The sequence below is a fragment of the Peribacillus butanolivorans genome (assembly GCF_001273755.1).
GTDB lineage: Bacteria > Bacillota > Bacilli > Bacillales > DSM-1321 > Peribacillus > Peribacillus butanolivorans.
On record NZ_LGYA01000001.1, the window covers coordinates 3,619,840 to 3,677,510 of the forward strand.

54 protein-coding genes, 1 other RNA gene, 1 pseudogene and 3 other annotated features are annotated in these 57,671 nt (G+C 40.9%); of the genes and pseudogenes, 10 read left to right on the forward strand and 46 right to left on the reverse strand.

What is annotated here, in order from left to right; translation table 11 throughout:
• Window positions 1–407: 407 nt before the first annotated feature.
• From ssrS to AKG34_RS28350, 4 genes are all read right to left on the reverse strand, one after another.
• Window positions 408–593: non-coding RNA, 6S RNA (gene ssrS / locus AKG34_RS27135), on the reverse strand.
• An 87-nt stretch (window positions 594–680) separates the two neighbouring features.
• Entirely contained in the window at window positions 681–2,450 is a 1,770-nt protein-coding gene (gene aspS, locus AKG34_RS16695; RefSeq protein WP_053347119.1) for an aspartate--tRNA ligase, read from the reverse strand.
• 12 nt (window positions 2,451–2,462) lie between these two features.
• Complete coding sequence (gene hisS / locus AKG34_RS16700) at window positions 2,463–3,734, reverse strand: histidine--tRNA ligase (protein ID WP_053347120.1); 1,272 nt, start codon at window positions 3,732–3,734, stop codon at window positions 2,463–2,465.
• A 98-nt stretch (window positions 3,735–3,832) separates the two neighbouring features.
• Window positions 3,833–4,071: a binding site (T-box leader), on the reverse strand.
• Window positions 4,072–4,149: 78 nt separating this feature from the next.
• Window positions 4,150–4,323, reverse strand: coding sequence for a hypothetical protein (locus tag AKG34_RS28350; protein ID WP_053347121.1), 174 nt, complete (start codon window positions 4,321–4,323; stop codon window positions 4,150–4,152).
• 128 nt (window positions 4,324–4,451) lie between these two features.
• Between AKG34_RS28350 and AKG34_RS16710 the strand changes: the two genes are divergently transcribed.
• Window positions 4,452–6,218, forward strand: coding sequence for an N-acetylmuramoyl-L-alanine amidase family protein (locus AKG34_RS16710; RefSeq protein WP_053347122.1), 1,767 nt, complete (start codon window positions 4,452–4,454; stop codon window positions 6,216–6,218).
• A gap of 82 nt (window positions 6,219–6,300) precedes the next feature.
• On the opposite strand, the gene dtd is transcribed toward AKG34_RS16710, so the two are convergent.
• The 6 genes from dtd to AKG34_RS16740 form a co-directional block, all read right to left on the reverse strand.
• Complete coding sequence (dtd, locus tag AKG34_RS16715) at window positions 6,301–6,744, reverse strand: D-aminoacyl-tRNA deacylase (RefSeq protein ID WP_053347123.1); 444 nt, start codon at window positions 6,742–6,744, stop codon at window positions 6,301–6,303.
• Window positions 6,745–6,758: 14 nt separating this feature from the next.
• The gene (locus AKG34_RS16720; protein ID WP_053347124.1) at window positions 6,759–8,957 is read right to left on the reverse strand and encodes a RelA/SpoT family protein; all 2,199 of its coding nucleotides are present in this window, start codon (window positions 8,955–8,957) and stop codon (window positions 6,759–6,761) included.
• Between the two features lie 315 nt (window positions 8,958–9,272).
• Window positions 9,273–9,785: an adenine phosphoribosyltransferase gene (locus tag AKG34_RS16725; RefSeq protein ID WP_053347125.1), complete on the reverse strand. Its 513-nt coding sequence runs from the start codon at window positions 9,783–9,785 to the stop codon at window positions 9,273–9,275.
• Window positions 9,776–12,151, reverse strand: a complete 2,376-nt coding sequence (gene recJ, locus AKG34_RS16730) for a single-stranded-DNA-specific exonuclease RecJ (RefSeq protein ID WP_053347126.1) — start codon at window positions 12,149–12,151, stop codon at window positions 9,776–9,778. The genes AKG34_RS16725 and recJ overlap by 10 nt, the downstream gene beginning before the upstream one ends.
• A 144-nt stretch (window positions 12,152–12,295) precedes the next feature.
• Complete coding sequence (secDF, locus tag AKG34_RS16735) at window positions 12,296–14,557, reverse strand: protein translocase subunit SecDF (RefSeq protein WP_053347127.1); 2,262 nt, start codon at window positions 14,555–14,557, stop codon at window positions 12,296–12,298.
• Between the two features lie 199 nt (window positions 14,558–14,756).
• On the reverse strand, window positions 14,757–15,062 hold the full coding sequence (locus AKG34_RS16740; RefSeq protein ID WP_053347128.1) for a post-transcriptional regulator: 306 nt from the start codon (window positions 15,060–15,062) through the stop codon (window positions 14,757–14,759).
• Window positions 15,063–15,229: 167 nt separating this feature from the next.
• Between AKG34_RS16740 and spoVB the strand changes: the two genes are divergently transcribed.
• Window positions 15,230–16,792 (forward strand): stage V sporulation protein B, encoded by a 1,563-nt coding sequence (gene spoVB / locus AKG34_RS16745; protein WP_053347129.1) that lies wholly within the window; start codon window positions 15,230–15,232, stop codon window positions 16,790–16,792.
• Between the two features lie 28 nt (window positions 16,793–16,820).
• Here spoVB and AKG34_RS16750 read toward each other — a convergent pair whose 3' ends face one another.
• Window positions 16,821–17,504: a DUF421 domain-containing protein gene (locus AKG34_RS16750; protein ID WP_053347130.1), complete on the reverse strand. Its 684-nt coding sequence runs from the start codon at window positions 17,502–17,504 to the stop codon at window positions 16,821–16,823.
• Window positions 17,505–17,671: 167 nt separating this feature from the next.
• On the opposite strand from AKG34_RS16750, the gene AKG34_RS16755 reads away from it, so the two are divergent.
• Window positions 17,672–18,043 (forward strand): TIGR04086 family membrane protein, encoded by a 372-nt coding sequence (locus AKG34_RS16755; protein ID WP_176527604.1) that lies wholly within the window; start codon window positions 17,672–17,674, stop codon window positions 18,041–18,043.
• A gap of 48 nt (window positions 18,044–18,091) precedes the next feature.
• On the opposite strand, the gene yajC is transcribed toward AKG34_RS16755, so the two are convergent.
• From yajC to safA, 10 genes are all read right to left on the reverse strand, one after another.
• Complete coding sequence (gene yajC / locus AKG34_RS16760) at window positions 18,092–18,376, reverse strand: preprotein translocase subunit YajC (RefSeq protein ID WP_053347132.1); 285 nt, start codon at window positions 18,374–18,376, stop codon at window positions 18,092–18,094.
• Between the two features lie 39 nt (window positions 18,377–18,415).
• Window positions 18,416–19,555 (reverse strand): tRNA guanosine(34) transglycosylase Tgt, encoded by a 1,140-nt coding sequence (gene tgt, locus AKG34_RS16765; RefSeq protein ID WP_053347133.1) that lies wholly within the window; start codon window positions 19,553–19,555, stop codon window positions 18,416–18,418.
• A gap of 36 nt (window positions 19,556–19,591) precedes the next feature.
• On the reverse strand, window positions 19,592–20,620 hold the full coding sequence (gene queA, locus AKG34_RS16770) for a tRNA preQ1(34) S-adenosylmethionine ribosyltransferase-isomerase QueA (protein ID WP_053347134.1): 1,029 nt from the start codon (window positions 20,618–20,620) through the stop codon (window positions 19,592–19,594).
• A gap of 40 nt (window positions 20,621–20,660) precedes the next feature.
• On the reverse strand, window positions 20,661–20,867 hold the full coding sequence (locus AKG34_RS16775) for a DUF2905 domain-containing protein (RefSeq protein WP_053347135.1): 207 nt from the start codon (window positions 20,865–20,867) through the stop codon (window positions 20,661–20,663).
• The gene (gene ruvB, locus AKG34_RS16780) at window positions 20,864–21,862 is read right to left on the reverse strand and encodes a Holliday junction branch migration DNA helicase RuvB (RefSeq protein ID WP_053347136.1); all 999 of its coding nucleotides are present in this window, start codon (window positions 21,860–21,862) and stop codon (window positions 20,864–20,866) included. The genes AKG34_RS16775 and ruvB overlap by 4 nt, the downstream gene beginning before the upstream one ends.
• 11 nt (window positions 21,863–21,873) lie before the next feature.
• A complete protein-coding gene (ruvA, locus tag AKG34_RS16785; RefSeq protein ID WP_053347137.1) occupies window positions 21,874–22,488 on the reverse strand; it encodes a Holliday junction branch migration protein RuvA in 615 nt (204 codons plus the stop codon).
• A 248-nt stretch (window positions 22,489–22,736) separates the two neighbouring features.
• On the reverse strand, window positions 22,737–23,237 hold the full coding sequence (locus AKG34_RS16790; RefSeq protein ID WP_053347138.1) for an intercompartmental signaling factor BofC: 501 nt from the start codon (window positions 23,235–23,237) through the stop codon (window positions 22,737–22,739).
• Between the two features lie 131 nt (window positions 23,238–23,368).
• Entirely contained in the window at window positions 23,369–23,974 is a 606-nt protein-coding gene (locus AKG34_RS16795) for a YhcN/YlaJ family sporulation lipoprotein (protein ID WP_053347139.1), read from the reverse strand.
• A gap of 100 nt (window positions 23,975–24,074) precedes the next feature.
• Window positions 24,075–25,022, reverse strand: a complete 948-nt coding sequence (locus AKG34_RS16800; RefSeq protein WP_053347140.1) for a phosphotransferase — start codon at window positions 25,020–25,022, stop codon at window positions 24,075–24,077.
• Window positions 25,012–26,448, reverse strand: a complete 1,437-nt coding sequence (safA, locus tag AKG34_RS29830) for a SafA/ExsA family spore coat assembly protein (RefSeq protein WP_053347141.1) — start codon at window positions 26,446–26,448, stop codon at window positions 25,012–25,014. Before safA ends, AKG34_RS16800 begins: the two co-directional genes overlap by 11 nt.
• Before the next feature lie 536 nt (window positions 26,449–26,984).
• Between safA and AKG34_RS16810 the strand changes: the two are divergent.
• Window positions 26,985–27,253, forward strand: a pseudogene (locus AKG34_RS16810) (neutral zinc metallopeptidase); the annotation flags it as partial.
• A 158-nt stretch (window positions 27,254–27,411) separates the two neighbouring features.
• Here the strand turns inward: AKG34_RS16810 and nadA are convergent.
• The 3 genes from nadA to nadB are packed head-to-tail and all read right to left on the reverse strand — an operon-like array spanning window position 27,412 to window position 30,930.
• Window positions 27,412–28,518: a quinolinate synthase NadA gene (gene nadA, locus AKG34_RS16815; protein WP_053347143.1), complete on the reverse strand. Its 1,107-nt coding sequence runs from the start codon at window positions 28,516–28,518 to the stop codon at window positions 27,412–27,414.
• Window positions 28,515–29,366, reverse strand: coding sequence for a carboxylating nicotinate-nucleotide diphosphorylase (nadC, locus tag AKG34_RS16820; RefSeq protein ID WP_053347144.1), 852 nt, complete (start codon window positions 29,364–29,366; stop codon window positions 28,515–28,517). The genes nadA and nadC overlap by 4 nt, the downstream gene beginning before the upstream one ends.
• Complete coding sequence (gene nadB / locus AKG34_RS16825) at window positions 29,347–30,930, reverse strand: L-aspartate oxidase (RefSeq protein WP_053347145.1); 1,584 nt, start codon at window positions 30,928–30,930, stop codon at window positions 29,347–29,349. Before nadB ends, nadC begins: the two co-directional genes overlap by 20 nt.
• Before the next feature lie 105 nt (window positions 30,931–31,035).
• On the opposite strand from nadB, the gene AKG34_RS16830 reads away from it, so the two are divergent.
• Both AKG34_RS16830 and AKG34_RS16835 read left to right on the forward strand, forming a co-directional pair.
• Complete coding sequence (locus AKG34_RS16830) at window positions 31,036–32,163, forward strand: IscS subfamily cysteine desulfurase (RefSeq protein WP_053347146.1); 1,128 nt, start codon at window positions 31,036–31,038, stop codon at window positions 32,161–32,163.
• A 46-nt stretch (window positions 32,164–32,209) separates the two neighbouring features.
• On the forward strand, window positions 32,210–32,743 hold the full coding sequence (locus AKG34_RS16835) for a transcription repressor NadR (protein ID WP_053347147.1): 534 nt from the start codon (window positions 32,210–32,212) through the stop codon (window positions 32,741–32,743).
• Window positions 32,744–33,121: 378 nt separating this feature from the next.
• On the opposite strand, the gene AKG34_RS16840 is transcribed toward AKG34_RS16835, so the two are convergent.
• The 11 genes from AKG34_RS16840 to AKG34_RS16890 form a co-directional block, all read right to left on the reverse strand.
• On the reverse strand, window positions 33,122–33,376 hold the full coding sequence (locus AKG34_RS16840) for a hypothetical protein (protein WP_053347148.1): 255 nt from the start codon (window positions 33,374–33,376) through the stop codon (window positions 33,122–33,124).
• 313 nt (window positions 33,377–33,689) lie between these two features.
• On the reverse strand, window positions 33,690–34,565 hold the full coding sequence (gene pheA, locus AKG34_RS16845; protein WP_053347149.1) for a prephenate dehydratase: 876 nt from the start codon (window positions 34,563–34,565) through the stop codon (window positions 33,690–33,692).
• 131 nt (window positions 34,566–34,696) lie between these two features.
• A complete protein-coding gene (locus AKG34_RS16850; RefSeq protein ID WP_053347150.1) occupies window positions 34,697–35,146 on the reverse strand; it encodes a transcriptional regulator ThrR in 450 nt (149 codons plus the stop codon).
• Between the two features lie 40 nt (window positions 35,147–35,186).
• Window positions 35,187–36,476, reverse strand: a complete 1,290-nt coding sequence (gene obgE, locus AKG34_RS16855) for a GTPase ObgE (RefSeq protein ID WP_053347151.1) — start codon at window positions 36,474–36,476, stop codon at window positions 35,187–35,189.
• Between the two features lie 48 nt (window positions 36,477–36,524).
• On the reverse strand, window positions 36,525–37,064 hold the full coding sequence (locus tag AKG34_RS16860; RefSeq protein WP_053347152.1) for a Spo0B C-terminal domain-containing protein: 540 nt from the start codon (window positions 37,062–37,064) through the stop codon (window positions 36,525–36,527).
• Window positions 37,065–37,607: 543 nt separating this feature from the next.
• Window positions 37,608–37,898 carry a 50S ribosomal protein L27 gene (rpmA, locus tag AKG34_RS16865; RefSeq protein WP_034308845.1) on the reverse strand — a complete coding sequence of 97 codons (291 nt, stop codon included), beginning with the start codon at window positions 37,896–37,898 and terminating at the stop codon, window positions 37,608–37,610.
• 12 nt (window positions 37,899–37,910) lie between these two features.
• Window positions 37,911–38,243, reverse strand: coding sequence for a ribosomal-processing cysteine protease Prp (locus AKG34_RS16870; protein WP_053347153.1), 333 nt, complete (start codon window positions 38,241–38,243; stop codon window positions 37,911–37,913).
• A 13-nt stretch (window positions 38,244–38,256) separates the two neighbouring features.
• Complete coding sequence (rplU, locus tag AKG34_RS16875) at window positions 38,257–38,565, reverse strand: 50S ribosomal protein L21 (protein ID WP_034308849.1); 309 nt, start codon at window positions 38,563–38,565, stop codon at window positions 38,257–38,259.
• Window positions 38,566–38,578: 13 nt separating this feature from the next.
• Window positions 38,579–38,662: a sequence feature (ribosomal protein L21 leader region), on the reverse strand.
• 75 nt (window positions 38,663–38,737) lie between these two features.
• Window positions 38,738–40,207: an Rne/Rng family ribonuclease gene (locus AKG34_RS16880; RefSeq protein WP_053347154.1), complete on the reverse strand. Its 1,470-nt coding sequence runs from the start codon at window positions 40,205–40,207 to the stop codon at window positions 38,738–38,740.
• A 42-nt stretch (window positions 40,208–40,249) separates the two neighbouring features.
• Window positions 40,250–41,116 (reverse strand): M50 family metallopeptidase, encoded by an 867-nt coding sequence (locus tag AKG34_RS16885; RefSeq protein WP_053347155.1) that lies wholly within the window; start codon window positions 41,114–41,116, stop codon window positions 40,250–40,252.
• Window positions 41,109–41,858: a M23 family metallopeptidase gene (locus tag AKG34_RS16890; protein WP_053347156.1), complete on the reverse strand. Its 750-nt coding sequence runs from the start codon at window positions 41,856–41,858 to the stop codon at window positions 41,109–41,111. The genes AKG34_RS16885 and AKG34_RS16890 overlap by 8 nt, the downstream gene beginning before the upstream one ends.
• Window positions 41,859–42,139: 281 nt before the next feature.
• Between AKG34_RS16890 and AKG34_RS16895 the strand changes: the two genes are divergently transcribed.
• Complete coding sequence (locus AKG34_RS16895) at window positions 42,140–42,583, forward strand: S1 domain-containing RNA-binding protein (protein WP_053347157.1); 444 nt, start codon at window positions 42,140–42,142, stop codon at window positions 42,581–42,583.
• 164 nt (window positions 42,584–42,747) lie between these two features.
• Here the strand turns inward: AKG34_RS16895 and minD are convergent, their stop codons facing one another.
• The 10 genes from minD to AKG34_RS16945 form a co-directional block, all read right to left on the reverse strand.
• Window positions 42,748–43,551, reverse strand: coding sequence for a septum site-determining protein MinD (gene minD, locus AKG34_RS16900; RefSeq protein WP_053347158.1), 804 nt, complete (start codon window positions 43,549–43,551; stop codon window positions 42,748–42,750).
• 2 nt (window positions 43,552–43,553) lie between these two features.
• Window positions 43,554–44,237: a septum site-determining protein MinC gene (gene minC / locus AKG34_RS16905; RefSeq protein ID WP_053347159.1), complete on the reverse strand. Its 684-nt coding sequence runs from the start codon at window positions 44,235–44,237 to the stop codon at window positions 43,554–43,556.
• A 115-nt stretch (window positions 44,238–44,352) separates the two neighbouring features.
• On the reverse strand, window positions 44,353–44,871 hold the full coding sequence (mreD, locus tag AKG34_RS16910) for a rod shape-determining protein MreD (RefSeq protein ID WP_053347160.1): 519 nt from the start codon (window positions 44,869–44,871) through the stop codon (window positions 44,353–44,355).
• Complete coding sequence (gene mreC / locus AKG34_RS16915; RefSeq protein ID WP_053347161.1) at window positions 44,868–45,740, reverse strand: rod shape-determining protein MreC; 873 nt, start codon at window positions 45,738–45,740, stop codon at window positions 44,868–44,870. The genes mreD and mreC overlap by 4 nt, the downstream gene beginning before the upstream one ends.
• Window positions 45,741–45,904: 164 nt before the next feature.
• Window positions 45,905–46,924 (reverse strand): rod shape-determining protein, encoded by a 1,020-nt coding sequence (locus AKG34_RS16920; RefSeq protein ID WP_053347162.1) that lies wholly within the window; start codon window positions 46,922–46,924, stop codon window positions 45,905–45,907.
• 147 nt (window positions 46,925–47,071) lie between these two features.
• Window positions 47,072–47,746: a RadC family protein gene (gene radC, locus AKG34_RS16925; protein WP_053348145.1), complete on the reverse strand. Its 675-nt coding sequence runs from the start codon at window positions 47,744–47,746 to the stop codon at window positions 47,072–47,074.
• A 60-nt stretch (window positions 47,747–47,806) separates the two neighbouring features.
• Window positions 47,807–48,376 carry a Maf family protein gene (locus AKG34_RS16930; RefSeq protein WP_053347163.1) on the reverse strand — a complete coding sequence of 190 codons (570 nt, stop codon included), beginning with the start codon at window positions 48,374–48,376 and terminating at the stop codon, window positions 47,807–47,809.
• Between the two features lie 182 nt (window positions 48,377–48,558).
• Complete coding sequence (locus tag AKG34_RS16935; protein WP_053347164.1) at window positions 48,559–49,533, reverse strand: hypothetical protein; 975 nt, start codon at window positions 49,531–49,533, stop codon at window positions 48,559–48,561.
• Window positions 49,534–49,871: 338 nt separating this feature from the next.
• Window positions 49,872–50,621, reverse strand: coding sequence for a prepilin peptidase (locus tag AKG34_RS16940; RefSeq protein ID WP_053347165.1), 750 nt, complete (start codon window positions 50,619–50,621; stop codon window positions 49,872–49,874).
• A 455-nt stretch (window positions 50,622–51,076) separates the two neighbouring features.
• On the reverse strand, window positions 51,077–52,360 hold the full coding sequence (locus AKG34_RS16945) for a bifunctional folylpolyglutamate synthase/dihydrofolate synthase (protein ID WP_053347166.1): 1,284 nt from the start codon (window positions 52,358–52,360) through the stop codon (window positions 51,077–51,079).
• A 99-nt stretch (window positions 52,361–52,459) separates the two neighbouring features.
• Between AKG34_RS16945 and AKG34_RS16950 the strand changes: the two genes are divergently transcribed.
• Together AKG34_RS16950 and AKG34_RS16955 are read left to right on the forward strand one after the other, a co-directional pair.
• Window positions 52,460–53,401 (forward strand): ATP-grasp domain-containing protein, encoded by a 942-nt coding sequence (locus tag AKG34_RS16950; protein ID WP_083450825.1) that lies wholly within the window; start codon window positions 52,460–52,462, stop codon window positions 53,399–53,401.
• Window positions 53,370–54,224, forward strand: a complete 855-nt coding sequence (locus AKG34_RS16955) for an ATP-grasp domain-containing protein (RefSeq protein WP_053347167.1) — start codon at window positions 53,370–53,372, stop codon at window positions 54,222–54,224. Before AKG34_RS16950 ends, AKG34_RS16955 begins: the two co-directional genes overlap by 32 nt.
• A gap of 81 nt (window positions 54,225–54,305) precedes the next feature.
• Here AKG34_RS16955 and AKG34_RS16960 read toward each other — a convergent pair whose 3' ends face one another.
• A complete protein-coding gene (locus tag AKG34_RS16960; RefSeq protein WP_053347168.1) occupies window positions 54,306–56,957 on the reverse strand; it encodes a valine--tRNA ligase in 2,652 nt (883 codons plus the stop codon).
• Between the two features lie 45 nt (window positions 56,958–57,002).
• Window positions 57,003–57,232 (reverse strand) — a binding site (T-box leader).
• Window positions 57,233–57,468: 236 nt separating this feature from the next.
• On the opposite strand from AKG34_RS16960, the gene AKG34_RS16965 reads away from it, so the two are divergent.
• Complete coding sequence (locus AKG34_RS16965) at window positions 57,469–57,660, forward strand: YszA family small membrane protein (protein ID WP_053347169.1); 192 nt, start codon at window positions 57,469–57,471, stop codon at window positions 57,658–57,660.
• Window positions 57,661–57,671: the final 11 nt, after the last annotated feature.

The following is a 57,671-nucleotide window of genomic DNA, read 5'->3' on the forward strand; positions in this document are numbered from 1 at the left end:
GGGCAGGGCATTTTACTCGTGACTTTCTGCCTTTTACTCGTGACTTTCTGCTTTTTACTCGTGAGTTTCAACCTTTTACTAGTGAGTTTCTGCTTTTACTCGTGAGTTTCACCCCTTGTGAGTTTCTGCTTTTACTCGTGAGTTTCACCCCTTTACTCGTGAGTTTCAGCCTTTTACTCGTGAGTTTCTGCTTTTTACTCGTGAGTTTCACCCCTTTACTCGTGAGTTTCTGCTTTTACTCGTGACTTTCTGCTTTTTACTCGTAAGTTTCACCCTTTTACTCGTGCACCCTTTTACTCGTGAGTTTCACCCTTTTACTCGTGAGTTTCACCATTTTACTCGTGAATACAGATTTTTCAGCACAAAAAAACCCATGTTTACTCAACATGAGTTGCTTTGTAAGTTATAAGAGTCCCAATTGTGCCGTTTACGCCTTTGTTTTGAACCCGCTCTCCGCAGGTGGGTGCTCGGTTCCTCGCGTTTGTAAGTCCTCTACGAGGGAGGCATGTACGCGGCCAGGAAACTAGTGCTCCCGGTAACTATAAGTGTTCGGTCAAAACTTATAGGTTAAAGAACGAACACATCAGGACTCTTACTTATTGAAAATATCATATCATAATGCTTTACTCCGTTTCAAGAGAAAGCATCTAGGTAAATTTTCACATTTTTTCCCAATAAAATTATTTCTTTAATGCAGCAAGTCTTAAGCTAAGTTCTGCTAATTGCTTATCACTTACAGTACTTGGAGCGTCAACTAGCAAGTCGCTTGCGCTTGCTGTTTTCGGGAACGCGATGGTGTCGCGAAGGTTTGTACGACCCGCAAGCAACATTACCATACGGTCCAATCCAAGTGCGATTCCGCCGTGTGGAGGTGTTCCATATTCGAAAGCATCCATTAAGAAGCCGAATTGTGCGTTTGCTTCTTCTTCTGTGAATCCAAGCACTTTGAACATTTTTTCTTGAACATCGCGTTCGAAAATACGCAGTGATCCACCGCCAAGTTCGTAGCCGTTCAAGACTAGGTCATACGCTTGAGCACGGACACTGGCTGGGTCTGATTCCAGTTTTTCCAGGTCTTCACGGAATGGCATTGTGAATGGATGGTGAGCTGCATAATAGCGTCCTTCTTCTTCATCGTATTCAAGTAATGGCCAGTCCGTTACCCATAGGAAGTTGAATTTGCTTTGGTCGATCAAGCCTCTTTCTTTACCTAGCTTGATACGAAGCGCGCCAAGTGCATCCGCAACAATGCTTTTCTTATCTGCAACGAATAAGATCAGGTCGCCTACTTCAGCTTCCAATACTGCAACTAATTGCTGTTGGTCTTCAGCGAAGAATTTAGCAATTGGTCCTTTTACGCCATCTTCTTCTACTTTTAACCAAGCAAGGCCTTTTGCACCGTAAATAGCTGCAAATTCAGCCAATGCATCAATGTCTTTACGGGAATAATCTGCATTTCCGCCTTTAACTACGATCGCTTTAACTTGTCCACCATTTGCAACAGCACCTGTGAACACTTTAAAATCACTGTCTTTCACGATTTCTGAAACATCTTTAAGTTCCATTTCGAAACGTGTATCAGGTTTGTCGGAACCATAACGGCTCATCGCTTCGTTATATGTCATTCTTGGAAATGGCAGTGTTACGTCCAGCCCTTTTACATCTTTCATAACTTTAGCCATCATGTTTTCAGCCGTTTTAATGATATCTTCCTGGCCCATGAAGCTAGTTTCAATATCGATTTGTGTGAATTCAGGCTGTCTGTCAGCACGTAAATCTTCATCACGGAAACAGCGGGCAATTTGATAATAACGTTCGAAACCAGCTACCATTAATAGTTGCTTAAAGATTTGCGGTGACTGTGGCAGTGCATAAAACTCACCTTCGTGTACACGGCTAGGTACTAAATAATCACGTGCGCCTTCTGGTGTACTTTTCGTTAAAATAGGTGTTTCGATATCAAGGAAGCCTTCGCCGTCCAAGTAATCACGAATCGCCTTAGTTGTTTGGTTACGCATTTTCAACGTTTCAAACATTGCCGGACGACGTAAGTCCAAATAGCGGTATTTTAAGCGAATATCTTCAGAAACATCCGTTCTCTCATCAATGATGAAAGGAGGTGTTTTTGCTTCATTTAAAATTGTTACGCTTTCTGCTTGAACTTCAATTGTACCTGTTGATACATTCGGGTTGAAGTTAGCTTCATCACGTTTGATGACTGTACCTTGGATATCAAGAACGTATTCATTACGAATTTTTTCAGCTGTAGCCAATGCTTCTGCCGAGATGTCCGGATTGAAAACAACTTGTACAACTCCGCTTCTGTCACGAAGGTCGATAAAGATTACTCCGCCCAAATCACGACGTTTTTGTACCCATCCTTTTAATGTAACTTTTTCACCAATAGCTGCTTCTGTAACTTCTCCATTGAAGTATGTTCTGCCAAACATGGTATTTCCCCCTTAAGCCTGTAGCTTTTTAAATTGTTCAACGAATGTAGCAAGATCCATATGGACTTGTTCACCGGTTGCCATGAACTTTAGATTAATTGTATTATTTTTCAATTCATCATCTCCGAGTGTCGCCACGTATCTTGCTTCGAGACGATCGGCTGATTTAAATTGGGCTTTTACTTTACGGTCTTGGTAGTCTTTTTCGACTGTAAAACCGGCATTACGCAATTGGTAGGCAAGTTTGACATTATAATCCTTAGCGGACTCACCTAGTGAAACAAGGTAGCAGTCAATACCCTTTTTGATCGGAAGTTCGATGTTTTCTGCTTGAAGTGCTGCAATCAGACGTTCAATGCTGAGCGCAAAGCCAATCCCAGGTGTTTCCGGTCCACCAAGTTCTTCAGCAAGCCCGTTATAACGGCCGCCTCCACAAAGTGTCGTAATCGCACCAAAACCTTCCGCATCACTCATGATTTCAAAGGCCGTATGATTATAGTAATCCAGGCCGCGTACAAGCGTCGGATCTTCAACGAATTCAATTTCCAAATCCGTTAAGTGTTGTTTCACTTTTTCGAAATAGGTACGCGATTCATCATTTAAATATTCAATGATGGAAGGTGCCGTTTTCATCAATTCGTGATCGTGATCTTTTTTACAATCCAGAATACGCAATGGATTTTTTTCAAGACGGTTTTGACAATCGCTACAAAACTCGCCGATACGGGGTTCGAAATGCTTGATTAACGCATTGCGATGCGCTGTCCGGCTTTCATTATCACCAAGGCTATTTATTACGAGCTTCAGTTTTGTCAACCCAAGCTCTTTATAAAGATTCATTGCCAGCGATAGAACCTCTGCATCAATTCCTGGATCTTTACTTCCTAATGCCTCGATGCCAAATTGAACGAATTGACGGAAGCGACCTGCTTGCGGACGTTCGTAACGGAACATCGGCCCGATATAATAAAGTTTGACCGGTTGATTTGCCCAACCAAACATTTTGTTCTCAATGTATGATCTAACAACAGAAGCAGTGCCTTCAGGACGAAGGGTCAAATTCCGTTCACCACGGTCCTGAAATGAGTACATCTCTTTTTGCACGATATCGGTTGTGTCTCCCACACCACGTAAGAACAGCTCTGTGTGCTCAAAAATCGGTGTACGGATTTCTTTATATTGATAACGGTGACAAATCTCACGCGCTGTCTTTTCGATATACTGCCAAATTTCCGTTTGACCAGGCAATAAATCCTGCGTACCTCTAGGAATCTGAATAGACATATTTGTTTCCTCCTTTAAAGCAATGCGTCATTTCTTATACGACGCTGTACTGAATTTTTTCCAAACAAAAAACTCCCGCCCCTTGTAACATAGTCGTTACAAGGGACGAGAGTTGGATATCCCGTGGTGCCACCCTAGTTGAAGCACAATTAAATAAGTGCCTCCGCTCAAAAACAGTTAACGCCTGCTTTACGTCCATCTCCTACTAAAAAAATTCGTTCAGAGTGAAGCCTACGGAGGGTTCTTTCATTAAGTCATCATGTGGAATGCTTTCAGCCTCGGCATTTCCTCTCTTTTCATGTGTTTCTTAATTACTCTTCTCCATCATTGGTTATTGCAGTAATAGGTCTGATACTTTATAATCATACGGACGTTAACATCAAATGTCAAGATAGGCTAAGAATTTTGTCGTATTTTATTGGTTCAAATGTTTTTTCATATTCTTGATTGTTCGGACATTGACTCCGAATTCGGATGCTAATTCAATTAGATTTGCGCTTTGTTCCTTTTGAATAAAATCGTGAAAATCGACTCCTAGTACTTGATTGCCCCCACTTAAACTCGTTTGGTCTTTTTCGCTGAATTTCATATGGCTTCCCTCCATTAGTTAATAAGACTTATTCTTTCCTAAAAAAAATGTTTTTTGCACAATGAAGGAGGGAAATTTTTTATTGAACGAGAATACATACAAATAGATATAAAAGGGAGAGACAACTTATGAAGAAGAAATCAGGATTATTTGGCCTGATCCTATTGCTGATAATAGCAGTGATTTTCCCCGTCAATGCAGCATTTGGAGAAAACGAAGGGGAAATTGTCGTGACGACCAAGGTGGTCAATGTCCGTGAAGGCGCAGGCCTCAGTTTTCCTATTGTGAAAAAACTTACAAAAGGGGAAACATATCCGATTGTGAATGAAGATGGCGATTGGATTGAAATTCGGATTGGCGCCGGTAAAACAGGATGGGTTGCCAATTGGCTTGTAGGAAAAAAATCAGATTCAAATCAGGTTAAGCAGGAATCAGGTCAGGGAATAATTACCGGTAGCTCTGTCCGCGTCCGTACAGGCCCCGGTACTACATTTCAAACAGTTGGTTCGATAACGAAAGGAACGGCTGTTGACATTATTGAAAAAAATGAAAATTGGATTCAAATCAAACATGCAGAAATCGAAGGTTGGGTCTCTTCTGACTATCTCAAGCTCACTAAGGCTTCCGAGAATGCAGTAGGGAGAGATACGAAGCAGAAGAAAGAAGAATCGGAACAATCCGTGCAATCGGGAGTCACTTTGGTCGACCGTCTCAATGTTCGTTCTGAGCCTTCGAAAAGCAGTGCCTCGCTCGGTAAGCTGAATAAAAATACGATGGTTACGGTTTATCGAATTGAAAACGAATGGGTTGAAATTGATTTTCAAGGAAGCCATGGCTGGGTCGCCGAATCTTACATAGAATTGGGCAAGAATAAGAGTGAGACGAAAATCAATAAGGCAGGTGCCACTGCAAGAGTAACTGTTTCTGGTTTAAATGTGCGGAAAAATGCCTCTCCTAACAGCAAAATCATTGGTTCGGTGAGCAAAGATGAAACCTACCAAGTTTTGCAAACAACAGGCCAAATGACACAGCTTCAGCTTTCTGATTCAAAAAAAGGCTGGGTGGTGAACTGGTATTTAGAAATAGAGAATGCCGAACAAACAACAAAGACAAAGAAGATTGACGTAAAAGGCAGTAAGATTACCACCATTCATGATGGGACAATCCTTAGAAGTAAGCCAGATGGTAACTCGCAGATTGTAGCGCAGGTGAAAGAAGGAGAAACATTCTCCGTTCTCGGTATGGAGGGCGATTGGTACTCCATTAAACTCAAGAATGGCCAAACCGCTTATGTTGCTGGTTGGATTGTGACGATTGAAGGTAATGCTGAGCAGATCCAGCGTCCAGGCGTTGAGAAATATTTAGCGGATAAAGTCATCGTAATCGATCCCGGCCATGGCGGCAGGGACAGCGGTACAGTTGGAGTCGGTGGTACTCTTGAGAAAAACTTAACAATCCGTACCGCTGAGTTGCTGCGGGACAAGCTTCATGCGGCAGGTGCAAAAGTGATTCTGACAAGAAGCAGTAATACATATGTTCCACTGCCTTCAAGGGTTAGCACTTCACATATCAATAACGCGGATGCATTCATCAGCCTCCATTATGATAGCACCAAAGATCAGATTGCGAGTGGAATAACTACATTCTACTATCATGACTATCAACAGAATTTTGCCTCAACACTTGCCAATTCACTAGGATCCACGATGCAGGTGCCTAACCGAGGTTCCCGATACGGAGATTACCATGTTATCCGTGAAAACAATCGTGTAGCTACACTTATTGAACTAGGCTATTTAAGTAATCCTGTTGAAGAATTGAGGATTACAACGAATGAATATCAAGAAACCATTACAACCGCTATCTTTAATGGATTGGCGCGGTATTTCAAATAATGACAAGCCAGCTTCCCATGGAAGCTGGCTTTCAATTTGTTTACAATCACTTTTTCTCAACAAAAAAACCTGCCGCAGCAGGTTACTTTTTACTTTCCAATATTAATGTTACTGGTCCGTCATTAGTAAGCTGAACGTCCATCATTGCGCCAAATTGACCGGTTTCAGTATGGACGCCTTTTTTGCGTAGTTCTTCATTGAATGATTCATAAATTTTGTTCGCCTCTTCAGGACGGGCGGCGTCCATGAAGTTCGGACGACGGCCTTTACGGCAGTCGCCATATAGCGTAAATTGTGAAACTGATAGAATCGAACCACCAACGTCTAGTAGTGAATGGTTCATCTTTTCATTTTCATCTTCAAAAATTCTAAGATTAACAATCTTATCGGCCAAATAGACGGCGTCATCAATTGTATCGCCATGAGTGACACCAACTAGCAGGACTAGTCCGCTGTCAATTTGCCCGATTGTTTGGCCTGCCACAACAACTTTGGCAGCTTTGGAACGTTGTAAAACAACACGCATAGTAATAAAACTCCTTAGTTCATAATCCTTCTAACGGAATAGACATCTGAAATTTGTTTTATACGGTCGACGACCTTTTGTAGATGTGCAATGTTATGGATATAAATCGACATGTGAATGGTCGCCACTTTATTCCGGTCCGATTTACCTGATACTGCTGAAATATTTGTCTTTGTTTCGTTGACAGCTTGCAACACTTCGTTTAATAAGCCGCGGCGATCATATCCGCTGATCTCAATTTCAACGATATATTCCTTACGTTCGTTAATCCTGCTTTCCCATTCAACAGGCACAAGACGATGATCGGAATCACCGCTTTCTAGGTTCGGACAGTCTTGTCTATGGACAGAGACTCCACGGCCTTTTGTAATATAACCAACGATTTCATCCCCAGGAACCGGATTACAACAGCGTGATAAACGGATAAGGAGGTTCTCAATTCCCGGTACACGTACACCTGAGTCACGTTTTTTGGAGGAATTAGGGAAAGTTTTCAGATCAGCAACTGCTTCCGAAATATCTGCTTCTTGCTCGACCATCTTCTGCTTACGCCATTTTTCAGTAAGGCGGTTCGCTACCTGAAGGGCTGTTATTCCGTTATAACCAACCGCTGCATACATATCTTCTTCATTCAGGAAATTGAATTTATCCGAAACGCGCTTAATGTTTTCAGTTGTCAGGATTTCCTTCAGATCAAACTCCATGATCTTGATTTCTTTTTCAACAAGTTCTTTGCCTTTTTCGATATTTTCTTCTCGGCGCTGCTTTTTGAAAAATTGACGGATTTTATTTTTCGCCTGAGATGTTTGTGTGAGTTTAAGCCAATCTTGACTTGGACCATATGAATGCTTGGATGTTAAAATTTCAATAATATCGCCTGTTTTTAGTTTATAATCCAGCGGTACCATTTTCCCGTTCACTTTGGCCCCTATCGTTTTGTTACCGATTTCCGAGTGAATCCGGTAAGCAAAGTCAATCGGATTGGATCCTGATGGAAGTTCAATAACATCGCCTTTTGGCGTAAAAATGAACACCATATCAGAAAAAAGATCGATTTTAAGGGATTCCATAAATTCCTCGGCGTTTGTTGCGTCATCCTGGAATTCAAGAATTTCCCTGAACCAAGTCAATTTTTCCTCTAATGAAGGCTGTTCACCAACATCTTTTCCTTCTTTATAAGCCCAGTGTGCGGCAACCCCGAACTCGGCAATGCGATGCATATCAGAGGTACGGATTTGCACTTCAAGCGGATCGCCTTTTGGCCCGATTACCGTCGTATGTAAGGATTGATACATATTCGGCTTCGGCATCGCGATATAGTCTTTAAATCGGCCAGGCATCGGCTTCCAGCATGTATGAATGATCCCTAAAACGGCATAACAGTCTTTTATGCTATTGACGACAATCCGAACCGCGAGCAGGTCATAAATTTCACTGAACTGCTTATTCTGCAACGCCATTTTGCGATAAATACTGTATATATGTTTCGGTCTGCCAGAGAGGTCTGCTTTAATATTGACTTCTTGCACGTTTTTACGCACTTCATCAATGACTTCTTCTAAATACTGTTCACGTTCTGCACGCTTTTTCTTCATAAGGTTGACGATTCGGTAATACTGCTGCGGGTTCAAATACCTTAGTGCCGTATCTTCTAGTTCCCATTTAATCGTACTAATCCCAAGACGATGAGCAAGCGGCGCAAAGATTTCTAATGTTTCGTTCGAAATTCTTCTCTGCTTTTCCTGCGGCAGATGCTTCAATGTCCGCATATTGTGCAGTCTGTCAGCAAGCTTAATCAATATGACCCGAATATCCTGGGCCATTGCAACGAACATTTTCCTATGGTTTTCCGCCTGTTGTTCTTGCTGTGATTTATACTTAATTTTCCCTAATTTGGTCACACCATCAACGAGCATGGCGACTTCAGGACTGAAATTCTCTTCAATATCCTTCAGAGTGACCTCCGTGTCTTCAACAACATCATGTAAAAAGCCTGCCGCAATAGTTGCAGGATCCATTTCAAGATCAGCCAGAATACCCGCCACTTGAATCGGATGAATAATATATGGTTCTCCCGATTTACGAAATTGTTCTCGGTGAGCATACTCTGCATACTTAAACGCTCTATGAATAAATTCAGCTTCTTCCGGCTGAAGATATAAGCTGGCCATTTCTACAACCTGCTCGGCAGTCAATATTTGATCGTTAGCCATTTAATCACCTTAACCCCACTTTAACTGCCACCGGATATTAACCGGATTGAGTATGATTGGTAGCACTTCCCTTTGTTCAGCAAAACGTGACAATTTTTGCGAAAAAAATAAATCCGCCGAAACGGATACAAGTGCAAATAAACTTAATAGCAGAAAAACTCTTTATTATTACTATTATCGAAAAAAATGGCATGGATGTAAAGGGCTAAACATGTATTTTATAAAGAATAGTTCTTTTTTTCACTGGAAATTCGACAAAATCTATGAAAAACGGATAAAACAGAAAGAGCACCCTTGTCAGAGTGCTCTTCTTTATTAAAAGTTCATTAGTGTTAAAACATCATAGCCTTCTAATTTATCTTTACCATCTAGGTCTGTTAATTCAATAAGGAATGCAATCCCGGCTACAATTCCGCCAAGCTCTTCCACTAATTTGATCGTTGCTTCGATTGTACCGCCAGTAGCAAGTAAATCATCCGTAATAAGGATACGTTGTCCTGGTTTAATGGCATCTTTATGGATAGTCAATACATCCTTACCATATTCTAAGCCATATTCGACTTTTATCGTTTCACGTGGAAGCTTTCCTTCTTTTCTCACTGGCGCAAAGCCCACTTCCAATGAGTATGCGACTGGACATCCGATAATGAATCCGCGTGCTTCCGGTCCGACCACTAAATCGATATTTTTATCGCGAGCGTACTCGACGATTTGGTCTGTTGCGTATTTATAAGCTGCGCCGTTATCCATTAATGTTGTAATATCTTTGAAGACAATACCCGGTTTTGGCCAGTCTTGCACAATTGTTACATATTGCTTTAAATCCATTGCTTTGTTTCCTCCTCAAGGTCTGTTGCCTCATGAACTAAAAAATGATTGAACCAATCGAATAATTGCTGATAGGAAGAATAGACAAGCTCTTGTTCAAGCTCAAATTGCTCTTTCTTTCTTATAAACGATTCAGACTCACTGAGATCGCGTTTTTTCGCATTGGCTGTGAGCATAATTAACCCATTCTCTATTGTAACAAAATCAAGCTCAAAAAACACCTTTGAAATAAAATCCACTGTATCTCTTGACCAGCCTCGGTATTTGGCAAGATCATCACCATACCTTTTCACATCAAGCGGACCCTTTTTAGCAAGAAAGGCATAGAACCATTTAAAATCGTCCCGTGTTGGCACCGTACTTAAAAAATGATCCTGTTCATGAGAAAAATGTGCGTATATCCGCGACGGCTTCTTATTTTCAATCATCCGTTTTAACAACTCTCTTAACGGGGGCATGTCCATAAGAACCACATGTCCTTGCATGCAGTCGAGCTGATCTGCTTCCTGTTCATTCTTGATTAAAACAAGATCGGGATGGTTTTGTAAAAAGGGATATCTTCTATAAATATCTTCCGAGAAAATAACAATTTTCCGATTATGAACCGGTATCTCAGCCAGCCACTTCTCTGCCTGTCCCTTGCCGCGATAATCGAAAAGCTGCCAATGATTGACCGAGACATCCTGAACAAAGATTTGCGGCTTTTTGATATTATTCCACTCATTAATGGAAAGCTCGCCGATCACGGAGACTTCTGCATGCGGAGCTATTTCATCCACATAATGACCTAGACCAAACCCAACGCCGTCGAGTTTATGATTCTCACTATCTTCAAGCTGCACCTTCAAGTGATTTTGATTGGCGCCAATTTTACGGACACTTGAAAGCTGGACTGAATCTATCAAGATTTTCGGCTTTGGATTGGTTACTCCAAATGGCGCTAGTAGGCTCATTTCCTGAATCGTTTGAATGGAAACTTCCGCTAATGTTGTGGCTCCATCCAAGTTAGTAATAGGTGTGAAATCTTCTTCGCTGAGCTTTTCTTTCGCAATCATGTTCATGCGATCTCTAAGCTCCTGTACGTCTTCTATTTTCAGGGTCATTCCCGCAGCCATCGGATGCCCACCAAAATGAGGCAGCAATTCGCGACAGGTAGAGAGACTCTCAAAAAGGTCGAATCCAGCAATACTCCGGGCTGAACCTTTCGCGTGCCCCTTTTCTCGGTCATAGCTCAACACAATGGTCGGACGGTAAAAGCGTTCAACCAGTTTGGAGGCTACAATACCCACTACCCCTGCGTTCCAGCCTTCTCTCCCGATAATAAGCACACCATTTGACTCCGGTGGGAAGTTTTCCTCAACCTCTTGAATCGCTTCTTCCACCATTGCAGCAACCATCGCCTGACGCTCTTTATTAATATCATCGATTTCATTAGCCAGTTCCGTCGCTTCAGCCAAGTTTTCAGACATCAATAAATCAACAGCCGGGTCAGCATCACCAAGGCGGCCAACTGCATTGATTCGTGGTGCCATTGCAAAGCCGATTGATTCCTCATTCAATGCTTCCTGCTGAATATTCGCCACTTTCATTAGGGCAACAAGCCCCGGACGTCTAGTTAAGCGTAACTGCTCAATCCCTTTCGCTGCAATGAGGCGGTTTTCTCCTTTTAAAGGTACCAAATCCGCAATGGTACCGATTGCCGCAATCTCCAGCAAATCCTCTGGCAGTTCGCCAAGCAAGGCATGTGCCAGTTTAAAAGCAACCCCTACGCCAGCAAGATCTTCAAATGGATATGAACTGTCCTCAAGTTTTGGATGAATAATCGCTAGTGCTTCGGGAAGTTCTGGCCCCGGTTCATGGTGATCCGTCAAAATATAATCCATGCCAAGCTCGCTAGCAAGTTTCGCTTCATCAACTGCGGAAATTCCCGTATCCACGGTTATTAATACCTTTACACCTTGCTCAGCTGCCAAGCGGAATGCCATTGGATTCGGCCCGTAGCCTTCTGTAAACCGATTAGGAATATAAAAGTCCACATCGGCGCCTAGTCTAGTTAGCGTCGTCATCATCACCGTAGTCGATGTCACGCCGTCCGCATCATAATCACCAAAAATCCTGATTTTCTCTCCGTTTTGAATGGCTTCTTTTATTCTATATACTGCTTTATCCATATCTTTCAGTAAAAATGGATCATGAAAAGTTTGATTTTTTACAAATAAAAATGATCGGGCACTTTCAATTGTATCCAGGCCACGATTCACAAGTAAGGCCGCAACTAAGGGTGTGATATGAAGCTCTTCCGCTAGTTCAGCAACTTTGTTTTCAACGGCAGTTCGCAAGTTCCACCGTGTTTTTGGCTTTAACATAAATTCACCCCTCAACTTACTTATTATACAAAACGACAATAACGGTTTCAATTTATTTTAAACTCAAAAATGGCTGTATTTCCCTATTCAAAAAGCTAGTCTCACAAAAAGGAGGCTGGCATCATGCCAGCCCCCTCTCACATATTAAACTTGTCCTTCAAGACTTTGTTTCTTTTCTTTTGCGGTGTTCAGTGGTCCTTTTTTCTTCAATTCTTTGATTTTCAAATCAAGCCAGAATTGAGATGCGATTAATAATGACGAATACACGCCACATATTAAACCAATAAACAGGGCAATTGAGAAGTTTCGGATAGCTTCACTACCGAAGATCATCAACGCGATAACCGTAATGAGAACAGTTAGTACGGTGTTAATGGATCTCGTCAATGTTTGCCTGATACTGATATTTACAATATTCTCAAGCTCTTCAACGGTTTTGACTTTACGACTGAAGCGTAAGTTTTCACGAATACGGTCAAAGGTTACGATCGTATCATTGATGGAATAACCGACAATCGTCAGAACCGCAGCAATGAAGGTGATATCCACTTCAAGTCGAAGTACACTAAAGATCGTAATAATAAAGAACGCGTCATGTATAAGCGCTACGACAGCAGGTACAGCCATCCGCCATTCAAATCGTATGGATACATACAAGATAATTCCGAGTGATGCAATCGCTAACGCAATCATGGCATTTTTCGCAAGTTCTTTTCCGACTGTCGGCGAAACGGTGCTGACATTCGGTTCTACTCCATAATCTTTCTTAAAGTGGTCCTTCAAGACAGCGATTTCCTGTTTATTAAGCACACCGACTGTACGAACGACAGCATTTTTATTTTCTTGTCCAGCGAGCCTAACATCCTTGATATCATCCGCAGCAATACCGACCTTTTTCATTTCGGTTCTGACTTGCTGAGTAGTTAAAACATCTTTGGACGCAATCTCAATTCGGGTACCACTAGTAAAATCAATACCAAGATTTAATCTGAAGACGAACAAGAAAATAATCCCGATAAGGGTAACACCGATTGAAATACTATAAAAGACTTTCCGATGTTTGACGAAATCGATTTTATCAAAGCGAGTTGGCAATGACATTAAATTAATTTTCTCAGATAAATTGTGAATGTATTTCTTCTTCACACCAAACCATGATGTACGTTTGTCCAAGAACCCACTATTCACCCACAGGCTCATGAAAAGACGTGTACCATAGACGGCTGTAATGAAACTCATTAAAATCGAAATGATCAAAGTAGTCGCAAACCCTTTAACTGAGCTTGTTCCATAATAAAACAGAACGGCCGCAGCCAACAAGGTCGTTAAGTTGGCATCCATGATCGTACTAAGTGAATTTTTCGTACCTTCTTTATAGGCTGCTTTAACAGATCTACCGAGTTTCAATTCATCCCTAATTCGCTCGTAGGTTATGATATTGGCGTCGACAGCCATACCAACTCCGAGTACTAATGCCGCAATACCAGGCAGTGTAAGGACCGCGTTCATCCAATCAAACACTAATAGCGTCAAGAAAATGTAGATGCTTAAAGTGACGACTGCAATGAATCCTGGGAAGCGGTAATACACAAGCATAAAGATAAAAACAAGTGCAATTCCGATGATTCCTGCAAAAATAGTATCATTTAGTGCACCTGCACCAAATTGGGCACCTACAGAAGTGGAGTACTTTTCTTTTAAATCTACAGGCAGGGCACCTGCATCCAGAAGGTCTGCAAGCTCTTTCGCTTCTTCCACCGTAAATTGACCGGTAATATACACCTTCTTCGTATTAAAAACTTCACTGACAGCTGGAGCTGAAATCATATTGTCTTGTGAAGCTGTATCTTTAATGGAATCTTTTCCTTCCTCGAAATCCAACCAGATTGCAAGTACATTCGTCGGGCTTTCCATTGAGGAAATTTTTTGAGTGATTTCTTTAAACTTATTCACGTCTTTCAGCGTGACTTCAACAACCGGTTTATTATCTTGGAACGTTTGTTTCGCGCCGCCTTCTTTCAGGTCTGCACCGGTCATCATTTCCTTATCGTTGTAATCACGGAACGATAATTTCGCTTGAGTCGAAAGGATTTCCCGAGCGTTGTTTTGGTCTTTAACACCGGCTAATTGAACGCGGATCCGGTCTTTACCTTCGATTTGAATATTAGGTTCACTTACACCTAATACATTGACACGCCGCTCAAGTGAGCTTACTGTAGCCCTCAAAACTTCCGGAGTGATCTTTTCCCCAGATAGCGGTTTTACTTCATATAACACTTCAAAACCGCCTTGAAGATCAAGACCCAGCTTGATATCCTTTAGGATTCCTTTTGAAGTCGTTCCCATCGCTGCGAAAATCAAAAGTACGATTAGAAAAAACGCAACGATTCTGCTTCTTTTTACCATTATGTAGTAGGCCCCTTTCTATAATACGCCTGTTCATGGAGTTTCAAAAACTGTCATTTTTTTCGTTTTATAAGGTTGCATTCTCTTCAAATCGTTAGAAAAAAGACACCGCTCTCCATACTCTTTTTCCAAAAAAAAGCATAACCATATCTATTATGATTCATTTACAAACGGCTGTCAATTTAAGTATTTCGCAGTTTTATTCTTTCAAAAGTTCTTTAAGCTCCTCTTCAGAAAGCGGTTCAAAAAGATTGGGTGATTTATAAGCTTCGACCATTTGAAAGGTCATGAACTGGTTGCTCGAAAATGTCACAATGTCGGCTACGAGTTCGTGAAGGTGAATGTTTTCCTGAGGCCGCTTCCATTTGTTCTTGGTTAAGGTTGCCCATATATCTTCCTCTGTAACAGCATTCAATCCAACCATTTGGAATTCCTCACGCTTGCTCTTCAAGAATGGACGTACCTTTACATAATAACGTTGATATGGGTGATTCTTTTTCGTCATCACTTTGCCTCCAGTAAAAATGATTCTCAATTGAATGCGCATTTTCTAAGAAGGAAATTCGATCATTTGTAAGAACGCAAACACTTTTGTCATGCTTTGTCCAAGTACAAGCATATAGATAATTGTATAGCATAACCGCTTTTTTGAGAAGGCAGGGAGGGAGTACAATGTCTAAGTTTTTAAAAGGGACGCTGATTTTATTAATCGCAAGCCTGATAACAAGGGTTCTTGGGTTCATTAACCGCATTGTCATCGCCCGTTTTATCGGCGAAGAAGGCGTTGGTTTATATATGATGGCTTTACCGACCCTATTTCTTGTCGTCAACATTACCCAATTAGGCCTGCCAATTGCCATATCCAAATATGTGGCTGAGGCCAATGCCCGAGGTGATGAAAGGAAAATCAAGAAAATCCTTGTCGTCTCTTTGGCCTGTACATTTACTTTATCAATGATCTTTACTCCTGCGATGCTATTTTTTGCGCCTGTTCTATCCGAATATTTATTCACAGATGAAAGAACGGTATGGCCGCTTATGGCGATTGCCCCTATTGTTCCAATTATCGCTATTTCATCTGTCTTGCGCGGATATTTCCAAGGCAAGCAAAATATGAAGCCCTTCGCTTTCTCACAAGTTATTGAACAGGTAGCCCGTATCACTTTCATTGCCGTCCTGACAAAGGCCTTTTTGCCATACGGAATCGAATATGCCGCAGCTGGCGCAATGTTTGCCTCAATAATTGGTGAGCTTGTATCACTTGTCTATCTATTGACAGACTTTAAATTAAAGAAACATTTTAAATTCCGGAAAGGCTTCTTCAAAAATGTCAAATCCGGGAAAGGAACATTTACTGAATTGATGGGGATTGCCCTGCCTTCAACTGGAAGCAGGATGATTGGATCAATTTCTTGGTTTTTTGAACCAATTGTGGTCGCTCAGAGTTTGCAACTTGCCGGTGTGACCGCGGCCGCAGCTACCAGTCAATACGGAGAGTTAACAGGATACGCACTGCCTTTGCTCATGCTCCCTTCTTTTGTTACGGCTTCATTAGCTACAGCCCTTGTTCCTGCAGTTAGTGAAGCAAGGACAACAGGAAACTTTTCACTCGTTGAACACAGGCTTCAGCAGGCCCTGAAAATCACCTTTATTACAGGTTGTTTAGCTGTCGTCACTCTGTTCATCTTTGCTGAACCGATTTTACAAGTCATGTATGGCTCTTCCCACGCTGCTGTTTTCATTAAATTTCTTTCACCTTTTTTCATACTCTATTATTTTCAATATCCGTTGCAGTCGATGCTTCAGGCACTGGACCTTGCAAAAGCCGCAATGTTTAACAGCCTTGCAGGAAACATTCTTAAAATTGGTGTAATCTGGCTGCTGGCATCCAAGGAAAGTTTCGGTATTATGGGGGCCGCAATCGGAATAGCGGTCGGTTCGATGCTCGTTACCTTTCTGCATTTTTCAACTGTGTTAAAAGTTGTTCCTTTTACCCTTCATTTTCGAAGTTATATGTTGGCTTTAGTTATTGCATTAATTTCCGGTTGGGGTGGTTATTATATTTATCAAGATCCACTCTCCTCTCAGTCTCTAGGAACCCGGCTGTTGCTTTCAGTTACCATTGTGTTCCTGTTGTTCACATTTTTCATGCTCTTGACTGGCTTCATAAAAAAAGCGGACTTAATTCGAATCCCTGTAATCGGCGTGTTTTTATCAAGGTTTGCATGGAAATAGAAATAACCGAAGTATTCAGCAGCTTCGGTTATTTCTTCGTTTCATTTGTATCAATGTAAAATTTGCCATCTATGTATCCGCAAATCGATATCTCTTTAACCTTTGTATCCCCGTGTTCTTTTAACTGATGCAGAAGCCAAAAATGATTTTTTCCAATTTTATTAAGATTTTCTTCCTGTACCTCTCCGTCGACTATTAGCGGATAGGGTATTGATTCACTTTCAGACCTTTCTTCTTCGCTTTTTTTAATCACCGAGAGCTTTCCTGTAGTTTCAAGGATGGCAAATTGAACTTCGTTTATATCAATAATTCCTTGTTCACGAAGCTGAGTCAATAAGTCATCAAAATTATAACGTTGTCTGCGCATCGCTTTTTCATCTATTTTTCCCTGATTGATGATGATCAGCGGCTGACCGTCCATGAAATAGCGAAATCTGACACTTTTCAATGAGGCAAATGCCAATGTAATTTGGAGGATCGCAAGGACAAACATTGGGATAGTCTGTCGGATAAACGGTTTTTCCAAATCTTCAAAGGATAGCACAGCAATGTCCCCTATCATGATAGATACCACTAAATCAAGAACGCTCAGTTCCCCTACTTCCCGCTTACCCATCATTCGAAAAAGGAACCAGATGACTAAATAGATTACCGTCGTTCGAAAAATAATGCCTAGATAGATATCCACTTCAATACCACTTCCTTCATCCATAGCATGGCTTTGAAATGAAAAATTACTCTATATTCTTTATCAAATTTTATAGAACTTCTTAAACCAGGTCTAAAGGTTCCAATAGAAGAATATGCTTGTACAAACACATCAACAGGCTAAATGTATCAGCCTTTTAAAAAGGAGGAATAACCATCGAAACTAAAAAAATGAGTGTCGCCGTAATCTATGGCGTCGGCTCCATCTTTGTCATAGCGATGATCGCAAGCTTACTCTTTTCTATCCTTCTTCGTTTTACTTCACTGACGGAATCATCCCTGACATACGTGATCATGATTGTGTCCTTTTTATCGCTGTTCATTGGTGGATTTATTTCAGGAGGTAAAGGGAAAAAGCAAGGACTTTTCTTAGGTGGAAGTACTGGTTTGCTTTACCTTTTAGTTGTGTTTCTTTTTCAATATTTAGGTAATGATGCACTTTTCACCATCAAACAATGGATTTATTACGGTTGTTTTGTGATCACAGCCATGATGGGTGGCGTGCTTGGAGTAAATATGAGTTCAGAATCGCGAACCAATTAAAAAACCACAGCAAAAAACCGGGCACAATAGGCCCGGTTTTAGTTTGTCTTATACAGTTACTTCTTTATTTGGTGCGCTTTCCGTAATTTCACGGATGGCAGCACGGTCAAATGTAAGCTTTGAACCGTCTGGTGATTTAATGACAATTTGCAATTCATCGATTGCATCGATTGTTCCGTGCATGCCGCCGATAGTTGCAACTTTATCACCTTTTTTCAAACTGCTTTGCATGTTTCGCGTAGCCTTCTGGCGTTTTTGTTGCGGACGGATTAATAAGAAATAGAACAATACGAACATTAAAATTAACGGAAGTATTTGTGTTAAACTACCCATTTTTCTTCACTCCTTTCATTCTTTAAAATATTTATGGAATTAGAAGTTTTTTGCATTTGGCTTATTGAAACCATATTGTTCAAAAAACTCTTCCCTAAAGTCTCCAAGGCGATCTTCTCGAATAGCTTGTCTGACCTGTTCCATCAAGTTTAACAGAAAATGAAGATTATGATAAGTCGTAAGACGAATACCAAAGGTTTCTTCACATTTAATCAAATGGCGGATATAAGCCCGGCTATAATTTTTACAAACATGACAATCGCAATTTTCATCTATTGGACCAAAATCACGAGCATACTTCGCATTTTTCACAACCAGTCGGCCATTGCTTGTCATCAACGTACCATTACGTGCAATACGTGTAGGGAGTACGCAATCAAACATATCGACGCCGCGGAGCGCACCATCAATCAATGAGTCCGGTGAACCGACTCCCATTAGGTAACGCGGTTTGTTAGTTGGCAGTAATGGACTTGTAAATTCAAGGACACGGTTCATGATATCCTTCGGTTCCCCAACAGATAATCCTCCAATAGCATAACCCGGGAAATCAAGAGAGACAAGGTCTTTCGCACTTTGTTTACGAAGATTTTCAAACTCTCCACCCTGAACGATACCGAACAACCCTTGATCTTTTGGACGCTCATGCGCATTCAAGCAGCGTTCTGCCCAGCGTGATGTCCGTTCAACTGATTTCTTCATATACTCTTCGGTTGCCGGGAATGGCGGACATTCATCGAATGCCATCATAATATCAGAGCCAAGTGCATTTTGTATTTCCATCGCTTTTTCCGGAGATAAGAATAATTTATCACCATTGATATGGTTTCTGAAATGTACGCCCTCTTCTTCAATTTTACGGAATTCACTCAAACTGAACACTTGAAAACCGCCAGAGTCGGTTAATATCGCCCTGTCCCAGTTCATGAATTTGTGCAATCCGCCAGCTTCCTTGATAATTTCATGTCCTGGACGCAGCCATAAGTGATACGTATTGCTTAGGATGATGCCTGCCCCCATTTGTTTCAAATCTTCTGGTGACATCGTTTTGACAGTAGCCATTGTTCCAACCGGCATAAATGCTGGTGTATCAAAAGAACCATGCGGCGTATGAACTCGACCTAGCCGTGCCCCTGTCTGTTTACATGTTTTGATTAACTCATATCGTATTGCAGTCAACGCAATAACTCCCTTCAAGAGCATCTCACTCTTATATTACTTAATTAACATTGCATCTCCAAAACTAAAGAACCTGTATTTTTCTTCCACAGCCGTTTCATAGGCATGAAGAACATGCTCCCTACCTGCGAGGGCGGAGATAAGCATGATTAAAGTTGATTTTGGTAAATGGAAATTCGTAATCATCGCATTAATCCCTTTGAATTCATAACCAGGATAAATGAAAATGCTCGTCCAGCCACTCTCTTCCTTAAAAACTCCATCATTACGGGACGCAATCGTTTCCAGCGTTCTCGTTGACGTAGTACCGACCGTGATGATTTTCCCACCGTCTTCTTTAACTTTATTCAGTAATCGGGCTGTTCCTTCGGTCATTTGGTAGAACTCAGAATGCATTTCGTGACTGTCAATATCGTCCACGCTGACTGGGCGGAACGTACCAAGTCCAACATGAAGCGTGATAAAAGCGATATGAACGCCCATGCCTTTAAGTTTCTCAAGCAAATGCTCCGTAAAGTGCAGCCCTGCCGTTGGGGCTGCAGCCGACCCGCGTTCACGCGCATATACCGTTTGATAACGGTCTTGGTCGTCGAGCTGTTCCTTGATATATGGAGGCAGCGGCATTTCGCCAAGTTCCTCTAATATCTCATAAAAGATACCTTCATATTGAAACTTTAGGATTCGACCGCCATGTTCAAGTACACCTGTGCAGACGGCACTCAGCTTACCATCGCCAAAGATGATTGTCGTGCCTTCTTTAATTCGTTTCGCTGGTTTTACAAGTGTCTCCCATACATCATCATGTTCTTGTTTCAACAGCAAGACTTCTACTTTTCCACCTGTTTCTTCTTTACTGCCGTATAGCCGTGCCGGCAGTACTTTTGTATCATTTAACACAAGACAGTCACCAGGTTTAATATACTCCGTGATATGACTGAATACATCATGCTTTAGCTCACCAGTTACTTTGTCTAGCACCATCAATCTACTTGCTTCCCTATCTTCCAAAGGAACTTGGGCAATTAGTTCCTCTGGTAAATGAAAATCAAACATATCCAATTTCATCTGTTCCACTTCCTAACCTGTCTATCAAAGCAGTAATTTGTTATTTAAAACGGCTGATTAGATAAAAAATAGCTGACAACACAACACTGACAATGATTGATGTTACGATTGGAAAGTAAAAAGTTGTGTTCCCCTTTTTGAATAAAATATCTCCCGGCAGCCTACCAAGATGTATATATTTCATCGCAAAACCAATCACAAATATAATCACGCCAAGTATCATAACCATTTTTGGTACATTCATCATTCAGGCATCTCCATTTCGAAATGCTCATAAACAAGCGGCGTTGCCATTCGTCCTCTTGGGGTCCGTTGTAGAAAACCGACCTGTAACAGATATGGCTCATACACATCTTCAATCGTATGTGCTTCCTCACCAATTGTTGCTGCAATCGTCTCCAACCCAACGGGACCACCACGAAATTTCTCAATAATCCCTTTAAGTAATTTATGGTCAATATGATCGAGTCCTAAACGGTCGACCTGCATTAATTCAAGTGCATAATCGGCGAGTTCCGCCGTTATCGTCCCATCTCCACGGACCTGGGCGAAATCCCTGACCCGACGCAAAAGACGGTTTGCAATTCTTGGGGTTCCCCGTGATCTTCTAGCAAGCTCGCCTGCGGCCTGATCATCCATTTCCGTGTCCATGATTCTTGCCGTACGGATGATGATATCAGTCAAGTGATTTTCCGTGTAATATTCAAGACGGCTCAAAACGCCAAAACGGTCCCTGAGCGGTGCCGACAGCGAACCTGCCCTTGTCGTGGCCCCAACGAGGGTAAACGGAGGCAGGTCAATCCTGATCGAACGTGCCTCTGGTCCCTTGCCGACTACGATATCAAGACAGAAATCCTCCATTGCGGGATATAGAACTTCTTCGACAACACGAGGCAAACGGTGAATTTCATCAATGAATAACACATCACCGGGTTCGAGCGCACTCAAAATTGCCGCCAGATCTCCCGGCCGCTCAATGGCTGGCCCGGAAGTCGTGCGGATATTGACACCCATTTCGTTGGCGATGATGACAGCTAGTGTCGTCTTCCCAAGACCTGGGGGCCCATATAAAAGAACATGATCTAGCGTTTCTTCACGCATCCTTGCCGCTTCGATATACACGCTCAAATTCGCCTTCACTTTATCCTGTCCAATATATTGCTTTAAGTTTTGCGGTCGCAGGCTTTGTTCAAAGGATCGTTCGTTCAAATCGGCTTCCTGATTGAATACTCTCTCCTCCATTGCGCCACTCCTTATCTTAACATCATTTGCAATGCTTTCTTAATATATTGCTCGGTCGTCATTTCTTCCGTTTGTAATTTCTTTGCGACCTTTTGAATTTCTTTTTCAGAATAACCAAGAGCCTTTAAGGCGAGAATTGCTTCATCCAGCTCCTCGGTATAACCGTTTTGGCTGATTGCCGCTGTAATGCCTTCGTTAAACAAGTTTGGAAACGCATCCGGAATTATGTTCTCGAGTTTTCCTTTTAAATCAAGAATCATTTGGCGTGCCGTCTTCTTTCCGACTCCTGGGAATTTAACAAGAAACGTTTCATCCTCATTTTCAATCGCCTGTACCACTTGATCGACCTTGCCTGACGCTAATATGGCGAGCGCCCCCTTAGGCCCAATTCCAGTAACATTCAACAACTTGGTGAACAGTGCCTTTTCTTGACGAGTCTGAAATCCGTAAAATGCGGCCATATCCTCACGCACATAATGATACAGAAAAACTTGAATCTCTTTTTGATATTGAGCGGAAAAAATAAAAGGATTCGGCGTCATCACTTGATATCCGATCCCCCCATTTTCCACAACTATGTATTCAGGTCCGATATAATCGACCTTGCCTTTTATATAATCATACAAATTATTTCTCTCCCTGATTTTGCTGTACCTCTCATTTTATCATAAAAAAGGATGGAAGTTTATTAAAAGTTATTTAGCAATTGGTCAGGGCTTTTTCCCTAGACCTTGCTTCCTTTTAACACCTTGTTTATTTTATTGGAGTTTTATGTTTCTGCTGAAAAACGGTGATATAATTTTTCCACTTGAATGAAATTCACTTTTTTAAAAAAACCTGTTCCCATACAAAAAGGACGGGTTCTATTCCCATCCTAATTTACCGAATATGGCTCATATTCTTTAATGAGCTGCTTATATTGGTCTTTATTCACGATTGGTATGCCTTTTTGCAATTCTTCTTGCTTGTATACTTCGAGTTTACCAACGTCTATTTGGTAGAAAGTATGAATGATTTTAGCGTGCTCCGGTCGACCAATAAAAATGGATAACGTACCATCTTTTTTCATGCCTAGATATCCATTTGCCTTTAAAAGCGGAGATATATCATTTTCTATTTTCTTAAGTACAATCTGGTCTTCATTCTGATCGACTACTTTCCAACCTTGATATTTTAACCAAAAGTCTTCCATCGTCCAAATTGTTTCTGTCAATTTTTCCTCACTTAACTCACCATCAAGATACATACGCTGAAGAATTACCTTTCTTTCAATTGGATTATTTTCCTGTTGCACTAACTCTTCTGCAAAAACGGTATAGCAAAATGGCAGTATAAAAAGTGTCAAGAAAAACTGAATTCTAAGTTGATTAGTCAATATTCTCACCTCTTAAGGGAGTTTACTTTTTAAGTAGTTTGACCCGAAATAAAGATTATTAACCAGAAAAAATCCGGCCGGGTCGATAAAACAAAAAAAGCTGACTCCAAAAATTAGTCAGCTTCACATAATCATTTTAAATGATTTTCATGAATGTTTAGGTTATCGAACATGTCATTGGCATCCAGAATGATTGAGTCTCTCGTATCGCCATCACGAAGGTTGTTATCGAGTGTCATTGTCCGGAAATACACGCCTTTATCAGTCGTTACGTTAAGCGTCCGGCCTTCAGTGAGTGGTTCGACTTTTTTCATTACTGATTCTTTAACAGCTTTTGCCTGGTTGTAGTCATCGAGCAACAAGGCTACAAGCATTTCATCTTCCATAATAATGGCCCGGGAGTCAATAACTGCATCCTCTGAATTGGCCACCCCATTAACTTTGTCGGCTAATTCACCTTCATACGCATTATAATATGATGATCGAGCCCGAAGTGGTTTACTTTCATGACCATGGTAATTACGATCCCGCTTACTATACTCATCATCCTTGTTGTAAAGGCCTTGAACCACATTCTGATAATTAATGTTGCGAACTAACGCATCTTTTTCAGTGGAATGATATCCTGTCTCATTCGTAATATTCTCGTTTTCCGCTGCATTATTATTAGCGCACCCAACCAAGCTTGTGGCAGCTAATACCGTGCAAAGCGGCAATGCCCATTTTATTTTCCGCACCAACAACCCTCCCCATTACAATAGAGCCTATATTTCGCTCATAATTATCATGGTTGTCTAAAGGGGATTTTACTCTGTTAGTTACGGCCAAAAGCACGTTTTATTTCCTATTTAGGGAGGAAATCTTTTCTTTCAGTTTTTCATTCATCTCCATCCGCTCTGAAAAATCTTCCACCGTCATTTTCCAAACAGAATGAAGCTGAGAAGAACTTTTATTTTGGCGGTTCCATTCACGGAAAATATCCGTTGGATAAGTTAAAGCATATAAAAAGGCTGGGTCTGATTGATATTTTTTCAGTTGAGGTATTTGCCATAACATCGTAGCAGCGTCTTCTAAATGATTGGATATTCGATTTGCATACTGTAAATAATCAATGCACCTTGGAGCGCTGGCCATTAAGTCAAAATCGATTAAGGTTAAGGTGCCATCTGCTTTCCGCAAAAAATTATGATGAGCACAATCACCGTGAATGATTACTTTTTTTTCCTTATTCCACAAAGACTGATTTTTTTCAAAACCATCAAGGGCCCACTCACCCCAGCCAATCCATTCCTTAATAATCTCTCCGGAAACATATTGGCGAATATAAGAAAAGTTCTTTTTAAATAGCGATAACCGTTCTTTCCATTTTTTTGATTGATCAAAAACTGGCGCTTTAATATACAGATGTTCCGAAACATCATGGAAGCTTTCAAGTAACTGAATTCCTTCAAGGCGATCCTTTTGATTGGAATATCGGAATTTTTTCTTACTAGGTGGCAAATAGTCTATACTGCCATACCATTTCCCTTCAAATTGGAAAGGCATTAAATTCTGATGAATATAATACGTTTGAGTGAATCCCTTTTGTTTTAACAAAGAAGTCAATTCTCTTTGTCGATCCCACTTTTCAAAACTGTCAAATCCTTTAAGAATTAGCGGAGGATCCTTTTCAAAGGTAATTAAATAGACACTACTTTGAAGATGGTGGATATTCTTTGGCCTACGATTTAAATAAGAGAGGAGACGAGTGTAAAATACACTGCCTTGCTGATAATTAGTAGTCATCGCTTTCATCTACATAAGTTGGCATTCCAAACGTTTCAGGCGCACGAACGCCCCCGAATTGACCTGGTTGCCCCCCCATTTGTCCAGGTAACATTGCTTCCGGCTGACCACCAAATTGACCTGGCATCATTCCTGGTTGACCTCTATACTGGCCTCCCATCATCCCCGGCTGTCCTCCTTGTTGGCCTCCCATCATTCCCGGTTGACCTCCTTGCTGGCCTCCCATCATTCCTGGTTGACCTCCTTGCTGGCCTCCCATTCCCATAAAACCGGATTCTGATGACTCTTCCTCATAATGATGTTGCATCTGTTGTGGTTGAGCTGCTTGATATTGATGATAATCAGGATGGTGATGTGCATAAGGATTTCCCGCCTGATTGGCCTGGTACTGACCCTTCACTTCCGGTCCGTATGATCCAAGTATTCCTTTATTACAGCCGCAATCTTCCTCTTTTTTACCCGCATGCTGTGTAAAATGTTGCTGAGGGAAATTTTGATAATCGTGGAAAGATGGCGATTCAGCAGATGACTCATAAGCTTCTTGCATATGAGAACCTGCTACTGGAAACTGTTGCGCCATTCCTCCATAAAAATGGTGTGGAACCGGTGCTGATGCTTGGTATGGATAATTTTGCTGGGCTCCTTGGACATATCCTTGACCCATTGTATGCATGTCAGGAGATTCTCCCCATACGTCTGAACTTTCTTCCATCATTTGATAGCCATGCATAGCTGGAGCAGGCTGAAACCCAGGAACACCTTGATAAGGGACTCCTTGCATAGGCATACACGCCCAAGGGGGCGGCTGAATACAAAAACCACTTCCAGGCATGATTGGTGTTACGGGAATACAATCATCGACAGGCTCACAAATTTCCTGAACAACTGGCTGCTCTTCGTAAACCTCCTGAACTGCTGGCTTTTTCTTTTTTGGTGCCACTGCCTTTTCTTTTTTCTTTGGTAAAGGAGGTGGCGCTGGGGGCTTTTGCACACTCATATTAGTCATATTGACCATATAATAATTATTAATATCGATTTCCGGGACTACCGGAATGGGTACCGGTACTTCTTTCGGAACAACTATTTGTTTTTCTTTAATAATAGGCTTTGGCTGAACAATTTGCTGTTCTTTTTTAGGAATGATCTGCTGTTCTTTCATAGGCGGTTTCGGCATAATTTGCTGTTCTTTTTTATGTGTAGGCTGAATTTGAGTTTCTTTCATTCCTGATGGAATGTTTGTGCTGGGTATAATGGTTTCTTTTTTTACAGCTCCAGATGTTCCAGGTATTTTAATTTTCATTCCCGGCATCATCATATCCGGGTTGCTTAATTGCGCGTTTACTTTTTTCAGTTCTTCAAAACTGACGCCGTATTTTTTGGCGAGCTTCCAAAGCGTATCGCCTTTTTGGACTATATGAATTTTCACGCTGTTAACCCCTCCTGTGCATATGTCCATATATACTATGATGTAGTGGGTAAATTGCTATTATTTTTATCATGAAAACTTATGCATGAAAATTGACTTTTATGATTGGATCACTAAATAAGGAACAAGGATGGAACTTTTAAGAGAAGAAAAAGTTACGGTTCACATACTGAAAAAAGAAATATCATTCACTTTGGAGTCATCCTTTTTCAGGAAACATTATCTTTGATTGATGTAGAAAAAATATAACTAGAAGGGAAACCACTGCATGAATTCCTAGAAAAGGGATCGCAGTGGTCTTTTATCATGGGATCCTTCATGAATTGAAATTCTTCCTGCAAAGGCTTCCCTCTGTCTAAACAGAAGGAAATTCGGGTATAAGGAAGTAAATAACCTAAGGCTGTATTTCAGGTACATAAATTGCATTCTAGAAGGAAAAAAATAATGAAATGGAAGGGAAGACAGGGTAGCTCAAACGTTGAGGACAGAAGAGGAATGAGCGGCAAAGGTGTAGCTGGAATTGGAGGCGGAGTTGGATTAGTCTTGAATTACAGGCCGACTATTTGGCCGGAGTTTGGGCCCATCATTTCCAGGGAGAGAATTTACTTGAGGAAGGTGATCTCGAGGAAGCATTGAATGCAGCCAGCGGAGTTGGTGATGACCGGATTCAAAAAAAAGCACAAGGCTATGTTGTTCCGGATAGCTTCACGCACGGTACCTCCGAACAGAGAAAGCGTGGTTTAATAAAGGAATAAAATCCGGAAACATGAATGAAGGCGGTACCTTTAAAGCAAGTAATCTCTAGCTTCTTTTAAAGATTCTCATTTTTTCTATTACTGTCGATACTAATAAATAGGGGGTCTTTTATGACCCCCCTATTTATTATTTAACCAAATGGCATAAGATGCTGATCATAGTGATCAGTAGATGTTTTTAAGACTCCGAAAAAAACAAACTATCTATTCAAACACGTTCAAGCATTCGGTTCAAAGCAAGAATGGCGTTATCCGCAATCTTCTTTTCTACTTTTATCGGATTAATTACTGTACCTTCCGCAATTGATTCTAGAGCCCAAAGCAGATGCGGCAGATCAATTCGGTTCATCGTGAGACATGGACACATATTCGGGTTCAAAGAGATGATATTTTTGTCAGGATTATTTGCGATAAGCCGCTTGACAAGGTTCATTTCCGTGCCAATTGCCCAGGAACTTCCTGATTTTGCTTTTTCAATCATGTTAATGATATAGGATGTCGAGCCATTATAGTCTGATAAGGCGACTACTTCACGGCGGCATTCTGGATGAACAATTATATTCATTTCCGGTTGCTCAGCCCTAAGCGTTTCAATATTCCCTGTTGTAAAGTTTTCATGAACAGAGCAATGCCCTTTCCAAAGAAGCACCTTCAAGTCTTCTAGCTCCCCTTCATAGATTAATTCATCATTATGAGGGTCCCAAACAGCCATCTGCTTCAACGGGATTCCAAGGTCATAGGCTGTATTCCTCCCAAGATGCTGATCCGGAAGGAAGAGAATTCGTTCTTTTTGCGAGAGGGCCCAAGAGACCATTCCCTGTGCATTTGAAGAAGTTACAGTCGCTCCGCCGTTTTTTCCAACGAAAGCCTTGATTGCCGCTGTTGAATTGACATATGTTAGCGGAAGAATCGTATCACCAAACATGGACTGCAGCTTTGTCCAAGCACGTTCTGTTTGGTCAATATCCGCCATATCTGCCATCGAACAGCCCGCTCGCATGTCCGGCAGGATAACCGTCTGTCCTTCTGTTGTCAAAATATCGGCTGTTTCAGCCATAAAATGCACGCCACAAAACACGATGTACTCCGCTTCACGATTTTGCGCAGAAAGTTGAGCTAGCTGAAGTGAATCACCAGTTACATCCGAAAATTGAATGACTTCCTCACGTTGATAATGATGACCTGGAATATACAATCGGCTCCCAAGTTGCTGTTTAATCTTACGGACCCGCCTCTCCATTTCCTCCTTTGTCATCGATTTATATGTTTCAGGTAATACATTCCCTGCTGTTTTGGCCATCTCCAGTATGTTCATTTAATTACCCCCTCACGTTCTGCAACCTTTGCACTAATATCAAGTGCCCTAACACTGTGCGTTAAACTGCCCAATGATATATAATCAACCCCTGTTTCCCGATATAAGGCTAAATTAGTCAAGTTAATCCCACCTGAAGCTTCAGTGATAATATGTTCAGGCACCAAGTTGATCAGTTGTTTAATTTCTTCAGGACTCCGGTTATCGAACATGATAATATCGGCACCTGCTTCAACTGCTTCTTGCACTTGATCTGCTGATTCCGTTTCCACTTCGACTTTCGTGGTATGTCCCAGCTTAGCTTTGACTGTTTGTAATGCCTTCGTGATAGAACCGGCAAAAGAAATATGGTTGTCCTTAATCATGACGGCATCATACAATCCATATCGGTGATTGAAGGCCCCACCAGATCGGACCGCATATTTTTCAAGCATCCTCAGACCTGGTGTAGTTTTCCTAGTATCACAAGCCCTTGTTTTTGTACCAGCTAAAATCATGGTTGCTTTATGCGCCTGTGTTGCAATAGCGGACATGCGTTGCACTAAATTCAAAACTACTCTTTCCCCTTTTAGAAGCGAAGCCATATTGCCGGTTATTCTTGCAAGCTGTTGGCCTGTTTCAAACACTTCTCCATCTTGAACAAACAGTTCAACCAGTATTTGGTGATCCAGCAGCGCAAATCCCGTGTTGATGACAGCACTCCCACTAAAGACACCATCTTCTTTTGCGATGAACGTCAAAGTACCCTGTTCATCTTGATTAAAAATCGTATCACTCGTTACATCGCATTCACCTATATCTTCTATCAAAAATTGTTGCAGCATCTGCTTAAGCTTCAATGTGTTCATATAGTCTTCTCCCTTTCACTCGGTTTTTCACATCCGTGCAGGCAAGGATAACAGAGTTTTTCAGCCATAAGGAGTCATCTTCCCTTGGATAGTCACTGCGAAAATGACCGCCCCTGCTTTCCGTTCTAGTCAAAGCGGATTCAGCAATCAGCCACGCTACGAGTATGGCGTTGATTTTTGTTATTTCGTTTATTGATAATGCAGTAACTTCCATATGCAGCAATTTTTCTATATCAAAAGATTCAAGATAGTCCTTTAAACGAGTTAAACCCGCTTCATCTCGAACAATTCCTGCTTCGCTCATTAACATTTCCTGCAATGTAGCCAAATCAGGTATTGCGGATAAAAGGGTGTAACATTTGGAATGCTCTTTTTCTAACGGTATGGTTCTTGAGGGCATATGAGCAAGGAAATGACCAAGCGTATTTCCAAAAACAAGCCCTTCTAGAAGTGAATTGCTTGCCAAACGATTTGCTCCATGAACGCCAGTACAAGCTACTTCACCAACTGCATATAAGGAGGCGACAGAAGTTTGTCCCCATTGATCCACTTCAACTCCACCCATCAAAAAATGGTTTCCAGGTGCAACCGGGATTTTTCCGAATTTAAGGTCGATACCGCTTTTTTCACATAATGAAGTCACAGTTGGAAAACGTTTTTTAAAATCCTTAATCATCGAAATATCCAAAAATACCTTTTCACCGCGCTGCAAATAAGAAAAAATCGTCTGTGCCACAATATGTCTTGGTGCAAGGTCTTTCATTCTGTGGACACCTTCCATGATGGGCTTGCCCATTTCATTCACTAATTGTGCACCATCACCGCGGACTGCCTCTGAAACGAGCCCCTCTGCTTTACCATTAATAAAAAGAAGAGTCGGATGAAACTGGATAAATTCCATATCACGCACTCGTGCCCCAGCTTTGAAAGCAAGTGCGATTCCATCCCCTGAAACAGTCTGTGAATTCGAAGTAATTCTGTATAGAGAACCGCAGCCACCTGTTGCCAATACAGTTTGTTCTGCATAGTAAGATACAAATCCGCCTTCCTTTTGCAGCGTTTTGACACCAATACAAGATCCATCTTTTCCTATAATCAATTCTACCGCTGCAGTATCCTCGAGCACCTGTATCGTTGATTTTTTCAAGCCATCTATTAGATGCTCCATAATGTACTTACCTGTAGCATCTCCATGACTATGAAGGATTCTTCTTTGGCTGTGCGCACCCTCCATGCCAAGCATAAGTCCGCCATCTTGATCGCGGTCGAATTGCATACCGGATTGGATGAGTTCAGATATCACCAAGGGAGCCTCTTCTACTAATTTTACGACAGCATGTACCTCGTTATATTTCTGACCGGCTGCCAACGTATCTTTTTTATGATAAGATACTTCGTCCTGTTCAGATATTGCTGCAGCAATGCCGCCTTGCGCTAAATAGGAATTACTGTGACGAATCTTTGATTTTGTGATGAGTATCACATGCTTATGTTTGCTTACTTCTAATGCAGTTTTCAATGCAGCAATGCCGCTTCCTATCACTACGACTTCCGTTCTTTCCATTATTTCATTCCTCCTGTTTATGACAGGTGTCTTGACAACTATATTTACATATTATTAAACTATTATCAAGAGTTTTTTAAGTTTAGAGGATGGAAGTGATATTTCTTGATTTATTTAGATTATGCGGCTTCGACACCGATGGATAATGAAGCACTAGATGTCTTTGTTGAAGCATCTCGGAAGTTTTTCGGCAATGCGAGCAGTTTGCATGATATCGGATCAGATGCAGCACGTTTATTGGATATGTCACGGCAGCAATTAGCGGAAATGCTAGACATAAAAAAGGAAGGGATCGTCTTTACGAGCGGCGGTTCAGAAAGCAATATGATCGCAATAGATACATTCATCGCCTCAAAGCCTGCCTGGCAGAATCACTTAATTGTAAGCCAAACTGAACATGCATCCATAGCCAATTATGTCAGCAAACTTGCAAACAATGGCTTCGATGTTACGTATTTACGTCATTTGAAAGACGGCCGTGTTGACATCGAACATCTAGAAGATTGTATTTCGGGGCGGACTTGCTTAGTCATTGTCCAACATGTAAATTCAGAAATCGGAGTCATTCAACCTATCGAACAAATAAGCAAAATCGTTCGCGAACATGATGCCTTTTTGCATGTAGATTGTGTTCAATCATTTGCTAAATTACCGCTTGAGGAGATATCTGCCGTATGTGATGGTCTTGCTATTTCGAGCCATAAAGTATATGGCCCAAAAGGCATTGGGGCCGTCATTTTCCCGGGCATCCATCATCTAAAGTCTTCAATACCCAATATCACTCATGAACATGGTTTTCGTGCAGGGACTGTCAATGTTCCCGGTATAGCTTCCTTCGTTACGGCTGCAAAAAAATTAGCGAAAACCATGGAAGATGAACGAAACCGGATTTTTCGGATTCGGCAGCAATTGATTCGGCTACTCGAGGGAAAAAAGGTTGATTTTCAAGTTATCGAAGCGTCAAACCAGCAATTGCCTCACATTCTGGCGGTGACATTTTCCGGATTACAAGGACAATACATCATGCTAGAATTAAATCAGCAGGGCTTTGCGGTATCCACGGGTAGCGCTTGCCAAATTGGCAAACAAAATCCGTCAAAAACAATGATAGCTATTGGAAAAAGCGAAGAAGAAGCCCATCAATTTGTCCGGCTTTCTTTTGGAAGAAACACGACAGTGGACGATATTCGTATCTTAGCAGACTGTCTTGCAGGAATAGCTGTGATTCGATAAGATTCTCTATTCTGTGGTAAACTGTTTGTAATTAACGAGGTGAATTATTATGGAAAAAAAGAAATTACTTGGTGAAGAAAGACGGACGAAACTCTTACATATATTGCAAACAAGCGAGCAACCAGTAACCGGTAGCGAGCTTTCACAAATAACGAATGTAAGCCGGCAGGTTATCGTCGGTGACATCACACTCTTGAAAGCACGAAATGAACCTATCATCGCTACTAGCCAAGGCTATATGTATTTACAAACAGGGAACACTCAAAAGCCGGAGCGGACCATTGCCTGCCAGCACGATCCATCTCGTGCCCAAGAAGAGTTATTTTTACTCGTCGATATCGGCATTACGGTGAAAGATGTCAAAATCGAGCACCCCGTTTACGGTGACCTAACTGCCTCCATTATGGTCAGCAGTCGTAAAGAAGTTCAGCAATTCCTCACTAAAGTAACTGCAACAAATGCTTCTTTTTTATCAGAACTAACAAGCGGCATTCATCTCCATACACTTAGCGCGTCTTCTGAAGAACTACTTGACGAAGCCGAGAACGCCTTGAAAAATGCCGGCATTTTAGTTGATTGAATAAACGAAAACATCCTCAAAAGTTATACCTTTTGAGGATGTTTTTTTAGAAAAGAAATGGTCTTATTGATATCCACAACGGACTAATTTCCTTCACATATAAATACGTTTTTTCACATGCAAAACACCTCCGATTATTCGTCCGTGACCAGGAATAATTCGACCTTTAGAGAGATTATTCGTCCATCGCCAGGAATAATTCGACCTTCAGAGAGATTATTCGTCCGTCGCCAGGAATAATTCAACCTTCAGAGAGATTATTTGTCCGTCGTTACAAATAAATCGACCTTCCATCATTTCATAAATTAGAAAAAACAGTATGCGTTCCATAACATGAGTTTTTTTTATCGCTTTTCGGAACAGCCATTTGACGATTTATTAAGGACTATGCCTATCATCATTGGTTCTGCTTACACTAGAGCTATCTCCATCGCCTTTATCTTCATTATTACTTCTCAATTGGCCTATAAGACTAATAATAGAACCCACCGCTTGTATCCAGCCTCCCATTACCTGTATTAATTCCCCTTCTGACTGTTCCTCCTCTATATTCCGATATTGATATTTTTGTTTTTCCTGTTCTTTATCCTTATCTCTTTCCGCTATAAAAATAGCCGTTTCAGTTACCTTCAAAATCCTTCAATGGACATTCATTTCTTTTTGCCTATTTTCTTTATATTTTTAAATGTAAGTATCGTTTTAGGAACTCGTACACGAGAGAAATACGATTTCTATTGAACACTTCAACAAAAAAATGCCCCAGAAAATACTCCTGGGACACTCTTCTTATTCAATATTTTCTCTCATCATTGTATAAAACACATCCGAGGTTGTACCATTTACCACTCTGTGAATACAGGTTGCAACCTTGTGAGCCTAAACGGTTCAATTCCGCATCTGGGTCAAACTTTGAGGAAAGGAACCTTTACTCTCAACCTTAAAGAAATCAACTTTGCGGTACACCATTTTGGACTTTAAAGCATGGATAGCTGCCCATGATTGAAACGGTACATCCAAGAGCCTCAAGCTCAGAAATCGCACCTGGGATGAGAACATCGTCAAGAGCCATTCCGACGTCGATAATGAAAAAGTAATTGCCTAATCCTGTTTTCATTGGTCGTGATTCAATCTTAGAAAGGTTAAGTTTCCTCCAAGAGAAAGCGGAAAGGACTTGGTGCAGCTGCCCTGAATGATCGGCAGGAAGCTGAACCATAAGCGTCGTTTTCTTGTCGCCCTCAGTAGTCAAATGCCCTTCAAAATCTACTTCGCTATTAGATACGACGATAAATTTTGTATGATTATGTTCATAATCATGAATATTTTGTTTTACAATCGTCAAACCATACTCCGCCGCAGCCATGTCATTTGCAATCGCAGCTATATTGATATCGGAATTCTCCATCACCATTTTCGCAGCTGCCGCAGTGGACGTGACATATTCATACGGTATGCCCCTTAGTTCTTTATGTAGAAATTTGCGGCATTGTGCGATAGCATGTGAGTGGGAATAAACCATATCCGGTTTAAAACCAGGATATGCATGATCCGGATGCACCATATAATGTTGTTGGATTGGAATCGTTACTTCCCCTTTAATCGGTAATGTCACTTCATGGACTAAGTAATCCATTGTAATATTTACCGAACCCTCCAAAGCATTCTCGATTGGGACGAGTGCGTGATTTACTTCCCCGTCACGAACAGCATCAAGGCAGTCTGGAATCGTGTTCATTGGTATTTTTATATCATTAGGAAATAGTCGCGATACAGCTAAATCCGTGAACGTTGCTTTCGGTCCAAGAAATGCTATTTTTGATGTCATATTATAATCCCCTTTTCACGGAAAATCTACTATTTATGTTATGTCATTTTCTGATTTTTTACAATAGTTAATCGATAAATCGTCCCCTGATAAAAAAACAGCCTGTACATGTGAAATGTACAGGCTGTTTTTTATGCGCCGTTCCCAATAATTTCGACTTTTTCGACGAACTCCATTTTACGCAGTTTAGTAAGCAGATCATTAATATCCATCGTCATCCCACCCGTGTTTAGAGATAGGGTAACATTGGCTCGTCCCTGCAAGGGAATCGTTTGGTGAATGGTCATGATGTTGCAACCTGATGAGGCGACGAGCCGTAAGAGCTCCGATAGAGTACCAGAACGATCTTCGAGATAGAAGAACAGGGTAATCAGCTTTTCTTTAACAACTGTATGAAATGGAAAAACCGTGTCACGGTATTTGTAAAAGGCACTTCTACTTAAGTCCACTCGCTGTACTGCTTCCCAAACTGATTCTGCTTTTCCTCGTTCAATCATTTCTTTTGCATCCAGCGTTTTTTTCATCGCTTCGGGAAGGACGTCCTCTCGAACGAGGAAAAATTTCTGATCGGCCTTATTCAAACTCAGCACGCCTCCTTTTGCCTGCCATCATGGTATCTAATCAATCAACGAATTCAAATTCATATTCAAGGATACGGACGATATCACCATTTGTCGCACCTTTTTGGCGAAGGCCTTCGTCGACTCCGAATGAACGAAGTTGTCTAGCGAAACGACGGATGGACTCTTCACGAGTGAAGTCAGTCATTTTGAATAGACGCTCGATCTTGAATCCAGAGACGGCAAAACTTCCATCCGATTCGCGTACAATGTCAAATTCATCTGACTGTGATGTATGTTTATAAAGAACACGGTGAATTCCAGTATTCTCTTCTTCATGATCAAGAGGGAACTCAGGTGTTTCTTCGATTTTATCAGCAATCGCATAAAGTAGCTCACGGATTCCTTCACGTGTTACAGCAGAAACCGGGAAGACCGGGAAGTCTTCTTCAAGCTTTTCTTTGAATGCGGCTAAATTCTCTGCAGAATCCGGCATATCCATTTTACTTGCTACAATGATTTGCGGACGTTCAGTCAAGCGCAGGTTATACTCTTCAAGCTCTTTGTTGATTGTCAGGTAGTCTTCATAAGGATCTCTACCTTCAAGGCCTGACATATCAATTACATGAACAATTACCCTTGTTCTTTCAATATGGCGTAAGAATTGATGTCCAAGACCTACTCCTTCAGAAGCACCTTCAATCAGGCCAGGCAAATCGGCCATTACAAAGCTACGGTGATCTTCCGTTTCTACCATTCCAAGGTTTGGTACAATCGTTGTAAAATGGTATTCGGCAATTTTAGGTCTTGCTGCAGATACGACAGAAAGTAAAGTGGATTTTCCGACACTAGGAAAACCAACCAAACCTACATCAGCCAATAATTTCAATTCCATAATTATATCGCGCTCTTGGCCAGGTTCACCGTTTTCCGCAATTTCTGGAGCAGGATTAGCTGGAGTCGCAAAACGAGAGTTTCCACGACCGCCGCGTCCACCCTTAGCGATAACGGCGCGTTGTCCGTGTTCTACTAAATCAGCAATAACTTCCTTGGTTTTTTCATCAATTACAACTGTACCTGGTGGAACTTTAATAATCATATCTTTAGCAGCAGCACCATGCATGTTTTTGGACATGCCATGTTCTCCGCGCGGTGCCTTAAAGTGGCGCTGATAACGGAAATCCATTAACGTACGCAGGCCTTCTTCTACTTCAAAAACGACGTTCGCTCCATTACCACCGTCTCCGCCGGCAGGTCCGCCTTTTGGTATGAATTTTTCACGACGATAAGCAACTATCCCGTTACCACCGTCTCCGCCTTTTATATAGACTTTCGTTTGATCGACAAACATGCTATCACTTCCTTGTTTTCTGCAAGTCATTTCTTGCTGTATACTTCTCTAAAACTTAATATCCATCTTAAAAAATAATTCATCTTCATTACATTCGAGAATATCAATTGATTGCTCCGCGGTTAACGACTTTTCTAAAAATCCCATCACAGCGGCTTGGTCGATAAATCTGCCTTGCATATGAAATGAAATACGCATATCGCTTATCTCTTTCTTACACATAGAAACAGCTAGAATATTTTCAAAAAATGGGTCTAGATTCTTTTCCAAAACTTTAAAGTAATCATTCGTCCAACGATACATCAGCTCGTCCAGCTCAGTAGAGCCTTCAAAAACATCAATAATTTCATATTCGCAATAAAATGATCCGTTATTCCAATTCGACGTCAACAACATCTCGCTGAACTTTGGCAAATTCAAATTGGTAAGGCGTGCTTCATTCTGGGTTTCAATAATGATTTCATCAATAATGCCTTTGACACGATCAATTTTGTTTAACTCCAGATTCCCTTTTATTATTTGAATTCTATTCAGCCAATCATGCCTGGTTTGACGAAGAGTTTCAATAGTCGTCCAATTTTTATCCATTATTAACACCTTCAATTATGATAAAGAAACTTTTTTCAGCTCTATCATGTTGAATACTTCCATTTGTACAGTATATCAAAAAAACAACAAACAGGAAATGAAGCTCGATTCACATGCCTTCACATGAAAGCCCCCGTCCAAAAAATACAGCCACACACCCTGAGTTCTTTGGACGATGGTAGAGCCATTTGAACTTATAAAGAGAATGGGCCTTATTTATGCACCAATTGGAGATATTATAGTTGAATTGGACTGTCTATTTGGCCTAACCAAATGTGATGGATAAAGTAATCTTAGATTTTCCCCTAAAAGGTAAGAAAGCCCGCCTATTGGCGAGCCTTTTGTAAGTCAGAGGTTGTTTTTCTTATACTAATGACTAAAGTCTCCTGCAAAACGCTGGTTATTTATCGTTCCTATAGTATAAATAAAGGGCCGGACCCCTTCTTCACTATATAGCATACCATTATTAAAAATGACGCGATATATAGTGTCTTGTAGAAGGAATCAGACCCTTTTGAGTCAGCCTCTGTTCAAAGATGCCAATTATGCTTCTTGTGCAACTGGATATACGCTTACTTTTTTACGGTCACGTCCGAAACGTTCGAATTTAACAACACCGTCTACTTTAGCGTATAGAGTATCGTCTCCACCACGGCCTACGTTCTCACCTGGATAGATTTTTGTTCCGCGTTGACGGTAAAGGATAGAACCACCAGAAACGAATTGACCATCTGCACGTTTAGCGCCAAGACGCTTAGATTGAGAGTCACGTCCGTTCTTTGTAGAACCTACTCCTTTTTTCGAAGCGAAGAACTGAAGATTTAATCTTAACATTTGTTCCACCTCCTATTGGTTGAGGATAATTTTCATGTATTTACCATAATCACGTTCGATAGTTTGCAGTGATATGAGCATACTGTTCAAGAGCAGCTGCACCTTTTCTTCGGATTCCGGTGAAAGATTCCCCGGAATAACGCAGCGAAGATAGCCGCCCTCTCTCCCTTGCTCAATCTCAGGCTCTACATCCGTTAAGGACATAATCGCATTGACTGACCCGAAGGAAACAGCCGATACACCTGCACAAACGATATCAGAACCTTTTTTAGCAAAATTAGCATGTCCGCTTAAGGTGAACGAAGTAATCCGTTCCTGCGGAGCATCAAAGACAACTTTAATCATCTAGAATCAGCCCTTACGCGTTGATTGCTTCGATAACAACTTTTGTGTATGGTTGACGATGACCTTGTTTTTTACGATTGTTTTTCTTCGCTTTGTATTTGAAAACAGTGATTTTCTTTTGCTTACCTTGTTTCTCGACAGTACCTGTTACAGTAGCGCCTTCCACTAGTGGAGCACCGACTTTCACGTCTTCGCCACCTACGAATAAAACTTTGTCAAATGTAACAGTTTCGCCTGCTTCTGCGTTTAATTTTTCAATGTAAACCGCTTCGCCAGCTGCTACTTTAATTTGTTTACCGCCAGTTTCGATAATTGCGTACATACTTGCACCTCCTTAAATGTCTCAGACTCGCCAATCACAGGCGTCTTGTCAAAAAGACAAAAGCTTAAGACCTGTTGTTGAGCGGTTGTAGCACGGGTGCTACAAACATAACATTAAAATCCTATCATGAAACCGGAAGAGCTGTCAATATATTTGTAAGAATTCTCGTCCATCACTTGAAAGCTCGCTCGATTTCCTGAATGCTCCCGAAGCGCTTAATAGAATACGTATTAATAGAACCGGAGACAAATGAAAGAAATAACTTTTTAGAAATCAATTCTTCCAATGTCGGCCTATATGATTCATTTTCACCTAGCAACACGTCTGCCACCGCTTTGCTTACTTCCACCCAGACCGCTTCATCATCCGCTTTGCGATGTTCCAGCAATTCACGCTCCAACCGGAAGGCCACTGTTTCAGCACTCTCAACTTTCCCGCTTCCGCTGCATACAGGACAAGGTATCGTCAATATTTCGCTAAGTGACGGTGAGGTTCTCTTTCTCGTCACCTGTAAGATGCCTAGTTCTGTAAAGCCAATAACCTGGACGCGCATCTCATCCCTCGCTACTTCCTTTTTGACAATGTCGATAATTTCAAGCTTATGCTGTGGCTTCTCCATATTGATGAAATCTATTAGGATAATCCCGCTAATATTTCTCAATCTCAGTTGACGGGCAACTTCTTTCGCTGCCGCCTGATTCACTGCAAACAGCGTTGCTTCCTTTTCCACTTTACCAGTGAACTTACCCGAATTGACGTCAATTACAGTGAACGCTTCCGTTTCTTCAAAAATTAAATAGCCTCCGTTATCGAGCCAGACTATTTTCTTCATCACTTTCTCAACTTGCCCATCCACATTCCGTTCAGAAAAAATGTTTTTCGGACCCGTTTCATAGGATAATATCCATTCCTTATCATTTTCCTGTATCCATTTTTTCAACTCTTGATATGCCTCGAAATCATCGATAGAAAGTTCCCCTGAACCCGTTCTCGACATTTCAGAGATAATCATCTCTAAGAAATTATCTCTCTCATAGAGGAGAGCTGGAGCCTTTAGAGAGGCTGCCTTCAGTTCAAGATTTTTATAGAGCTGACGCAATGAAGATAACCTGTTCAAAAAAACAGTTTCGCTTTCATTCTCCATCGATGTGCGGACAATCAACCCCTCATTAGGCTGTTTAAACTGTACAGCCGTTTCCCGCCACTGTTTTTGCATGTGCTCGTTTTTGAATTTCTTAGAAACGCCAACATAATCTATTCCATGTATGTAAACGAGGGAATCTGTTGAAAACTCGATCAACCCTGTCAATTTTGCTCCTTTTTTACCGGTTTCATCCCTAGTCACCTGAACTAGCAGCTTTTCTCCTTGGCGGACGTATTGACCAATTGCCGCTTTTCCGTCTCGTTTTGTCAGTTGGAAAGACGGAATTTCGTCACGATGCAAAAAGCCATTCTTGTCTACTCCATAATCAATAAAGACTGCATCCATACCCGGCAATACCTTTGTTACTTTCCCAAGATAAATATTACCGACCGTACTGCATTGGTGAGGCGGCATGATTTCAATTTTACGTAGCACATCATTCTCCAGCACAGCCACTCTTTTTTCGCGCGAAGATAGGTTAGCGATCATCTTTTTCATTAAAAAAAATCCTCTCCTCAATTTGAAGAAAGGATATCATATTTAATAAGAATATAATAGGTCACCTATTTTCCCATTTGTCATTTTCTCTGAAAAATAGGCATGGAGGATTTCCGTTTCATCCAACGAACCACTCTCTTTGCCGTTTTTCATAATGATAACGGGGTGCTTACAGCCGCGTTGAAACATTTCCAGCACCTTATAAATCGGTTCTTGGGAATCCACCATAATCGGCTTTAGTTTCGCCAAATCGTTTGTATGACCATAATGACGCTGTAAAAGAAAGCGGATAAAAGCGTAATACCGCTGCCGCCATTCCATGACAAGTGACAGACTAATAAACAAGATGATCAGCCAGATATTCAAGTTAAGTGGTTCAAGAATGAGCCAAGTTAAAAAAGCCAGAAGTGCGAATGCAGCAGAAAAATAGAGCGTATATTTCTGTGCTTCAAGAAAGGTGCAGTAAAGAGATACACCAATGAATAAAAGCCTCCCTCCGTCCAAAGGCCAAATTGGCAACAAATTAAAAACCAACAACATAAGATTCATATATAAGAAAGGCTGATACAGCTCATAGGAAATAAAGGAAAGGGAATAGAGCAAAAAAGCCGCTCCGATGAGCCAAACATGTTGAAGCGGACCGGCAAGCACGACGGCCAAATCCTCCTTCAAACTTTTATTTCCATACTCCTCAGTCTCGACCGCCCCTCCAAAAGGAAGCAGATGGATTGACTTAATTCGCCATTTAAAGTGCTGAGCACAGGTTGCATGCCCCATCTCATGAATAAAAACGATGAGTAACAACATCATCATTTCAACGAAATGGGCCGTAAGGATGGCGATTCCAATGACGAACCACAGTGTCGGATGTACTCTGATTTTAAATAGTAATTTTCCATACTCACTCAAAGGATATCACCTTTTTAGGATCGATGAAGGCGTCATTTTCTTTTATTGCTAAATAAAACCTGCCCTTGGAACCGTCTTCACTTACTGTAACCTGTCCGACTTCGTTCCCTTTCTTAACAAACTCATAAAGTTTCACATCAATCTTTTCTAGTTGCCCATACCAGGATTCACTTTTGTTAGCATGCTGAATAACAACCGTCTTTCCAATCCCCTCCTTTTCACCGGCAAAAATGACCACCCCTTCATTGATCGATTCAACCTTAGACCCTTTGCTTGTTTCCAAAATGATTCCCTCGCCGTTTGTCTCAAAGGTTTGGGTAATCTTCGCAGAGGCAGGCATCGCATAGCCTTCACCCGAATCGACTGTTTCTTTCCCAGATTCAGTCGGTAAAAAAGCGATAGGTTTACCAAACGCACTTTCATACCAATTGGAAATCGAAGCAAACTGAAATTCCTGCTTCATGTTTTCCGTGACAAAACTCCTTGCAGAATCCAGCCGCGTTGAAGGATGCTTAAACATCACCGCAATAATAAGAAATAGACATACACTGGCCAAGATTTTAAAAAAGAAATATTCTTTCTTAAAGAGCGGATGATCTTTCTCGGAATACCCATTAAATGAATCAAAACCATACGGTTCCTCATTATTGATCTCCGTCCAACTACCATTTCCTGCTGGTTTATCATTAAACTTCCGTCTCTTGGCGATACGATTGCGGATATCTTTCCTGCGATCATCCATTCTAAATCCACCCCCTGCTCATGTCAAAGCGCTATATTACAACGTATGAGCAACTTGTCCAGACTATGACGGAGAAAAGATTTTCTTTCTAAACACCTCTGGATTTTTCATTCTAAAATAAATTTTGGAACAACAATTTAATTGAAAACCATGAGTTTTGATGTATTTTATGCTTTGATTTAGAAAATGAAATCATTGAGAAAAAAAATCCAATTGATATTGTTCTTCTTAATTTGTTATAATGAAGTTGTTTTAACATTATTGAGGGGGAACATTTTTTTATGTCAATCGAAATAGGCAGCAAAGTACAAGGTAAAGTAACAGGTATCACTAATTTTGGAGCATTCGTAGAATTACCAGGAGGCTCAACAGGTCTTGTGCATATCAGTGAGGTAGCGGATAGCTATGTAAAAGACGTTAATGACCATCTTAAAGTAGGCGACCAAATTGAAGTAAAAGTGATTAGTGAGAAAGACGGAAAAACTGCCTTGTCCATCAAAAAGGCTATAGATAAACCCGAAGGGCAAACCTCTTCTTATACTAAACGCCCACCACGCCAAGGGGATAGCCGTTCAAAAGACTTTCGTTCAAAAGGTAATTTCCAACCAAAGGAAAATTTCGAAGATAAAATGGTTCGCTTTTTAAAGACTAGTGAAGAAAATTTATCTACTCTTAAACGTAGCACCGAATCAAAACGTGGCGGTAGAGGCGGAAGACGCGGATAACCTGTCACATTTATTAATACTTAATCAACACATAAAAAAGGCAAGCCAAGATAGATGGCTTGCCTTTTTTATATAATTCTAACTCTCCATCCTTATAGCTGCGATAGGATAAAAAAAAAAGCGAGGGCATTGAATGCACTCACTTCATAATTTATGATTCAAATTTACCGCACGCTAAAGAATTTTTTCAATTTTGACATAAAACCTTTTGGTTCGACGCCAATCGGAGTCAAGGGCACAGATTCACCAAGAATCCTTCGGGCAATGTTCCTATAGGCAAGCGAGACTCTATTGTCCGGATTATAGGCAATGGGTTCCTTTTTATTAGCTGCTACAATGACCTGGTCATCATCAGGAATGACGCCGATCAAATCAATTTTAAGAAAATCGGTTACTCCATCGATATCCATTTCCTCATCTTCATGAAGTAAATGGCCGCGTATCCGGTTGATAATCAATTGAGGCGGTTCAATCTGCTCTTCTTTTTCGAGCAGACCAATAATACGGTCCGCATCCCTGACAGCCGGTCTTTCGGCAGTCGTCACGATAATTGCTTTGTCAGCACCAGCTATGGCATTCCTAAAGCCCTGCTCAATACCTGCAGGACAGTCAATGAGGATATAATCATAGTCGGGTTTCATATCACTAATGAGTTTCCTCATCTGCTCTTCGTTTACCGCTGATTTATCACTATTTTGTGGAGCCGGAAGCAAATAAAGCAGATCCTCGAAATGCTTATCTTTAATAAGCGCTTGATGTATTTTGCAGCGCCCTTCGACCACATCGACCAAATCGTAGATGATTCGATTTTCCAAACCCATAATCACATCTAAGTTCCGAAGACCAATATCCGTATCAATCAAACAAACCTTTTTACCTAGAAGAGCTAACGATGTTCCTAAGTTGGCGGAGGTGGTTGTTTTTCCGACACCACCTTTACCAGATGTAATAACTATTGCCTCTCCCACGATTAGAGACCCCCTTCTAATCTATTTAAATTAGGTCTATATTTCTTTAAAACTTGCAGCTTTTCTATTATTATATTTTCTTCTTCGTCCATGAAGGCACATTCCAAGTCATGCCCCCATTTCGTATATTGGTCAGGAGATAAATTCACTTGTCCAGCAATACGCAACTGAGCGGGTTTCATAACAGAGGCTGCAATAATAGCCTCATTATTCCCCTTATATCCGGCATGGGCTATCCCTTTTAACTGTCCCATAATATATATGTTACCACCCGCACGTACCGTTCCGTCCGGATTAACATCTCCAATTAGCAGTAGATCGCCGGGAACTTCAAACACCTGTCCCGATCTTATCACCTTGGTAACAGTTGTCACTTGGTTTTCATCTTTCCAGCGTTTCGCTTCATCCTTTGTCAGGACATTCGAAAGCATCTCGTCAACGAAAAGTTTCTTCTTTTTATGGATAACCTCTTTAATCTTTTCCACTTGTTCATCATCTAGATAGCGGTTCCCTGTATGTACTTTTACGGAAATAGACGGGTCATTTTCTTGAAACTGATAGTTTGCCGAAAGCTTCGCTTCTAACTCTTTCAATAATTCGGAAAATGAGCAAGAATCATCGAGATGAAGCATAAACCCGTCTTTTGTTCCCTTAATCATAACATTTTGCTGAATTCTTTTATTCATGACGTTTGTTTCACCTCAATGAAATATAATTCGACATAGGAAAACAAATTTCCTTTTTCTACTTACATGGAAAAGTGAAAATACATTTTTAACCTACTATTAGAACACAGAAACGTTATTCTAATTCTCCTTGCAAATCAAGCATTTCGATAATTCTCTTTAATGGATAGCAACTAATAATAATAAATACGAGGTTCAATAATAATGTCGGGACGAATCTCCGGTCCATATATTCCGCAAATCCCATATCTGCAAAAGATAGGATGATATTCATTTGAAAAATAACGACCTCTAAAACTGCCGTAAACAAGAGAGCCACAAGGCAGGAAATAAGTATATTATTTTGCAAGATTTTCATGCATTTTGAAATCAAATACGCAAGAAAAGGGATAAGTAACATGTAAACCCCTAAAATTTCTGTATATACGGCATCATATGTTAACCCAAGAATTGCTCCATAAAGCATCCCTATTTTTCTAGATCCGAACATAGTCAGAAAAAAAACAAAAATCATAATAAACCGAGGAACTAGGATTTTATCAGCGCCAAATACATCACTTGCAAATAACTGGGCAAAGATGCTTTCAAAAACAAAAAAAAGCAAGGCTATAAAAGAAAGGATGAAATGTTTCACTTAACTTCATCCTCCCCATCCATCTCATCTTCTACGCCGCCAACTTCACGTTTGACGACCATTACATTATTAATATCATAAAAATCCGTCGATGGTTCAATATAAGCGGTTTGGTTCAATCCATATTGATCCACTTTAACATCGACCACTTTTCCGATTGGCAGACCTTTCGGGAAGATCCCTCCATAACCAGAAGTAATGACCAATGAATTTTTCTTGATTTTTTTATCATAAGGAATCCGTTTCATTAATAAAAGATTCTTTTCATCATCGAACCCTTCAATCAAACCAAATGCTTTATCTTTGCCTTGAATGATTGCAGAGACGCGGTTAGCTTTGTCGATTGAGCTTAAAAGTTGAACAGAAGCAGTGAAATCAGTGGCTACTTTTACCTTACCAACTAAACCAGTGGATGTAATGACAGCCATATTTTTTTCTACTCCATTACGCTTTCCTTTATTAATCGTAAGCATTTCATGCCAGCGTTCAGGATTACGCCCTATAACCGTCGCCTGAATTGGCGAATACTTCCGCAGATCGTCTTCCTTACCGAGGTTATCACGAAGTTCTTCATTTTCCTCTTTTAAATCTTGCACCTGGGTTTTCAATAAAACATATTCATCCAAACGGGCTTTCAACTTTTTGTTTTCATCGTATGTATGTTGAAGTTCTTTTAAGTCCCCTACAAACCCCGTTATACCCGATACAGGCTTATTAAACACATTTCCGACCCAGCCTGTTGTATCCTTTAAGAATTTCTCGGGCCAAGTTAACTCTTCTCTCTCTCTTAATGAAAAACCGATCAATGCCACGAGAACGATAATGCTAACGAGCAAGAGAAGGAGTTTTTTATTAAAAAACTGTGGCATGATGATTGCACCTCTATTTTTAATTTACTCAATTGTAATGATTAACACATTAATAACAGCTAGCCATCAAATGTTTATAGACAGCTTAAAGAAAAAGCAAAGCCGGCTCAAAATTGCAACCTTTTGTTGAGCCGGCCCTATTTGAGAAGTAATGCTTGTAATGCTTATCTTGAATCTCTTGATTTAGTCTTGAACAAATGAATGTGGTCCAATGCTTTACCAGTTCCGATTGCAACACAATCAAGCGGATTTTCAGCAATGATTACTGGCATTTGCGTTTCTTCACTGATGACTTTATCCAAATTGCGCAGCAAAGCACCGCCGCCTGTTAGTACAATACCTCTGTCCATAATGTCAGCTGCAAGTTCAGGTGGTGTTTTTTCTAAAGTGTTTTTCACTGAATCTACAATCGCAGAAACTGTATCACTTAATGCTTTAGAGATTTCCTCAGCTGTAATTTCGATCGTTTTTGGTAATCCAGTCAAAAGGTCACGGCCGCGAATTTCCATATTTTCAATACCTTCCGTGTCACCTGCAGAACCAATTTCCATCTTAATCGCTTCAGAAGTACGTTCACCGATCATTAGATTGTAGTTCTTACGAATGTAAACGATAATGGCATCATCCATCTCGTCACCAGCAATGCGAATTGATTGGCTTGTTACAATTCCACCAAGGGAAATAATCGCTACTTCCGTTGTTCCCCCGCCAATATCAACGACCATGCTGCCTGTAGGTTCCCAAACAGGAAGATCAGCTCCGATAGCTGCTGCAAACGGTTCTTCAATTGGATAGGCATCACGAGCTCCAGCTTGTCTAGCTGCATCGATAACTGCACGCTGTTCAACTGCTGTAATTCCAGAAGGCACACAAATCATGACATACGGTTTGTTACCGAATACGCCCTTTTTTTGAGCTTCTTTCATATAATACTTCATCATTGTAGCCGTTGTTTCATAATCGGCAATAACTCCGTCCTTCATCGGGCGAAGGGCAACCACGTTTCCAGGTGTACGACCGATCATGTTTTTCGCATCATTTCCGACTGCGACAATCTGTTTTGTATCTGTTTGCACAGCAACAACAGATGGTTCACGTACGGCAATTCCTTTTCCTTTTACATAAACAAGCGTATTAGCTGTTCCTAAATCAATTCCTATATCTCTAGCGCCAATTCCAAACATTATGGTATCTCCCTTTCGTAAACAAAAATCCTTTTTATAAGTTCAAATAATAATTTGTCGTTTTTTGACAATAAGAGTTTTGAAAAAGTTTCCTCTTTTAAAAATCATAAACAATATTATATCGTATCATCAAAAATTTTGATAGTGTCATAAATAACCTTTTTCCTTCAAACTAACATATTTGTGCTCCCCAATAATGATATGATCCAATACTTCAATCCCAATTATTTTACCACATTCGACTAATCTTTTCGTTACTTCAATATCTTCTCTGCTGGGAGACGGGTCTCCGGAGGGGTGGTTATGAAGACAGATGATAGAGGCAGCAGACCTTCTGAAAGCTTCTTTGAAGACCTCACGCGGATGCACAATCGAAGCATTGAGACTGCCGATGAAGACTGTCGTTTTATGAAGCACTTGATTTTTCGTATTTAAATAGAGACAGACGAAATGTTCTTGTGTCAAAAAACGCATTTCTTCCATGCAATAATTGGCACCATCTTCAGGAGAGCGGATCACATAGCGGTCTGGATCATTTAATTTTTGAATTCTCCTGCCAAGTTCGACCGAGGCTAAAATTTGAATCGCTTTCGCTTCACCAATCCCTTTAATCCCGGTCATTTCTTCGACAGAGGCTTCTTTTAACAGACGCAGACCCTCGAAAGATTTGATGAGACGACTAGAAAGCTGAAGGACAGATTCTTCCTTTGTTCCAGTCCTCAACAGCAGAGCAAGCAATTCTTGATTGGAGAGGCTTTGCGGCCCGTCTTGCAGGAATCTTTCGCGAGGCATCTCTTCTTTCGGGTAATCCCGCATTTGCATTTTTTCACTCAAAGCATCCACCCTTCCTTATAAAAGGGAGAGGGCCAGAGGAGAAATCTATTACGTCAAGTCTGATTGCATCACCTTAAGTTCGCGAGCTAGTCTTGAAACCGGAAGTCCGACAACAGTGAAATAGTCCCCATTAATTTGTTTGACAAGAAGTGAACCGTATCCTTGAATACCATAGCCGCCTGCCTTGTCAAAAGGTTCGCCGCTGTCCAGATAACGTTCGATTTCAGCTTCTGACAGCTCCCAAAAAGTCACTTCCGTTTTTTCTGCAAATACTTTGCTGTGCTTACCGAATAAAATAGCGACACCTGTGTACACTTCATGTGTTCTTCCTGATAACATCTCGAGCATTCTTTTTCCATCGGCACGGTTGATTGGCTTGCCCAATATCTCACCATCAAGGACAACAACTGTATCTGAGCCAATTACCCAGCTTTCCTGATGATCAGCCGCAATGGCTGCCGCTTTTCTAGAAGCTAATTCTTTTACCGCCTCTTCCGCACGCATGTTTTCATCAATACTTTCATCGACATTGGAATTCATACTTTCGAAGGGTATTTGAAGGAATTGTAGAAGTTCTTTACGACGCGGTGATGATGAAGCTAAAATCAATGGTTGCATAATAAAAAGTCACCTTTCTCTACATAGGGAGATACATTTCTATCCTATCAAATTATGGTGAAATCCACAATTATTGTTTACTAGGAATCGACAAATGGCCGTATCTTATTTCCCGGAAAATAAAAAAAGTTGTCATAAAGGGGAGCTTGTCCTGTTAAATAACTCCCCTAGATCATCAACTCTCACCCTGCTATTTTTTGGTAATTCAATAAAAAGTCAAGCAGACTTCCTTGAGCCTGTAAAAGATATTCTTCCTTTTTTGATGTTTCATATTCGGTTATCAACTTTGCCGCAGCTGATAGATTATTATTCATTTGGGAAAGGTCTGATGATAAGTTCTCCCCCTTTAGCTTTTCCATATTTTTTTTCAGAGTTTCCTCGTTTACTGTTGTTTCCTTACCCCGAAGCTTGGTGGCGGATGTTTCTGCTAATGAAGAATATACAGCCTTCATAGTGTCTAGTGTTTCCTCATCTTTTTGACTTTTACTCGCCGCTTCAAAATTGATTTCCTTCCAATAAACGTCTACATCATATGACTTTAAAAACAATGCCAGCTCCTTACTTGCAGTTAGGCTCTCCGCTGATCCTAAAAATAAATAATAGCTGTCTTCTAATTTGAAAATTTCAGCAGGAACCTGCTTTTCAATGATTTTTTTTTGAATTTGTTTCGCCGCATCCTCGCTGCTGAATACACCGCCTTGTACAAGGAATGTTTTTAGCTGAGCTCCTTGTTCCATAGTTTCTGGTTTTGTATCCTCAGCAGGAGATGCCGTTGTGATAGAGGTCTCGACTGAAGTATCAGCTGCCTTTTCCTTAGTAATGGTTTTAACGGCAATTAAGCCAAGAATCGACCCGAAAAACACCGCACAAATGACTGCAATCAAGAATGGTTTTATTGGTCTTTTGTCCGCCGGACTATTTAACGTGCCAGTACCAAAACCGATAAGCTTCGGCATTTTCTTCTTTTTCGGGGCAGGGACCAATACAACCTTGTTCTCGATTGAATCATCCGGTAGAATCCATTCAAAACTATCATCAGTTTGTTCCTGCTCCTCACCCGCTGCCTCTTGATCTACATTCTTATTTTTATCGGCAAATACTTTTTCTTCCCCATTTATTTTTATCTTAATACCTTTGCTTTTTTCGGACTTGTCCACTTTTTTTCCTCCTCTCCTGATCATTTTTTCCATCCTATCATAGAGGCAAAAAAAAATAACAAGACTTTTGTCGTCTTGTCATTAATAGGTTTCGTCAAATTTCTCTATTCATATTTCCCTAAACTAAGGACATTCTTCAAAAGGTATGGGTTCCGTTATTTCTGATCCTTTGCCATCGCATAATTTGCGTTTCTTTAAATAAATTCCTAGTAAACTATTTCAGTTAAAATAGTAACCATGTCCTTTAAGAACAAAAACGCAAGATGTCCAGAAAGTTTTTGACAAATTTCATCAAAACAAGGATCGTCCCTTTATGAAATAGATTCCCCTAATTATTATCATCTTAAAAAGTGCACATACCACTGTAAAATGGACTCGCCCCAAAAATAAGCAGTCAATGTCCCAAAAACGATATACGGTCCAAAAGGAATCAGTGTTTTCTTTTTAATCACGCCTGTTAGCATACCGATGATGCCAAAAAATGCCCCATAAAAGCTCGCAAACAGAAACGATAACAGCACCAACTTCAATCCGAGTGCAAAGCCAATCACTGCAAACAGCTTGATATCACCGCCACCCATACCGCCCTTGCTCACCACAGCGATTAATAGAAGCAAACTAAAGCCAACCGTGGCCCCTACAATGGAATCCCACCAAGGAGATAGTGGAAAGAGAACGCGTAGAAATAAAAAAATCACTGCAAAGAAAAGTAGTACTTTATCAGGAATGAGCATATAGGCCACGTCAGAAACAAAGATGATCATAAACAAAGAAATCAATGCCCAGGCAATCCAGAGTTCGTCCACCCTACCAAGGAATAAAGGAGCTGAAGCAAACAAAACACCTGTTAGCATTTCTACAACCGGATAAAGGGGGGAAATCCTGGCCTCACAGCCACGGCATTTACCGCCTTGTATCACATAAGAAACAACTGGTAGTAACTCGAACGACGTCAAGGTTCGTCCACAAGATTGACAAGCAGAGCGCCGATTGGTAAATGAATTTCCTATAGGAACACTTAAGCCGACAACGTTATAGAATGAGCCTAAGATTAGACCTAAGGCGAAGAGAAAGAGATAGAAAGGCATATTTATTTTACTTGCACTCGGAATCTATTTACTTCGATTGAATCCTTAGCATCAATTGTAAAAGTGCCTATATCAGAAATTCTAATTCCTTTTGCAGAACATTCTACTTTGTCATAATTACCAGGGTTCTTCATAATTAAACATTCCTCTCGTTCTTTAATTTGCCATCTCTACTTCTGCCTTCAGTAGATCTCCCTCCTAGTAACTAGTGTATTTCTCTTTAGATTGCCGAACTATTCTTTAGTCCTATAGAATCAATACTTAAACATATTTTAACAAAAATACAGGATAATAGGGAATTAATATATAGACTTTTATTAAAAGTAGTTTTCTTTTTTTAAGGCTCTGTTAAACGATAATGTTGATAGTTACCATAAATAAAAAGGACCCTGAACAGGTCCCTTTTGTGAAAATAACTCATTTTGTCATGAAACCCGTTATTGATTATAGATCTATCAAAATTCAGATATAAATTCCCTCACAAGTGAAAGGAAATAAAGGGAACCTGTAATGACAAGAATCTCTTTTTCCCCTGTTTTCTGTCTCCCTTTCCTTATCGCCGACTGCCAATCCTTATTTATGCTTTTATTTTCATGACTGCATTGTTTATAAAGTTTTTCCGCATCAGCCGCTCGTTCATGGTTGAATTCGGTAATGATGATTTCAATCGCTTCCTTTTCCAGCATATGCAGCATCTGTGAATAATCTTTATCCCGAAATGAACTGAAGATAAATCGGTACGTGTAATCTGGATAATGTGTCTTAAGTGTTTTTATCAGTACTTCGATGCCAGCAGGGTTATGCGCCCCATCAATGATTACCAACGGCTCGTCAAATATTTTTTCAAAACGGCCATTCCATTTCGCCTCCCCTATTCCCTTTCGAATGCTTTTTTCATCTATGCCTTCTATAACTAACATGACAGCAGCGACGGCTAGTGCTGCATTATCTATTTGATGACGACCTAACATCTGAAGGTCAATATTCCGGATAGACCTATTATCAAGTGAGATTGAGAAGCTTTGCCCATGTTTACTTTGCTTCACATCATTCACATAAAAGTCCCTTCCTAATTGATAATAGGGTACGTCTGCTGAAGCTGCTTTTTCTTCGATTACTTTTGCTGGCTCCTCGGCCGTGACTCCACTGATAATCGGTGCACCACTTTTAATGATGCCAGCTTTCTCTGATGCAATTTCCGCAAGGGTGTTTCCTAGAATATTCGTATGTTCCAAAGAAATAGAGGTAATGATCGAAAGAAGCGGCTGGATGACATTCGTTGTATCGAGCCTGCCTCCAAGTCCCGTTTCCATTAGAACTAGATCGACTTCTTTTTTGCTAAAATAAGAGAATGCCATCGCTGTTAGGATTTCAAATTGAGTGGGTCCGTTCCCCGCACTATCCATCTCTTGTACAATTGGCCAGAGTTCCTGGAAGGAAGCGACAAAGTCATTGTCACTGATTTCATCTGTATTTATCTTCAGTTGTTCATTCATGCGTATTAAATACGGCGATGTGAAGGAAGCGACCCGAATTCCTTCTGCCAGCAGGATTTCTTTTATATAATGCAAGGTAGATCCTTTCCCGTTTGAGCCTGCAATATGAATATACTTTAAACCTTTTTGGGGATTACCTAATTTAGTTAATAATGTTTCCATTCGTGATAGGCCAAAATTCATACCTAATTGAACCTGTCGTTGTTCGAAAAAATGATTGATTTCTTTCATGGTCTTTACCATTTATCAATAAGCCTCCTCTTTCTTTACACTGCTCTTATGCGTTAAAATTATTTTATCAATATATTAACGATTTACCTAGATGAAAGGTAGTGATTTACCGTGAAACCTTCTGCATTCCACTGTTGGATTGTCGTCAACGGCTATTTACAACATGATAAGTTTTCTAGTTTAGCTTTATTTATTAAAGAAGCAGCTGAAAGAAAAGAGATTTCGGCAACCCTTGTCCGTAATTCCGAACTTATTCCTGTAATTGAAAAAGGATTGCCTATGCTAAAAGGAAATTTTGAAAAGTTGCCTGATTTTGTCCTGTTCATGGATAAAGACATTCATTTGGCTAGCCATTTGGAATTGCTCGACATTCCCGTATATAACAGCAGCACAGCGATTGATATTTGCGATAGCAAAGCAAAAACACATCAAGCGTTAGCAGGGCATGGCATTCCGATGCCAAAAACCTTATTTCCTCCGTTTACGTATGAAGGAATTGAAAGAATAAATGTGGATGCTTTTAAAGATATCGGCCTTGAACTTGGATACCCGCTTATCATAAAGGAAGCATACGGCTCATTTGGTGAACAAGTGTATTTAATTCAATCAGAGGCTGAATTTTTGAAGACAGTCCATAAGCTTGGACACAAACCATTTATTATTCAAGAATTCATCGAGCACAGTAAGGGCCGTGATATTCGCGTGAATGTCGTCGGAGATCAAGTCATAGCTGCAATGCACCGCAAATCCGAGCATGACTTCCGAGCTAACATGACAGTTGGAGGCCATGCATTACCATACAGCCCCACCAAGAAAGAGGCTGATTTGGCCATCCAATGTGCGTCGATTCTCGGTGCAGACTTTGCTGGTGTCGATTTATTGTTCGGTGAAGATGGCCCGCTTCTATGCGAAGTGAATTCGAACTCGCATTTACTAAATATTTACGACTGTACTGGCATCAACATTGCTGATAGCATGTTTGATTATGTGTTGGACAAATTAGAAAAAGGAAGTATATCAGATGAACAAACAAACAGGTTGGTTGATTTATAACCGTGATGATGCCGAAAAAAACAGAGGATACATAGACTGGATGCTCGACGAAGCTAAAGGGCTTGACCTTGATTTACATTTTCACTTCCGAGAAGACATCAAAATTGGTCATCGTTTCAATGAGTTGTTCGTGGAACATAAGCAACATCCTATTGAATTGCCCGACTTTGCGATTATTCGGACCATCGATCCTTTTCTCACAAAACAGTTGGAGCAAGTGGGTATTACCTGCTTTAACTCCTCTTTCGTATCCGAAATGGCGAATGACAAAGCAAAAACGCATCAATATTTGACCTCAATCGGAATTCCGATGGCCGATACCGTGTATTGCCAAGGAAAGCCGAGTGCAGATGATATGGACTTCCCGTTCATCGCTAAAGAAGCCCATGGCCGCGGCGGGAAACAAGTATATTTGATTGAACACGCACATGATTTAGCCGAATTGTCAGAAGGAAATTGGATTGTCCAAAAGCCCTGTGTATTCGGCAAGGATATCCGCGTTTTTGTGATTGGTAAAAAAGTGGTGGCCGCTGTACTTCGAGAGTCCTCCTCCAGCTTCAAGGCAAATTATACGTTAGGTGGATCAGCTTCATTATATGAGCTGTCTGTAGGTGAAAAAGCGCTTGTTGAAAGAGTAATCGCAGCTTTTGAGTTTGGCATGGTCGGAATCGATTTTATTTTTGCCGAAGATGACAGCCTAATGCTCAATGAAATCGAGGATGTCGTGGGTAGCAGGACACTTAGTGCACTAAGTGACATTAATATTGTAAAAGAGTATCTTATTTTTATTAGAGATAGAATTTCCTCTCAATCGGACATTTAATCACGACTGATTGAAGATTAATATTTATTAAACACAAAAAAGGATGAACCAGCATAATAGGCCGGTTCATCCTTTTGCATTTTACAGCTGTTTCAATTCGTTGATTCTGTGGATCACAGAGTCACGTTTTTCGCTGTAGTCTTTTTCTTTGGCACGTTCTTCATCAATAACGCTTGCTGGCGCCTTTTTAACAAAGCCTTCGTTGCCTAATTTTTTCTGTACGCGTTCGACTTCTTTATTAAGTTTGTCGAGTTCTTTTTCAAGACGTTTCACTTCTTCGTCGATATTGATCAGTCCTGTAAGCGGAAGGATTAGTTCAACACCAGTTACAACTGCCGTCATTGCTTGAGCTGGTTCTTCGACTTCGATGCCGATCGTCAAGTGTTCAGGATTACAGAAACGCTCGATATAGCTGCTGTTTTTCTGTAATGTTGCTAAGATGGACTCGTCTTTCGCTTTTAAAATCAAATTGATTTTTTTGCTTAACGGTGTGTTCACCTCAGCACGAATGTTACGAACGGAGCGGATGATTTCAACAAGCAGCTTCATTTCCTCGGCTGCAGCTGAATCTGTCAATTCTTCGTTCACTTCCGGCCAAGCAGCAACAGTGATCGACTCACCTTCATGAGGAAGGTTTTGCCAGATTTCTTCGGTAATGAATGGCATGAAGGGATGCAACAATCTCATTGTGTTATCTAGCACGTAAGCTAAGATTGAACGAGTCGTTTTCTTCGCTGCTTCGTCTTCGCCATATAACGGAAGCTTCGCCATTTCAATATACCAGTCACAGAAATCATCCCAAATGAAGTTGTAAAGCACACGGCCGACTTCACCGAACTCATAACGGTCAGCGAGTCTTGTTACGTTTGAAATCGTTTCGTTCAAACGCGTTAAAATCCATTTATCGGCTACAGATTTTTCACCGCTTAAATCGATTTCGTCATACGTCATGCCATTCATGTTCATTAAAGCAAAACGGGATGCGTTCCAGATTTTGTTGGAGAAGTTCCAAACCGCTTCCACTTTTTCGGTGCTGTAACGAAGGTCCTGACCTGGTGAGCTGCCCGTTGATAAGAAGTAACGCAGGGAATCAGCACCGTATTGATCGATAACATCCATCGGATCGACTCCATTACCAAGCGATTTGCTCATCTTGCGTCCCTGTTCGTCACGAACAAGACCGTGAATCAGTACATCTTCAAATGGACGTTCGCCCGTGAACTCAAGTGCTTGGAAAATCATCCGTGAAACCCAGAAGAAAATGATATCATAGCCTGTCACAAGTGCGCCGGTTGGATAGTATCGTTTGAAATCAACGCTATCTTTGTCTGGCCAGCCCATAGTTGAGAACGGCCATAATGCAGAGCTGAACCACGTGTCCAAAACGTCTGTATCTTGTTCCCAGTTCTCAGCATCCGCAGGCTCTTCATGTCCTACATACACTTCGCCTGTTTCTTTATGATACCAAGCCGGAATACGGTGGCCCCACCAAAGCTGACGGGAAATACACCAGTCGCGAATATTTTCCATCCAGTGCAGATACGTTTTTTCGAATCGATCTGGAACGAAATGAACTTTTTCATCATCAGACCCTTTTTGAAGCTCAACTGATGCATCCGCAAGAGGTTGCATTTTAACGAACCATTGAGTCGAAAGATATGGTTCAACAACAGCACCGCTTCGCTCTGAGTGACCAACTGAGTGAAGGTGATCTTCTATTTTAAAGAGTACTCCTTCTTCCTGAAGGTCTTTGACGATTTGCTTACGGCACTCGAAGCGGTCCATACCTTCGTATTTACCGGCCTTTTCATTCATCGAACCGTCTTCATGCATGACAAGGATGCGCTCCAAATTGTGACGGTTCCCAATTTCAAAGTCATTCGGATCATGGGCAGGTGTAATTTTAACCGCACCAGAACCGAATTCCATATCCACATAATCATCACCGACAATCGGAATTTCCCGACCTGTAATGGGCAAGCGAACCATTTTACCGATTAAATGCTTATAACGGTCATCTTCAGGGTGTACAGCAACAGCAGTATCGCCAAGCATGGTTTCTGGGCGAGTTGTAGCTATTTCAATTTCACCTGATCCGTCAACTAATGGATATTTCATATGGTAAAATGCGCCTTGAACATCTTTGTAAATAACCTCGATATCAGATAACGCTGTTTTCGTTGATGGATCCCAGTTGATAATGTATTCGCCGCGATAAATCAAGCCTTTGTTATAAAGGGACACGAATACTTCGCGTACCGCTTTAGAAAGCCCATCATCAAGCGTGAAGCGCTCACGTGTGTAATCAAGACCAAGACCAAGCTTTGACCATTGTTCACGGATATGACTCGCATACTCCTCTTTCCATTTCCATGTTTCTTCTACAAACTTCTCACGGCCTAAGTCGTAACGGCTTACGCCTTCTGCACGAAGCTTTTGTTCTACTTTTGCTTGCGTAGCGATACCAGCATGGTCCATACCTGGCAACCATAAAACGTCATAGCCTTGCATCCGTTTCATGCGAGTTAATATGTCTTGAAGTGTTGTATCCCAAGCATGGCCTAGGTGCAGCTTACCTGTTACGTTCGGCGGTGGAATGACAATCGTATATGGCTCTTTCTTGTCATCACCTTTTGTTTCAAAAAACTTTCCATCAAGCCACCACTTATAGCGGCCTTTCTCTATCGTCTGCGGATCATATTTAGTCGGCATCGAAATTTGGTTCTCTTCCATAATCATTTCCTCCTTTTAAGGGCATAAAAAAAACTTCCATCATCACAAAAGGACGAAGGAAGTTGTTCGCGGTGCCACCTTTTTTCCGAAAAAGAAAAGAATCTTCTTCGGCTCTCAAATGGGATAACGGCTCTTCACCGGCCATCGCTACTAAATAACTTTCACGAAAACTGCTCGCGGACGACTTCTGATGCTGCTAACTTAGAAACCTCTCACCAACGGTTCCCTCTCTGAAAAGCGCATTTCATCTTACTATTTCCGGTCTTTGCATTCATTTATATTCATATGTAAAATCACTAAACGCATATAGTATATAGTACAAAAAAAATAGGGCTCCAGTCAATCATCTTTCGAGTACTTTCTTAAAGTATTCTCACTTTAGGCTATTAAATCTTGCCATTCAGTCTTTTTCTTTATTCTATCCTCTAAGATAAGTTCCTGTGACGGCTTTCTCACCTTTTCCACCTCATACCCATAGAATATAAGAAGTCCTACAAAGGAAGGTAATAATATGAAACGAAAATATTCCCCTTATACTTTACCGCCTTGGATGAAAAAATTCCGCGGTGTTTGCCAGCAGTTCATTATCCCTTTTATAGTATTCCAAGGGTTGCGGACGCTGATTTTCCCTACTTTCTTTGATATGCTTCTGCTAATCGTATTTATTTTCTTAGCTATGTCTTTATATTTCGAATGGATTTAATTATTCCCCTA

Coding starts and splice junctions, on each gene's coding strand:
- AKG34_RS16895 (WP_053347157.1), top strand. CDS start 42,140: ATGTCAATCGAAATAGGCAGCAAAGTACAAGGTAAAGTAACAGGTATC.
- ruvB (WP_053347136.1), bottom strand. CDS start 21,862: ATGGAGGAGAGAGTATTCAATCAGGAAGCCGATTTGAACGAACGATCC.
- AKG34_RS16965 (WP_053347169.1), top strand. CDS start 57,469: ATGAAACGAAAATATTCCCCTTATACTTTACCGCCTTGGATGAAAAAA.
- AKG34_RS16750 (WP_053347130.1), bottom strand. CDS start 17,504: ATGGATGAAGGAAGTGGTATTGAAGTGGATATCTATCTAGGCATTATT.
- AKG34_RS16725 (WP_053347125.1), bottom strand. CDS start 9,785: ATGGATTTAAAGCAATATGTAACAATTGTGCAAGACTGGCCAAAACCG.
- AKG34_RS16880 (WP_053347154.1), bottom strand. CDS start 40,207: ATGAAAAAGATGATCGCTAACCTATCTTCGCGCGAAAAAAGAGTGGCT.
- AKG34_RS16945 (WP_053347166.1), bottom strand. CDS start 52,360: ATGGTAAAGACCATGAAAGAAATCAATCATTTTTTCGAACAACGACAG.
- nadC (WP_053347144.1), bottom strand. CDS start 29,366: ATGAACACATTGAAGCTTAAGCAGATGCTGCAACAATTTTTGATAGAA.
- rpmA (WP_034308845.1), bottom strand. CDS start 37,898: ATGTTAAGATTAAATCTTCAGTTCTTCGCTTCGAAAAAAGGAGTAGGT.
- AKG34_RS16940 (WP_053347165.1), bottom strand. CDS start 50,621: ATGCCTTTCTATCTCTTTCTCTTCGCCTTAGGTCTAATCTTAGGCTCA.
- AKG34_RS16920 (WP_053347162.1), bottom strand. CDS start 46,924: ATGTTTGGAATTGGCGCTAGAGATATAGGAATTGATTTAGGAACAGCT.
- AKG34_RS16960 (WP_053347168.1), bottom strand. CDS start 56,957: ATGGAAGAGAACCAAATTTCGATGCCGACTAAATATGATCCGCAGACG.
- recJ (WP_053347126.1), bottom strand. CDS start 12,151: ATGTTAAAGCCAAAAACACGGTGGAACTTGCGAACTGCCGTTGAAAAC.
- yajC (WP_053347132.1), bottom strand. CDS start 18,376: ATGGGTAGTTTAACACAAATACTTCCGTTAATTTTAATGTTCGTATTG.
- secDF (WP_053347127.1), bottom strand. CDS start 14,557: ATGGTAAAAAGAAGCAGAATCGTTGCGTTTTTTCTAATCGTACTTTTG.
- AKG34_RS16860 (WP_053347152.1), bottom strand. CDS start 37,064: ATGGATAAAAATTGGACGACTATTGAAACTCTTCGTCAAACCAGGCAT.
- obgE (WP_053347151.1), bottom strand. CDS start 36,476: ATGTTTGTCGATCAAACGAAAGTCTATATAAAAGGCGGAGACGGTGGT.
- dtd (WP_053347123.1), bottom strand. CDS start 6,744: ATGCGTGTTGTTTTACAACGTTCCAAAGCTGCCAAAGTTGTTGTGGCA.
- aspS (WP_053347119.1), bottom strand. CDS start 2,450: ATGTTTGGCAGAACATACTTCAATGGAGAAGTTACAGAAGCAGCTATT.
- hisS (WP_053347120.1), bottom strand. CDS start 3,734: ATGTCTATTCAGATTCCTAGAGGTACGCAGGATTTATTGCCTGGTCAA.
- AKG34_RS16870 (WP_053347153.1), bottom strand. CDS start 38,243: ATGATTAAAGTTGTCTTTGATGCTCCGCAGGAACGGATTACTTCGTTC.
- AKG34_RS16755 (WP_176527604.1), top strand. CDS start 17,672: ATGAGTGTCGCCGTAATCTATGGCGTCGGCTCCATCTTTGTCATAGCG.
- nadB (WP_053347145.1), bottom strand. CDS start 30,930: ATGGAAAGAACGGAAGTCGTAGTGATAGGAAGCGGCATTGCTGCATTG.
- AKG34_RS28350 (WP_053347121.1), bottom strand. CDS start 4,323: ATGAAATTCAGCGAAAAAGACCAAACGAGTTTAAGTGGGGGCAATCAA.
- queA (WP_053347134.1), bottom strand. CDS start 20,620: ATGAAATTGGATATGTTTGATTTTCATTTACCAGAGGAACTAATTGCC.
- nadA (WP_053347143.1), bottom strand. CDS start 28,518: ATGAACATACTGGAGATGGCCAAAACAGCAGGGAATGTATTACCTGAA.
- pheA (WP_053347149.1), bottom strand. CDS start 34,565: ATGACATCAAAAATAGCATTTCTTGGACCGAAAGCAACGTTCACGGAT.
- AKG34_RS16710 (WP_053347122.1), top strand. CDS start 4,452: ATGAAGAAGAAATCAGGATTATTTGGCCTGATCCTATTGCTGATAATA.
- AKG34_RS16740 (WP_053347128.1), bottom strand. CDS start 15,062: ATGACGAAAAAGAATCACCCATATCAACGTTATTATGTAAAGGTACGT.
- rplU (WP_034308849.1), bottom strand. CDS start 38,565: ATGTACGCAATTATCGAAACTGGCGGTAAACAAATTAAAGTAGCAGCT.
- AKG34_RS16890 (WP_053347156.1), bottom strand. CDS start 41,858: ATGGATGATCGCAGGAAAGATATCCGCAATCGTATCGCCAAGAGACGG.
- spoVB (WP_053347129.1), top strand. CDS start 15,230: ATGTCTAAGTTTTTAAAAGGGACGCTGATTTTATTAATCGCAAGCCTG.
- AKG34_RS16930 (WP_053347163.1), bottom strand. CDS start 48,376: ATGCAACCATTGATTTTAGCTTCATCATCACCGCGTCGTAAAGAACTT.
- AKG34_RS16955 (WP_053347167.1), top strand. CDS start 53,370: ATGAACAAACAAACAGGTTGGTTGATTTATAACCGTGATGATGCCGAA.
- AKG34_RS16800 (WP_053347140.1), bottom strand. CDS start 25,022: ATGACTACTAATTATCAGCAAGGCAGTGTATTTTACACTCGTCTCCTC.
- AKG34_RS16775 (WP_053347135.1), bottom strand. CDS start 20,867: ATGATGAATGTACCAAAAATGGTTATGATACTTGGCGTGATTATATTT.
- minC (WP_053347159.1), bottom strand. CDS start 44,237: ATGAATAAAAGAATTCAGCAAAATGTTATGATTAAGGGAACAAAAGAC.
- mreC (WP_053347161.1), bottom strand. CDS start 45,740: ATGCCACAGTTTTTTAATAAAAAACTCCTTCTCTTGCTCGTTAGCATT.
- radC (WP_053348145.1), bottom strand. CDS start 47,746: ATGCAAATGCGGGATTACCCGAAAGAAGAGATGCCTCGCGAAAGATTC.
- AKG34_RS16720 (WP_053347124.1), bottom strand. CDS start 8,957: ATGGCTAACGATCAAATATTGACTGCCGAGCAGGTTGTAGAAATGGCC.